This window comes from Streptomyces sp. V3I8 (genome assembly GCF_030817535.1).
Taxonomy (GTDB): domain Bacteria; phylum Actinomycetota; class Actinomycetes; order Streptomycetales; family Streptomycetaceae; genus Streptomyces.
In genome coordinates this window covers 1,311,136-1,368,806 of record NZ_JAUSZL010000002.1, presented here as the reverse complement: position 1 = coordinate 1,368,806, position 57,671 = coordinate 1,311,136, and the positions used below count along the sequence as shown (strand labels likewise).

The 57,671-nt window shown below is 70.6% G+C and carries 46 protein-coding genes, 1 tRNA gene, 6 pseudogenes and 1 riboswitch (2 of these 54 only partly in view); of the genes and pseudogenes, 36 read left to right on the top strand and 17 right to left on the bottom strand.

What is annotated here, in order from left to right; all coding sequences use genetic code 11:
- The 3 genes from QFZ75_RS06115 to QFZ75_RS06105 all read left to right on the top strand — a co-directional run.
- A protein-coding gene (locus tag QFZ75_RS06115) for a BTAD domain-containing putative transcriptional regulator (protein ID WP_307534482.1) crosses the window boundary here: on the top strand, nt 1-105 show its end. Its footprint begins 1,827 nt before the window's first position; the window shows 105 of its 1,932 coding nt (coding positions 1,828-1,932); its start codon lies beyond the left edge, outside the window; the stop codon is at nt 103-105.
- A gap of 169 nt (nt 106-274) precedes the next feature.
- Nucleotides 275-2,137: a nuclear transport factor 2 family protein gene (locus QFZ75_RS06110; protein WP_307534481.1), complete on the top strand. Its 1,863-nt coding sequence runs from the start codon at nt 275-277 to the stop codon at nt 2,135-2,137.
- 191 nt (nt 2,138-2,328) lie between these two features.
- Nucleotides 2,329-3,384 (top strand): TetR/AcrR family transcriptional regulator, encoded by a 1,056-nt coding sequence (locus QFZ75_RS06105; protein ID WP_307534479.1) that lies wholly within the window; start codon nt 2,329-2,331, stop codon nt 3,382-3,384.
- 339 nt (nt 3,385-3,723) lie between these two features.
- On the opposite strand, the pseudogene QFZ75_RS06100 reads toward QFZ75_RS06105, so the two are convergent.
- Nucleotides 3,724-4,021 (bottom strand): annotated as a pseudogene (locus QFZ75_RS06100) (transposase); the annotation flags it as partial.
- Nucleotides 4,022-4,090: 69 nt separating this feature from the next.
- On the opposite strand from QFZ75_RS06100, the pseudogene QFZ75_RS06095 reads away from it, so the two are divergent.
- From QFZ75_RS06095 to QFZ75_RS06085, 3 genes and pseudogenes are all read left to right on the top strand, one after another.
- Nucleotides 4,091-5,303: pseudogene (locus QFZ75_RS06095) on the top strand (IS3 family transposase); the annotation flags it as partial.
- Nucleotides 5,304-5,400: 97 nt separating this feature from the next.
- Nucleotides 5,401-5,538 (top strand): hypothetical protein, encoded by a 138-nt coding sequence (locus tag QFZ75_RS06090; RefSeq protein WP_307534477.1) that lies wholly within the window; start codon nt 5,401-5,403, stop codon nt 5,536-5,538.
- 150 nt (nt 5,539-5,688) lie between these two features.
- Nucleotides 5,689-6,036, top strand: a complete 348-nt coding sequence (locus QFZ75_RS06085) for an STAS domain-containing protein (RefSeq protein ID WP_307534475.1) — start codon at nt 5,689-5,691, stop codon at nt 6,034-6,036.
- A 274-nt stretch (nt 6,037-6,310) separates the two neighbouring features.
- On the opposite strand, the gene QFZ75_RS06080 is transcribed toward QFZ75_RS06085, so the two are convergent.
- Nucleotides 6,311-6,580 carry a hypothetical protein gene (locus QFZ75_RS06080; RefSeq protein WP_307534474.1) on the bottom strand — a complete coding sequence of 90 codons (270 nt, stop codon included), beginning with the start codon at nt 6,578-6,580 and terminating at the stop codon, nt 6,311-6,313.
- Here QFZ75_RS06080 and QFZ75_RS06075 point away from each other — a divergent pair.
- Nucleotides 6,496-6,810: pseudogene (locus QFZ75_RS06075) on the top strand (winged helix-turn-helix domain-containing protein); the annotation flags it as partial. The gene QFZ75_RS06080 and the pseudogene QFZ75_RS06075 overlap by 85 nt on opposite strands.
- Nucleotides 6,807-7,355: a transposase gene (locus QFZ75_RS06070; protein ID WP_307544229.1), complete on the top strand. Its 549-nt coding sequence runs from the start codon at nt 6,807-6,809 to the stop codon at nt 7,353-7,355. The pseudogene QFZ75_RS06075 and the gene QFZ75_RS06070, both read left to right, overlap by 4 nt.
- 1,066 nt (nt 7,356-8,421) lie before the next feature.
- On the opposite strand, the gene QFZ75_RS06065 is transcribed toward QFZ75_RS06070, so the two are convergent.
- Both QFZ75_RS06065 and QFZ75_RS06060 read right to left on the bottom strand, forming a co-directional pair.
- Entirely contained in the window at nt 8,422-8,916 is a 495-nt protein-coding gene (locus QFZ75_RS06065) for a hypothetical protein (RefSeq protein ID WP_307532997.1), read from the bottom strand.
- A gap of 686 nt (nt 8,917-9,602) precedes the next feature.
- The gene (locus QFZ75_RS06060) at nt 9,603-10,358 is read right to left on the bottom strand and encodes a transposase (protein ID WP_307534473.1); all 756 of its coding nucleotides are present in this window, start codon (nt 10,356-10,358) and stop codon (nt 9,603-9,605) included.
- A gap of 461 nt (nt 10,359-10,819) precedes the next feature.
- Between QFZ75_RS06060 and QFZ75_RS06055 the strand changes: the two genes are divergently transcribed.
- Together QFZ75_RS06055 and QFZ75_RS06050 are read left to right on the top strand one after the other, a co-directional pair.
- Complete coding sequence (locus QFZ75_RS06055) at nt 10,820-11,728, top strand: zinc-binding dehydrogenase (protein WP_307534471.1); 909 nt, start codon at nt 10,820-10,822, stop codon at nt 11,726-11,728.
- Nucleotides 11,729-11,820: 92 nt separating this feature from the next.
- The gene (locus tag QFZ75_RS06050; protein WP_307544227.1) at nt 11,821-12,738 is read left to right on the top strand and encodes an AraC family transcriptional regulator; all 918 of its coding nucleotides are present in this window, start codon (nt 11,821-11,823) and stop codon (nt 12,736-12,738) included.
- A 415-nt stretch (nt 12,739-13,153) separates the two neighbouring features.
- Here QFZ75_RS06050 and QFZ75_RS06045 read toward each other — a convergent pair whose 3' ends face one another.
- Complete coding sequence (locus tag QFZ75_RS06045; protein WP_307534470.1) at nt 13,154-14,050, bottom strand: hypothetical protein; 897 nt, start codon at nt 14,048-14,050, stop codon at nt 13,154-13,156.
- A 235-nt stretch (nt 14,051-14,285) separates the two neighbouring features.
- On the opposite strand from QFZ75_RS06045, the gene QFZ75_RS06040 reads away from it, so the two are divergent.
- The gene (locus tag QFZ75_RS06040) at nt 14,286-14,975 is read left to right on the top strand and encodes a ParB/RepB/Spo0J family partition protein (RefSeq protein WP_307544226.1); all 690 of its coding nucleotides are present in this window, start codon (nt 14,286-14,288) and stop codon (nt 14,973-14,975) included.
- A 147-nt stretch (nt 14,976-15,122) separates the two neighbouring features.
- On the opposite strand, the gene QFZ75_RS06035 is transcribed toward QFZ75_RS06040, so the two are convergent.
- Together QFZ75_RS06035 and QFZ75_RS06030 are read right to left on the bottom strand one after the other, a co-directional pair.
- The gene (locus QFZ75_RS06035) at nt 15,123-15,944 is read right to left on the bottom strand and encodes an APH(3'') family aminoglycoside O-phosphotransferase (RefSeq protein WP_307534469.1); all 822 of its coding nucleotides are present in this window, start codon (nt 15,942-15,944) and stop codon (nt 15,123-15,125) included.
- 212 nt (nt 15,945-16,156) lie between these two features.
- The gene (locus QFZ75_RS06030; protein WP_307534468.1) at nt 16,157-16,480 is read right to left on the bottom strand and encodes a hypothetical protein; all 324 of its coding nucleotides are present in this window, start codon (nt 16,478-16,480) and stop codon (nt 16,157-16,159) included.
- 623 nt (nt 16,481-17,103) lie between these two features.
- On the opposite strand from QFZ75_RS06030, the pseudogene QFZ75_RS06025 reads away from it, so the two are divergent.
- Nucleotides 17,104-17,943: pseudogene (locus QFZ75_RS06025) on the top strand (IS5 family transposase).
- A gap of 92 nt (nt 17,944-18,035) precedes the next feature.
- On the top strand, nt 18,036-18,458 hold the full coding sequence (locus tag QFZ75_RS06020) for a hypothetical protein (RefSeq protein ID WP_307534467.1): 423 nt from the start codon (nt 18,036-18,038) through the stop codon (nt 18,456-18,458).
- 266 nt (nt 18,459-18,724) lie between these two features.
- Here the strand turns inward: QFZ75_RS06020 and QFZ75_RS06015 are convergent, their stop codons facing one another.
- Nucleotides 18,725-19,576, bottom strand: coding sequence for a helix-turn-helix transcriptional regulator (locus tag QFZ75_RS06015; protein ID WP_307534466.1), 852 nt, complete (start codon nt 19,574-19,576; stop codon nt 18,725-18,727).
- A gap of 259 nt (nt 19,577-19,835) precedes the next feature.
- Here QFZ75_RS06015 and QFZ75_RS06010 point away from each other — a divergent pair, with 259 nt between their 5' ends.
- Nucleotides 19,836-20,165: an EthD domain-containing protein gene (locus tag QFZ75_RS06010; RefSeq protein ID WP_307534464.1), complete on the top strand. Its 330-nt coding sequence runs from the start codon at nt 19,836-19,838 to the stop codon at nt 20,163-20,165.
- Here QFZ75_RS06010 and QFZ75_RS06005 read toward each other — a convergent pair.
- Nucleotides 20,134-20,706 (bottom strand): hypothetical protein, encoded by a 573-nt coding sequence (locus QFZ75_RS06005; RefSeq protein WP_307534462.1) that lies wholly within the window; start codon nt 20,704-20,706, stop codon nt 20,134-20,136. The two genes, QFZ75_RS06010 and QFZ75_RS06005, sit on opposite strands and share 32 nt — an antisense overlap.
- Nucleotides 20,707-21,370: 664 nt before the next feature.
- Here QFZ75_RS06005 and QFZ75_RS06000 point away from each other — a divergent pair.
- Nucleotides 21,371-21,673, top strand: coding sequence for a hypothetical protein (locus QFZ75_RS06000; RefSeq protein WP_307534461.1), 303 nt, complete (start codon nt 21,371-21,373; stop codon nt 21,671-21,673).
- A 120-nt stretch (nt 21,674-21,793) separates the two neighbouring features.
- Here QFZ75_RS06000 and rph read toward each other — a convergent pair whose 3' ends face one another.
- Nucleotides 21,794-24,409, bottom strand: a complete 2,616-nt coding sequence (rph, locus tag QFZ75_RS05995) for a rifamycin-inactivating phosphotransferase (RefSeq protein WP_307534459.1) — start codon at nt 24,407-24,409, stop codon at nt 21,794-21,796.
- 368 nt (nt 24,410-24,777) lie between these two features.
- Here rph and QFZ75_RS05990 point away from each other — a divergent pair, with 368 nt between their 5' ends.
- A complete protein-coding gene (locus QFZ75_RS05990; RefSeq protein ID WP_307534457.1) occupies nt 24,778-26,676 on the top strand; it encodes a LamG-like jellyroll fold domain-containing protein in 1,899 nt (632 codons plus the stop codon).
- A 487-nt stretch (nt 26,677-27,163) separates the two neighbouring features.
- Nucleotides 27,164-28,822 carry a C40 family peptidase gene (locus QFZ75_RS05985; RefSeq protein WP_307534455.1) on the top strand — a complete coding sequence of 553 codons (1,659 nt, stop codon included), beginning with the start codon at nt 27,164-27,166 and terminating at the stop codon, nt 28,820-28,822.
- A gap of 10 nt (nt 28,823-28,832) precedes the next feature.
- On the opposite strand, the gene QFZ75_RS05980 is transcribed toward QFZ75_RS05985, so the two are convergent.
- The 3 genes from QFZ75_RS05980 to QFZ75_RS41065 all read right to left on the bottom strand — a co-directional run bounded on the left by QFZ75_RS05980 (nt 28,833) and on the right by QFZ75_RS41065 (nt 30,440).
- Nucleotides 28,833-29,348 carry a GNAT family N-acetyltransferase gene (locus QFZ75_RS05980; protein WP_307534453.1) on the bottom strand — a complete coding sequence of 172 codons (516 nt, stop codon included), beginning with the start codon at nt 29,346-29,348 and terminating at the stop codon, nt 28,833-28,835.
- A gap of 121 nt (nt 29,349-29,469) precedes the next feature.
- Nucleotides 29,470-30,255, bottom strand: a complete 786-nt coding sequence (locus QFZ75_RS05975; protein ID WP_307534451.1) for a glutathione S-transferase family protein — start codon at nt 30,253-30,255, stop codon at nt 29,470-29,472.
- Nucleotides 30,256-30,359: 104 nt separating this feature from the next.
- Entirely contained in the window at nt 30,360-30,440 is an 81-nt protein-coding gene (locus tag QFZ75_RS41065) for a putative leader peptide (protein ID WP_359395135.1), read from the bottom strand.
- Nucleotides 30,441-30,461: 21 nt separating this feature from the next.
- Nucleotides 30,462-30,607: riboswitch (SAM riboswitch) on the bottom strand.
- A 62-nt stretch (nt 30,608-30,669) separates the two neighbouring features.
- Between QFZ75_RS41065 and QFZ75_RS41060 the strand changes: the two genes are divergently transcribed.
- From QFZ75_RS41060 to QFZ75_RS05955, 5 genes are all read left to right on the top strand, one after another.
- The gene (locus QFZ75_RS41060; protein ID WP_373465813.1) at nt 30,670-30,996 is read left to right on the top strand and encodes a putative leader peptide; all 327 of its coding nucleotides are present in this window, start codon (nt 30,670-30,672) and stop codon (nt 30,994-30,996) included.
- 75 nt (nt 30,997-31,071) lie between these two features.
- Nucleotides 31,072-32,367 (top strand): LLM class flavin-dependent oxidoreductase, encoded by a 1,296-nt coding sequence (locus tag QFZ75_RS05970; protein WP_307534449.1) that lies wholly within the window; start codon nt 31,072-31,074, stop codon nt 32,365-32,367.
- Nucleotides 32,368-32,385: 18 nt separating this feature from the next.
- Entirely contained in the window at nt 32,386-33,783 is a 1,398-nt protein-coding gene (locus QFZ75_RS05965; RefSeq protein WP_307534447.1) for an NtaA/DmoA family FMN-dependent monooxygenase, read from the top strand.
- Entirely contained in the window at nt 33,780-34,889 is a 1,110-nt protein-coding gene (locus QFZ75_RS05960) for an LLM class flavin-dependent oxidoreductase (RefSeq protein WP_307534446.1), read from the top strand. The genes QFZ75_RS05965 and QFZ75_RS05960 overlap by 4 nt, the downstream gene beginning before the upstream one ends.
- Nucleotides 34,890-34,903: 14 nt before the next feature.
- Nucleotides 34,904-36,031: an LLM class flavin-dependent oxidoreductase gene (locus tag QFZ75_RS05955; RefSeq protein ID WP_307534444.1), complete on the top strand. Its 1,128-nt coding sequence runs from the start codon at nt 34,904-34,906 to the stop codon at nt 36,029-36,031.
- A gap of 117 nt (nt 36,032-36,148) precedes the next feature.
- On the opposite strand, the gene QFZ75_RS05950 is transcribed toward QFZ75_RS05955, so the two are convergent.
- A complete protein-coding gene (locus tag QFZ75_RS05950) occupies nt 36,149-37,909 on the bottom strand; it encodes a helix-turn-helix domain-containing protein (protein ID WP_307534443.1) in 1,761 nt (586 codons plus the stop codon).
- Between the two features lie 517 nt (nt 37,910-38,426).
- Here QFZ75_RS05950 and QFZ75_RS05945 point away from each other — a divergent pair.
- Together QFZ75_RS05945 and QFZ75_RS05940 are read left to right on the top strand one after the other, a co-directional pair.
- Entirely contained in the window at nt 38,427-39,899 is a 1,473-nt protein-coding gene (locus QFZ75_RS05945; protein ID WP_307534442.1) for a glycoside hydrolase, read from the top strand.
- 176 nt (nt 39,900-40,075) lie between these two features.
- The gene (locus tag QFZ75_RS05940; RefSeq protein WP_307534440.1) at nt 40,076-40,993 is read left to right on the top strand and encodes a YceI family protein; all 918 of its coding nucleotides are present in this window, start codon (nt 40,076-40,078) and stop codon (nt 40,991-40,993) included.
- Nucleotides 40,994-41,074: 81 nt separating this feature from the next.
- On the opposite strand, the gene QFZ75_RS05935 is transcribed toward QFZ75_RS05940, so the two are convergent.
- The 3 genes from QFZ75_RS05935 to QFZ75_RS05925 are packed head-to-tail and all read right to left on the bottom strand — an operon-like array spanning nt 41,075 to nt 44,612.
- Complete coding sequence (locus QFZ75_RS05935; protein ID WP_307534439.1) at nt 41,075-41,980, bottom strand: amidohydrolase family protein; 906 nt, start codon at nt 41,978-41,980, stop codon at nt 41,075-41,077.
- Entirely contained in the window at nt 41,977-43,605 is a 1,629-nt protein-coding gene (hutH, locus tag QFZ75_RS05930; protein ID WP_307534438.1) for a histidine ammonia-lyase, read from the bottom strand. The genes QFZ75_RS05935 and hutH overlap by 4 nt, the downstream gene beginning before the upstream one ends.
- Entirely contained in the window at nt 43,602-44,612 is a 1,011-nt protein-coding gene (locus QFZ75_RS05925) for an ornithine cyclodeaminase family protein (RefSeq protein WP_307534437.1), read from the bottom strand. The genes hutH and QFZ75_RS05925 overlap by 4 nt, the downstream gene beginning before the upstream one ends.
- A gap of 119 nt (nt 44,613-44,731) precedes the next feature.
- On the opposite strand from QFZ75_RS05925, the pseudogene QFZ75_RS05920 reads away from it, so the two are divergent.
- The 12 genes and pseudogenes from QFZ75_RS05920 to QFZ75_RS05865 all read left to right on the top strand — a co-directional run.
- A pseudogene (locus QFZ75_RS05920) lies at nt 44,732-45,850 on the top strand (ABC transporter ATP-binding protein); the annotation flags it as partial.
- Between the two features lie 626 nt (nt 45,851-46,476).
- Nucleotides 46,477-47,142: an ABC transporter permease gene (locus tag QFZ75_RS05915; protein ID WP_307534435.1), complete on the top strand. Its 666-nt coding sequence runs from the start codon at nt 46,477-46,479 to the stop codon at nt 47,140-47,142.
- Nucleotides 47,139-47,828, top strand: a complete 690-nt coding sequence (locus QFZ75_RS05910; protein WP_307534434.1) for an ABC transporter permease — start codon at nt 47,139-47,141, stop codon at nt 47,826-47,828. Before QFZ75_RS05915 ends, QFZ75_RS05910 begins: the two co-directional genes overlap by 4 nt.
- A gap of 122 nt (nt 47,829-47,950) precedes the next feature.
- Nucleotides 47,951-48,895 (top strand): ABC transporter substrate-binding protein, encoded by a 945-nt coding sequence (locus QFZ75_RS05905; protein ID WP_307534433.1) that lies wholly within the window; start codon nt 47,951-47,953, stop codon nt 48,893-48,895.
- Nucleotides 48,896-48,904: 9 nt separating this feature from the next.
- Nucleotides 48,905-49,639, top strand: a pseudogene (locus tag QFZ75_RS05900) (MurR/RpiR family transcriptional regulator); the annotation flags it as partial.
- Nucleotides 49,640-49,761: 122 nt separating this feature from the next.
- Nucleotides 49,762-49,835 (top strand) — tRNA-Pro (locus tag QFZ75_RS05895).
- A gap of 339 nt (nt 49,836-50,174) precedes the next feature.
- Nucleotides 50,175-51,221, top strand: coding sequence for a LacI family DNA-binding transcriptional regulator (locus tag QFZ75_RS05890; protein ID WP_307534432.1), 1,047 nt, complete (start codon nt 50,175-50,177; stop codon nt 51,219-51,221).
- Nucleotides 51,222-51,383: 162 nt separating this feature from the next.
- A complete protein-coding gene (locus QFZ75_RS05885; protein ID WP_307534431.1) occupies nt 51,384-52,397 on the top strand; it encodes an ABC transporter substrate-binding protein in 1,014 nt (337 codons plus the stop codon).
- 132 nt (nt 52,398-52,529) lie between these two features.
- Complete coding sequence (locus QFZ75_RS05880) at nt 52,530-54,068, top strand: sugar ABC transporter ATP-binding protein (RefSeq protein WP_307534430.1); 1,539 nt, start codon at nt 52,530-52,532, stop codon at nt 54,066-54,068.
- Nucleotides 54,065-55,165, top strand: a complete 1,101-nt coding sequence (locus tag QFZ75_RS05875; RefSeq protein ID WP_307534429.1) for an ABC transporter permease — start codon at nt 54,065-54,067, stop codon at nt 55,163-55,165. Before QFZ75_RS05880 ends, QFZ75_RS05875 begins: the two co-directional genes overlap by 4 nt.
- Complete coding sequence (gene yjfF, locus QFZ75_RS05870; RefSeq protein ID WP_307534427.1) at nt 55,165-56,187, top strand: galactofuranose ABC transporter, permease protein YjfF; 1,023 nt, start codon at nt 55,165-55,167, stop codon at nt 56,185-56,187. Before QFZ75_RS05875 ends, yjfF begins: the two co-directional genes overlap by 1 nt.
- 152 nt (nt 56,188-56,339) lie before the next feature.
- Nucleotides 56,340-57,671, top strand: the 5' portion of a protein-coding gene (locus tag QFZ75_RS05865) for a family 43 glycosylhydrolase (RefSeq protein WP_373465812.1). Its footprint extends 114 nt past the window's final position; 1,332 of the gene's 1,446 nt are visible here — the first part of the coding sequence; its start codon is at nt 56,340-56,342; its stop codon lies off the right edge, out of view.

The window sequence follows — 57,671 nt, the reverse complement described above, 5'->3', positions numbered from 1 at the left end:
ACCGGCAAGAACACGGTCGGCGAAAGGGATCTGCGCGCGGTACTGGACCAGATCACTGATCTTCCGGACGCTCTTGCGGAAAAGGTGTCGCTCTCGCTGCCCTGATTCCTGCAGCGGCCGCGCGAGGCGACGTACCCGCACAGCCCCCGTATCACCGCATCACCTGCATCACCCGCGGTGAGAACGTGCGGAAGCCCACCTGCGTCCCGCGGGCGAAACGCCTCGTCGACGCGCCATCGACGCCACGTCGACAAGCGCTCGATGCAATGCACGCATGCTCGATTCACTCACACGCGCCGCTTTGGCGGCGCAGATCACCGGGCCCGTACTCGGACCGGAAGACGAAGGGTTCGCCGATGAGTGCGCGCCCTTCAACCTTGCCGTGACCCACCACCCGTGCGTCGTTGTCGGAGCCGCGAACAGCACCGACGTGCAAGTCGCCGTTCGCTTCGCTGCACAGCGGCGTCTGCCGGTCGCCGTCATGGCCACCGGCCACCAGGCGACGATCCCGGCCGACGACGCGGTCCTCATCACCACTCACCGCATGACGCAGGTGAGCATCGACCCCTCAGCCCGCACAGCCCGTGTAACGGCGGGAGCCCGCTGGCAGCAAGTGATCGACGCGGCGACCCCGTTCGGGCTCGCCCCGCTCAACGGCTCCTCACCGCTCGTCGGAGTCATCGGCTACACCCTCGGCGGAGGCTTGAGCCCCACCATGGGCCGCGCCCACGGATGGGCAGCCGACCACGTCACCTCTGTGGAGGTAGTGACAGCCGACGGCGAGTTGCGCCATGGCGACGACGCGTCGGAACCCGACTTGTTCTGGGCGCTGCGCGGCGGCAAGAGCAACTTCGGTGTCGTCACTACCATGGAGTTCGCGCTCTTCCCGGTGCAACAGCTGTGGGCGGGCGGTCTCTTCTTCGACGGTGCCGACGCAGCCGCCGTCCTACACGCCTATGCCCAGGTCACGGCCGAGGCCCCGGACGAGTTGAGCTCATCGATCGCCCTGCTGCGCCTGCCGGCCCTGCCCGGTGTGCCCGCCTTCCTGGCCGACCGCTTCGCCGTGCATGTCCGCATTTCCTACCTCGGCCCGGCAGCCGAGGCCACCGGGCTGGTTGCGCCGCTGCGGGCGGCCGCCCCTGTCCTTGCGGACACTCTGGGTCCGATGCCCTACGCGTCCTTCGCCCAGATCCACAACGATCCGGCAGATCCGGCACCGTTCATGGAACGTACCGCGATGCTGCGCTCACTGACCGCCGAAGCCATCGAGGAGATCCTGACCGCCGCAGGTCCGACGGCCGACTGCCCGGTGCACTTCGTCGAGCTGCGTCACCTCGGCGGCGCCCTGGCCCGGACCGCGGACAACGCCGTCGGACACCGGGACGCCCAGTTCGCACTCTGGATCGTGGGCGTCGGGGCACCCGATGCCTTCACCGCCATGAACGCCTACGCCGATGAGCTTCTGCAGCGGATGCGCCCCTGGTCCACCGGCGGACGCTACCTGAACTTCATGGCCGCCCAGGACACCGGCGTCACCGATGTGAGCGCCGCCTACGACGAAGCCGACTACCACCGGCTCCGCAGCATCAAGAGGCGCTTCGACCCGGACAACCTCTTCCGCCTCAACCACAACATTCCCCCCGAGGAGCACCCGATGTCCGACGACAAGCTGCAGCGCTTGATCGACCACGCCGCGATCGCCGATGCACTGCACCGCTACACGGCAGGACTCGACCACGGCGACGCCGATCTACTCGCTTCGTCACTGACCGAGGACGCCATGGTCGACCTGACACCGGCCACGAGCAAGATCGGTCTCGACTTCCCCACGCTCAAGCCGCGCGACACCGTCGTGGGAGCGCTCATCCCGGCGGTCGGCCCGCTCGACACCAGCCACGTGATCAGCAACATCCGCGCCACTGTCGACGGCGACACCGCCCACGTGTACTGCTATGCGATGGCTCAGCACTACCTGCCCCAGGAAGGCCCCAAGCCGGACCGGACCCGTCACGCGCTGATGATGAACCGCTACGACGCGGACCTGACGCGCGACGGAAGTACATGGCGCATCAGCCGGCTGACGATCGACAACGCCTGGTTCGAGGGCGACGAGACCGTCCTGCTTCCCGGCGACTGATCTCAGAGCGGGACGGTCCCACCGGGGTGACACCTTCCATCTGCAAAGCGCCACCCCGGTGCTGCCGGGCCCCACCAGCACTGCCGCAGATGCGGGCCGCACCCGTCTGACTCACGAAACCGCCACTGGCGGGTCGGCTACACCCAAGCCTTCAATGCCCGCACTCCACGATCCACCTGGGAGCGTTCTGAGTGTCCACCATCCCCGATGAGCCCCACCCTTCTCAGCACTCACACCCCAACAGTGTCCAGGAACGACTCAAGGCCCTCATGCGGGACTTCCGCCACGGTGTGTGGCAGCCGACCGGCCTCGAGCATCGCCTGGCCGAGCTTCTTGCGCAGTCGGCCGCCGGGACCGGGTCGCTCAGCGCGGTCAGCATCCGGACCGCGACATGGGAGGGTTCGATGACGGCCATCCACGAAAACGGCGGACGTTTCATCACCCTTCTGGCCGATCTGCTGCCGCTGGTCGAGAAGCCCGACGCAGCCGCGCTGCACACTGCTGGCCTGGCGCTGGACCTCGTCGAGACGGTCGCACAGGCGGCACCGCACCGACAAGATGCTCCTCCGCCGAGAACATGTTCCTGTCCGAGCCTGGCAGGCGACCAGCACAGTGAAATACCACCCGCGCCCCCGTCACCACATCTTCGCGAGGACAGCAGACGGCTGCGCGTGGACGCGGCACGCAACCACGCCCGCCTGCTCAACGCCGCGGCACGAATAACGCGCGAGCACGGGCTGAAGCACCTCACCATGGAAGCGGTGGCTACCGCGGCAGGTGTCGGCAAAGGCACCGTCTTTCGCCGGTTCGGCGACCGCACAGGTCTGTTGCAAGCCCTGCTGCAGCACTCCGAGGACACCTTCCAGGCCGCTCACCTCAGCGGCTTGGACCAAGCAGACGGTCGTGGCGAGGCCATCGAGCAGCTTCGCGCATTCGGGGTGGCCGCCATACGGCGCTATGCCCAGGAGATGGAGCTCCAGATAGCTGCCGAGCCCTCCCCCGAACAGCGCTACCAGCGCACACCTCGCCGCTCGTACCATGAGCGGGTCAGCGTCCTGCTCAGCCTGGCTGCACCGGAAACAGACGCAGTACTGTTCAGCCACGCGCTGCTGGGCTACCTGGAGCCCGCCCTTCTCCGGCATCTGGGCGACCAGTGCAACCTACCGCTGCAGCGGCTGGAAAGAGGCTGGATCGAACTGGTCTCCCGACTCACCCAAGAGGCCACAGCTCCACACGACATGACCTGAGGACCGCCAACGGTTACGGGACAACCTCTAAACTTGCCGTTTAACCTCGGCGCGAGATGAGTCGGACAAGCGACTCCGTGGGCCAGCAGAACCATGCGAGAAGAGGGTTCGTAACCACGAACCAGTGGACACTGATTCGGCCTTGCTCCTTGTCCAGGATCGTTGGGGCCTCATCCCGGTAGATGTAGCGGAGGTATTGGCGGCGGACCGGCGCTCCGATTATCAGGAGCACTGGCGATGCGACAAGGATGGCCACCGGGACCAAGGCTCGTGCGGCGGCGAGCTTCGACTTCCCCTCGTATCGCATGTGTTCAGTGTGCTGATCCTGGATGTCGCTTGTCAGCCTGTCCTGCGGGGTTTGGTGCCGGCCTTGTGGTGGGCGGGTCGGCTGTATGTTTCGCCGGTGGTGAGGACTCTGCCCACGTCATGACAGGTGGCTTGACGGTGGTTCTTCGAACCCGGGGGGGCGACCTGGTCCGGGCCGGGACGGTTTCGGTGCACCGGCTGGTGACCCGGTCTTCGCGTGCAGGTTTCTGAAGCCTCTGCGAACGCGGGCGGGTGTCAGTCTGTTCGGTTCGGCTGGCCTTTCCCAGGGTCGCCGCAGGTCGGTGGCCGGTGGACGGGCGAGCCGGAGCTGGGGCCTTGACCCCGGGTTTTGGACACCGGAGACACTTGGATCTTGATGGTCCAGGAGAACGGAGTCCCCATGGGGATGAAGCATTACCCCGCCGAGTTCAAGGCGGACGCGGTCGCGTTGTACCGCTCGAGGCCGGGAGCGACGATCAAGTCGGTCGCCGCCGATCTCGGGGTGAACACCCAGACACTGCGGAACTGGATCCGAGCCGCCGACCTGGCGGCCACTGCGAGCCGCCCGCCGCTTCGCCGCCCGCCGCCTCGCCGGCCGGCGGTGACGCGGTGCAGGCGGAGCTGGCCGCAGCCCGCAGGAGGATCCGCGAGCTCGAGGAAGAACGGGACATTCTCCGCAAGGCGACCCGGTATTTCGCGACGGAGACACGCTGGTGAACCGCTATCAGTTCGTTGACGATCACCAGCGCCGATACGGCGTGAAGCGGCTCTGCGACATCCTCGGTCTGGCCCGCTCGAGCTTCTACTACTGGCGCCGCACCGCAGGCGCGAGAGAGGCCCGGCAGATCGTCGAAGCCCGGGTCACGGCTCGGATACGCAAGGTCCACCAGAACTCCGACGGCACCTATGGAGCTCCCAGGATCACCGCGGAACTCCGCGACGAGGGCGGCCCGGCGGTCAACCACAAGCGGGTCGCGAGGATCATGCGGACCATCGGGCTCGAGGGCGTCCGTCTGCGCCGCCGGCACCGCACCACGCTCACGGACCAGGCCGCGGTGAAGGCACCGGACCTGATCGGACGTGACTTCACCGCGGCCGAGGTGAACACGAAGTACGTCGGCGACATCACACACCTGCCGGTCAGCGGTTCGAAACCGCTCTACCTCGCGACCGTCATCGACCTCGCCTCCCGCCGGCCGACCGGGTGGGCGATCGCCGATCACATGCGGACCGAGCTCGTCATCGACGCCTTCACGGCCGCCGGGCGGACCCGTGGAAACTTGACCGGCGCGATCATGCACACGGACCACGGATCTCAATACACGAGCAGAGCCTTCGCAGAAATCTGCAGGTCAGCAGGGGTACGACAGAGCATGGGCGCGATCGGCTCCAGCGCGGCCAACGCGCTTGCCGAGTCCTTCAACGCGACGTTCAAACGCGAGACGCTGCAGGGCCGCAAGACCTGGTCCAGCGAACGCGAGGCCCGCCTCGACGCGTTCCACCGGCTCAACCGCTACAACACCCGACGTCGTCACTCCCGCCTCGGACAACACAGTCCCATCGCTTACGAGACAGCACTCGACCCCACATCAATTACCCTGGCCCAAGCCGCATGGCCCGTGTCCAAGATTCCGGGTCAAGGCCCGGCGCTGTTGGAGCTGGAGATCACTGTGGAGCGGGTGGAGGCCGTCGTGCGGGACGGCACGTCCCGTGCCGGTGGCACGCGCCACTGATCCGGGCCGGATCGGCCAGCACGGTCTGGAGATCGTCAAGGCGGTCAGTGAGCATTTCGCGGTCGTGCGTGAGTCGGCGGGCAACCGGGTCACGGCCTGGATCATTTTGGCCTGAGCACCGTCATGCCCGGGGTGTGCCGGCAGGAGAGGACCGGAAGAAGGCTTGCCGGTGCGTGGCGTTGTGTCGCCATACTGGAGTGTGTCGCCATTTAAGGGTTTTGGTCCGGATGTCCGGCCGTCCCAGGGGCTGTCCTCGGCGTTCGAGGTGCTGGGTCGGCAGTACGCCCAGCAGGGCGCCTGGGTGGTGAGCGTGCACGGCGAACTGGACTGGGACTCCTTGTCCGCGGCGCGCACCCGGCTGGAGTACGCCGCCCAGGCGGTTCCGGTCCTGGTCCTGGACGTGAAAGCCGTCACCTTCGCCGATTCCGCCTTCTTGAACCTGCTGCTGTTCCTGCGGCAGCTGACCGACCTGCGACTGGCCGGCACATCCAGCCGGATGCTGCGGGTACTGGAGATGACCGGCGCGGACATGGTCCTGCGCCTGTTCCCCACCGTGCAGGACGCACTGGACAACCGGCCCACGCGATCTGCCGTGGTGCCACCGCAACGCTGAACACGTTCGCTGGCACCTGCCCGCGGGAGGGCCCGGCGCCATGACAGCAAGAGTGGGCCCCGGCAACAACGCATCCGGCCAGGACAGGGAGCCGGAGCTCACTGCCGCCTCAACGACGGGCTCGTGCAGGGGATACGCCCTGTATCCGCCATGTGTGCAGGGGCATCGGGCGTCGGCGCGTGCAGCGCACAAAGTCCCCCGGGCCGGGCCCGGAGGACTCTGCCAGGGCTCTGGTCCGAACCCCGCTGTTGCCGGGTGACCGCTTTTTCCTAGGTCAGTCCCGTTCGGTCCCGCTCAGGTCCTGTATGTGCAGGACGTGGGCGTTCTCCAGCTGGTTGTGCAGTTGGGCGCTGATGTGTTCGGGCAGTTCCTGGGTGTGGGCCCAGGCGACGAGGTGTTCTGCGACGTGGCGCAGTTTGGTGTTGGTGCGCTGGGAGACCTCCCGCAGGACATGCCGGTGAAGCCCTGTTCGCAGTGCTGGAGCAGGAGTTGGCCAGGGGGCCGGTCGCGCACGGCTGGCCGGACCAGACCTGGGCCCTGGCAAGGGTCAAGACGCTGATCGGGCGCCGGTTCCACAAGTCCCTCGCGCTGTCGACCATCATGGAGATGCTCCGCAGCCACGGATTCAGCCATCAGGTCCCCGCCCGGCGGGCTGTGGAGCGCGATGAGGAGAAGGTCGCCGGCTGGGTGAAGGACACGTGGCCGCAGGTGGAAGCACCGCGGCGGCGCTCGGGGCCTACATCGTCTTCGAGGACGAGGCCGGATTCTCGATGACGCCGCCCACCTCCCGCACCTGGGCCCGACGCGGGCACACACCCCTCATCCGGGTGAGAGGACGCTCCCGGCGTCGTTTCTCCATCGCAGCCCTGACCTGCTACAAATCCGGCGAGCGTTCCCGGCTGATCTTCAGGCCCAAACGGCACGTGGACCACAAACGCGGCGGCCGACGCAGCTTCACCTGGACCGACTACCGCGACCTCCTGATCGCCGCCCACCGGCAACTCGACGCACCGCTCGTGCTCATCTGGGACAACTTGAATGTGCACCTGAACGCCCGGCTCCGCGCCTTCATCGCCTGCCAGGACTGGATGGTCTCCTTCCAGCTGCCGCCCTACGCACCCGACCTCAACCCGGTCGAAGACATCTGGTCACTGGCCCGGCGCGCGGGCCAGAACAACATCGCCTTCACCGACCCGGACCACCTGATGCGCGTCCTGCGGCGGACCCTCCGCGAAATCCAATACCGCAGCGACGTCATCGACGGATGCCTCGCCGCAACCGGACTCACCCTGACGACACTCAACCCGAAAGCTCAGTAACCATGTTGTTGCGTGTGGCTCGGCTGAAAGGCCGGCAGCGGATGTGGCGTCGGCTGTCACCGTCGACTCCCCTCGTGTGCCCTGCGCATCTGATGAGTGTCTGTCCCCTATTCGGCGGATGCAACCGCTTGCAGGAAAGGACACGGCAGGGCGGCGGTGGCCGCCGGGACCAGCCCCGCTGACGGGCCGCGCCTGGACCGGCGCCCTACAACCTGCCTGGCGTTGCCGCCGACGTGTCCCGGCGGCTGCCTTTCGTGGCCGCGCCTGCGGTTCTTTCGAGGGCTTGGGCACTCTTGCGTGAACGCGGGCGATGGCGGAGGGTGCCCTGTCAGCTCTGCCCGTGTCCGGGCGCGTGTCGTGGAGAGCCGCCTGCAGCGCGAGCAGCGCGGGCATGTCTGCGTCCTGCACGAACTGTTCCATCAGGACACCGACCCGCCCGTGCTGCTTCCAGCGGATCGCCGAGATGATCTCTTCGATGGCCGCCATCTGGGCGGCCGAAGGCGAAGCCTCCACCAGAGTCCTTTCAACAACGCCGCACGCCCATGGACTTCCCACCCCGGTGTCCTCGCTGCGCTCCGGCAAGGCGGCGGTTTCCGTATCCCCCCGTGGCAGCCCGCCCGTCGCATGACGGTGGCTTTCCCGGCGCGCTTTCGCGACCGTCTTCGACTTCCGATCACTGCGGCCTTCTTCTACGCTGAGAGAAGGTTGCGCCGGGCCAGGGCCCGGTACCGCAGGCTCCCAGCCCTTGAGCCGTGACCGACTACCGAGGCCGGCTGGAGCCGCGCCGCCGACAATGCAGCTCCAGCCTCCGCTCTCCGGGCGCACTCAGCGAGGCACCTCCCGCTGCCTCGCGCCGCCGGGAGAGCTCCTCGCGCGAGGCCCGACCGGGGAGGCGTCCCGGTCCCTCGCGCTCTCCGGCCGTCGCCGCTCCCGCAGGCGGCGGCCGGACACAAATTAAGCGTCCCACCACGAGCGCCCCCTGTCCGCGCATTCACAGGGCACATTCATCTGTCCCGCTCTGAGCACCGCGTCGCTGCGGAAACCGGCGCTTCGTGGCCTGCCGGCTTCAGCGGCCGCTCCAAGGTGGGGATGTGAGGTGCTGGTGGATGGTCCGGGAGGTGGTGAGTGTGCTTGTGGCGGAGCGCAGGGCCCATTCGAGGACGTCGGGGACGTGGAGGGCGCCGGTTCCGTCGGGCGGGGTGATCCATTCCAGGTGGCCGGCTTCCTGGTAGGGCGGGGGAGTGGGGATCCAGCTTCCTTTGCCGACGTGGCGCACTCCGGCCCCGATCCACTGGGAGTGAGGGCCGGAGGGCAGGAGGAATCCCACGCGGTGGGCTTTGCTGTGCCTGAGCGCGGGGGCGGGGATGCGCAGCGGGTCGCTCCAGAGGACGTCCAGGGCCGCCAGACCGAGTTCTTCCGGGACGGACAGGACGTTCCAGAGGCGTCCTGCTTGAAGTAAGGCGACCCCGGTGCCGTGTTCCCATTGCCGTTTGCAGGCCCGGGGGTCGGCCGCGGCTGCGGCGAGCCACTCGACACTGCGCATCCATGCTGCGTCCCACATGATTTTTTGTCCTGAGTATCGAGGGCTTCCTCTGCCCGTGGTTGATTGGCGCGATGCATGACCTGTGCATTGTTCGTGCAGGTCAGCGCGTTGTGATCATGCTGGTTGATGTTCGACGCTGCGGGGAAGGGTGGCGCACCCTGGCGTTTTGTCTGTGACCTGCGAACAAGTGGCAAAAGGCTGCTGGCAGCAGTTGCGCATACAAAGGCACAGTGCTTCTCGGTGGCGTGCAGGCCGTCTGCTGTGTCCCTTCCTGCTGGGGTGAAGACGTGGCAACGGGTGCTCAGGATCCAGGCCGTGGCGGTCATGGCGGCCGGGCCGCGATGGGCACGGTCGGTGTTGTCCGTGCCCGCTGTCTGCCCGCAGGCTTGAGCCGGCGGGCAGACAGCGGGGTGTGAGGCGCTCGGGAGGAAAGCCGACTCCGGGGTTCGCCGCGCGTCCTAGAGATCGTCTTCAAAGGTCAGATCCAGAGCAGGATCGAGGCGCCCTCGGGGTCGATGACGCGCAGCTGCACGAACCGGGTCAGTGCCTGACGCTGTCGGGGATCTTGGGCGAGCGCTGTTCTGGAAGATCATCGAGCTGAACGGACGGTCTACGCAAGGATGTTGCGTCAGGGTTGGACTCGGTAGCCGGTCCCCGGGACGGTCTTGGGCAAGGTGGTGGTCACCACCTTGAGAACGATCACCTCAGCCCGCGGGGTGGGTGGCGACGCGCCAGGACCGGGGCCGGGGGATGTGCTGCCAGTCGAGGAAAATCTGCAGAGCTGTCGGGTTTCTGGGCTGGCGGGTCGGCGTTGTCGGGAGGTGGACGTCGATGCGTTCGAGGTTGACCGCGATGGCGGCCAGCACGTGCTGGCGGTGGGCCTTGTCCTGGCTGCGGTAGCGGCACTGGCGCATGCCGTGGCCGTTGACGAACTCGCTGATCGTGCTCTCGACGGCGGCCTGCAGTGCGTAGCGCGAGAGCCATTCCTGGGTCTGCTGCTCGGTCCGTGACTCGGACTGGATGTTGTAGAGATCGCGCGGCAGGAAGGTGACCTTGCGGGCATCGGTGCGGGTGCAGGCGGCCTTCGCCGGGCACTGCCGGCAGTCGTCCGAAAAGAACTCGATGATGACGTAGGGCGCGAGGGGCGGCGGTGTCGACCACCGACGACTCACCTTGTCCTGCGGGCAGGTGACCTGCTTGGCGTCCCAGTCGATGGCGAAGGCGTCGCGGTGGAAGACGGTGCCCCTGCGGGACTGCGGGGTGCTCCTGGCCCGGATCGGTCCGACCAGTCCGACACCGTGCTCACGGGCGATCTGCTGTTTCAGTGCGACGGAGAGGTAGCTGCCGTCGACGAAGTGCTCCTTCGACAGCAGGTTCCGATCCTCCAGGTTGGCCAGGATGCCGGGCAGGGCCTTGGTGTCGTGGACGGGGGCCTTGGTGGTGGTGACGTCGGTGATCACGCTGGGGGTTGTCCGGGTCGCAGGTCTCGGTGACGTGGGCGAGGAAGCCCTTCCAGCGGGTCTCGCCGCGGCGTGCGTAGCAGGCGCTGATAACGATGCGTTCGCCGAACGGTCACCGGATCGCTGCCGTGTTCTCCATCGAGCTGTCGGCCTGTTCGCCGGGTCCCTGGACAGCGGAAATGGATCGCTCGCCCGGCATCTTCGTAGTGATCGACAACCTCGGAAACCAAGATTCCCGACAGCGTCAGGCACTCAGAACGTCGTCCACCGGATGGGCGCAGGGCTCGACGGGTCGTGAGTTGCACTGACACAGATCGTCAACTGATTGATTCTCATGGGGCTGGTCGCTGTCCCGGTCCTGCGGAAGGGTTCAAAGAAGGCGGCAGTGCGGCATTTGCGCACTCGATCTGTTGCCGCGCCGAGTGTTCAGGCACATGCACGAGAGAAGGAAACACACCCCTATGCGTGCCCTTGTGGTCGATCACAGTGAGGCCGGACCCGTCCGGTTCGCCGATGTCGATGAGCCCGTGCCGTCCACCGGTGAGGCGCTGGTGGAGATACGGCACATCGGTCTCAACTCCGGAGAGCTGAAGTACGTGCACCAGTGGCCAGCCGGCGCTGTGCACGGTCATGACGCGGCCGGCATCGTGGTGCGCGCCGCATCCGACGGCTCGGGGCCGCCCGAAGGCACGCGCGTCGCCGTGGGAATGGCTCCCCACGCGTGGGCGGAGCGGGTGGCAGTCAGCCCCGCCTCGCTCGGCACCGTCCCCAAGGGCGTGGACCTGGCCGACGCCGCCGCGCTGGGGATCGCCGGGGTCACCGCATTGCGGGTGCTGCGCAAGCGTTCCCTGCTGGCGCGCGACGTGCTGATCACCGGCGCCAGCGGGGGCGTGGGGCACTTCGCCGTCCAACTGGCGGCGCTGGCGGGCGCCCGGGTGACGGCACTCGTCGGTTCGCCGGAGCGGGCCGCAGGACTCCGCGAACTCGGCGCCGACAAGGTCCTGACCGGCCTGGCCGAGACCGGGGACCGGTTCGACCTCGTCCTGGACACGGTCGGCGGACCGCTGGTGGCCCAGGCATGGAGTTCCCTCGCCGAGGGCGGCACCATCCACCTGATCGGTCACTCCGCGGGGCAGGAAACCACGTTCCCCTCAGGGGCCTTGTTCGGCTTTGGTGAGCCCCGCAGCATCGCCACCTACGGCGACATGACGCCGACCGGCGGGGAGCTGACGGACCTGCTGGGCCTGATGGCCGCCGGGAGGCTCTCGGCGCCAGTCGGACTGCGGGGCGACTGGCAGGGCGTGGAGGACGCCGTGCAGGCACTGTTCGCGCGCAAGGTGCACGGAAAGGTCGTTCTTGACGTGGCCTGACCCTGTGAACGAGGACACATGCGTCGTCGGCCGACGGCCGGCGACCGGCGGTGGGCGGCGGACGGTGGGCGGCGGTGGACGACAATGGACCCATGGATGTGCTGGCGGAGGTCTTGCGTGTTTCGGGTGCGCGTGGGGCCCTCGGGGGCGTACTGAAGGCCGGAGGAACCTGGGGCCTGTGGCTGGACTCCTATCCAGGAGCGGCACTGCACGTAGTGTCCCGCGGCACCATGTGGCTCCACGTCACAGGCGAGAAACCTCTTCAGGTGCAGGCCGGAGATGCCGTCCTGGTGTCGCCGGGCACCGCACACGGGATAGCCGGCGGCGCCAACGTGACGATGGGTTCCTGTGACCCTGAGGCGGCGGTCCGGGCTTTTGGCGATGGCCGGGCCCTGCGGCTGGGCTCGGCGCCGGTGCAGACGGAAGTGATCGTCCTGCACTATGAGCAGGACCTGGAGGTGCGCACACCGGTGCTTACCTCCCTCACTCGGCCGATGCACGTCACAGCTCGGGAGAACGCGCAGCTCAGAAGGACCGTCGAACTTCTCGCTGCCGAGCTCGCACAGCCGCAGATCGGCACCACCGCCGCCATCAACAGCATCGTCGACCTTCTGCTCGTCCAGTTCGTACGCGTCTGGCTGGCCCGCCACCCGCAGGAGCCGTCCGGCTCATGGCTGGGAGCGATGCGTGATCCGGTCGTGCGCGACGCTCTGGCATGTGTGCACGCCCAACCGGCACACCCCTGGACCACGGAGACCCTGGCCGCCGCGACGAGCGTCTCCCGGGCGACGCTGTCCCGGCGTTTCCGGTCCGCCCTCGGACAGACGCCGGGCGCCTACGTGACGCAGTGGCGCATCGACCTGGCGTCCGTCCGGCTCCGCGACACCGATGAGCCGGTCGAGTCGATCTCCGGCGCGGTCGGATACGCCTCTCCGCACGCTTTCAGCCGGGCCTTCAGACGTGCCCGAGGCACGGCCCCGGGCGAGTACCGGTCTCGGCTTCGCAAGTGATCCGGGCTCGGAGAGGTCAGTACCAGTCGGGTGCCGCCCCCCAGTGCCCACATCGGCACGAGGAATACGCGACACCTCAACATGCGAGCCCACCAGTCCCACAGCCGAAAGCAGCCGACACCTCGTTGCCCGACAACGCACTTGCCTGATGAACGGCCAGGGAGTGGAACATCCCGGCACCGGTCGCAGCGAGGCCGGTTGCGGATGGCGCGGCCCGCGTGTCAGCGGTCGAACTTGAGTGCGCCGTGGCCGACGCGGGTCGTCCCGGCGACGCTGCGTTCGAAGGACCGGTTGATGCCTCTGATCGCCGCACGGCCGGCGGCCTCGAACGGGTCCTCCTGATCGGCGCCGTCGAAGGGGCCGTCCCGCGACGGGGCCCGCCGCGGAAGTGTGAGATGTGAGAGGTAGCCGGCGATCAGCCGCGGTCCACCAGGGCGCGGGCCCTGGGCATCGCCGCCGCCTTCATCCGGGCGAGGTCGCTGTAGACGGCTGGGTAGCGCTTGCGAAGCCGCGCGTCGTTGGAGCGGTCGAGGGCCGAGGCCTCCCGAGAAAGCCCGGTGGACACAGCACAGGTCGCCTCCGCTACCGCCAACCGGATCTCCCGCGCGCGGCTGACACCCTTTTCGGGGTCGGCGGCGGCACGGCTCTCCTGGGGGTCCGCATACGGCAATCCGGCAGCTTTCATGCACCGCGCCCAGCGGTCGCGGGCGGCAAGGTACTGCGGATCCTGCTGGACCGCCGCCACGCGTTCGCCGGCCAGATACGTGGTGGTCCGGGTCGCGCGAAACCAGGCCGGCAAATCGCCGTACAGGCTGCGCTCGGCCTCCGCCGTACAACCCTGGTCGCTATGGCTGACTCGGGCGCCATTGGGCAGGTCAACGGTGAGTCCGCGCGGGTGCGACCCGTTCAGCGCGGCCAGCAGGGCGGTACGGCGCTCCGGCCGCAGCGACCACAGGTAGTGCTTATTGGGGTTAGATTCATCGGCCCGCTGGAGCGCCGCGTACTGGTCGGCGCCGTAACCGTGGACCCTGGCCCATCCGACGTCGTCCACCACGTACGGGAAGTCACGGCGCATCGTGGACACGGCCCGCGGGACCACCCAGAACTTGAAGCCGTGCCGCCGCATACAGTCGCGTTCCAGCAACTGCTCGGCGATGTCGAGGGCCTGCTGCGGCTCTTTCTCCTGACTGCTGCGAGGGCCCGACGTCGGCCTGGCAACGGTTTCGTCGGCGTGTGTCACACATCCCGAGAGCAGCGACATGGCGGCCGCAGCACCCACCGCCCACACTCCGCCCCGCGCCGTCCGCCGCATGCCCCGGCTCCTTCCGTGTCGTCCCGCTGTCCGGTGATGGGAGGTGTCTAGCCCGATTCGTTGTTCGGTGTCGGCGGGAGGCGGCCTTACAAACAAAGCCCGGACAAAATTCGCGCGGGGGCGCCCGCGCCCCGGGCGAGCGAGGACATACGGGCCTGCTGGCTCGGGCGCGCGAGGTGACCGGCGCCCGCCGGCTCCGCAACCGCGGCAACCGAACCTGCCGCCGTGACACGAAATCGCCGACAGCCTCGCCAGCAAAGGCATCATCCAGCCCCTCACCGTCGTCACCCGGGACGCCTTCCTGACGGCCCACCCCGACCACACCTCGGACGACCTCAAAGCCGCCGAATACGTCGTCGTCGACGGCAACCGGCGTCTCGCCGGCGCCCGCCTCGCAGGCCTCGACCAAGTCCCCGTCCACATCGACGACGCCCTCGCCGACGACGCGGACACAATCCTGGAAACCGCCCTCACCGCAGCCGTCCAGCACGAAAACCTCGAACCCCTCGACGAAGCACGAGCGCTCCAACGCCTCGTCGAAGTACACGGCTCGCAGTGCGCGGTCGGCCGCTCACTCGGGAAGTCCAGCGGGTGGGTCACCCAGCGGCTCGCCCTGCTCAACCTGACCCCCGAGCTCAAGCAAGCGGTCTCAGAGAAGACCGTTCCCCTGGACGTCGCCCGCACGGTCGGGCAGCTGCCGGCGCAGCCACAGCAGAGCGCCACCGAACGCGCCCTGGAAGAGCGGGCTGTGAAGAAGCAGCAGCGAACGAAGAAGAAGCAGGAGCCCGCCCCGCTTCGTACACAGGAAGCGACAGTCCAGACCGCCGATAGGCGAAGTCTCCCGCCGGCCCGGAGGCCGAAGACCTACAGGCGCTGGCACAGGAGCTGCGCAGCCGTCTCGGCAGCGAGCAAGTCGAGAAACTGATCGAACTGCTCATGGACTGAGGTCTCGGGGGTGCTTACGCCGTAAGCACCCCCGAGAGCGCAACCCCGTGGTTCCGGCCGTTTGAGCTCTGAGCTGGGAGAACACCGTGGCCCCACCGGCTGCCGTGTTGTGCCCGGCACAGAGCTCTTATCCCCAGGTGAGCGGGTCAAGATGGAGGTAGAAGCGCAGGCGGTCGTGGTCAAAGGAGATGTCGTACCTTTTGGCGAACGCCACGTCCGCGGTCCGCGCCTGCTCCTCATCCACCCAGGTCTCTCGCGCATTGGCGAGCAGCAGCGCCAGGTCGGCGTGGCGGTCGGCCAGTCCGAGGCGGCCCAGGTCGATGAAGCCCGACACGTCCAGGGTTTGCGGATCAAGGATGATGTTGGGCAGGCACAGATCCCCGTGGCAGACGACCTTGTCGGCGATCTCCTGATCCTGTCGCCGGGAGACCTCCCGGGAGACGCGGGCCAGCAGCTCCGTGGCGGGCGTGTGCTGCTGCTCGACGGGAAGGAACTCTGGGTTCACGGCATCACGGGCCACGACGTCACGTGCCACGGCGACCATGGTGTCCAGGTCCCGGCGGAATGGGCACTCGGTCACGGGCAACTCGTGCAGCCGACGGACCGCATCCGCGATGTGCTCCCAGGAGGCCCACAGATCATCAGCACGCACCTGATCAGCAGGTAGGCCGGAAACGGCACTCGTTATCAAGCAGGCGCCCGCATCACCGGAATACCAGTCGAGAACCTGCGGCCCTGGTACGCACTGACCGCTCAGCCATGCGATCCGGTCCTGCTCAGCACTCAGCTCGGCTGCATCCGCAGCGGGTACGCACTTGGCATACCGGGTGGCATCCGCACTGCGAAAGACGCAGGCTCCCGACTCACCCGCGGTGACAGGAAGCCAGTCGCCACCGCCGGCGCCGAGCAGCGCGGGCGACACGGCCTGAGGCCCGGAGTGATCGCTCATAGCAGCCACTCTAGCCAGCTCGGAACCCGGATTTGAGGCTGTATGAGCCCTGCCCCTGCCACCCGCAGCGCACCACTGATGTCGTCGCCGGAGTAACCCCAAGCCGTCCCTGCTCGAATCCTGCTCTGGGTAAATGCGCAGCTCAGAATTGAAAACAGGCACTGAGCTTGTCGTTTAACGGTCGACGTCGAACCGCCCCTCCTGCCGGTATGTCAGTCCCAGGCGTTGAAGAGGACTCCGCCCAACGTGGTGATGCCGTAGAAGCGGACCTCACGCCATTCACCCTGCGTGAGCACTGAGGTGTCCACGCCGGAGAGCGGTGTGGCGAGTCGTTCGCTGCTCAGGACCGTGAAGCCCCTGTTGGCGAAGGTGTGAGCCCATGGCGGCGGTGCGAGGAAGTCCTCTCCGTACCATTCCCGCCGTTCGTTGGCGAAGGCTATCCAGGGGTAGTGAACGTGACATAGGACAACGGTCTCGCCTTCGCGTCCAACGACCGTTGCGGTGTGGAAGGTCCGGGGGTACGCCTGTTTCTCCACCTCACCTACTTCGCCTCCAGCGACGCGGGCAGCGGCATACAGAGCGGCGCGGAACGCCTTTAGTTCAGTCTCGGGAAGCGGGCCGTCCTCCGGCCGGTAGAAACCTGTCGCCCCCGCGGCAGCGTGAAGCCGTCGTTCCCCTCGTTGACCATGCCGCTCATTCTGCCTGGTGCGAGGCATATTAGTGTTCAGAGGTCTTGAGCTGGCAGTTCATGCTGCGCGTCGCACAACTCAAACAACGCGTCGCCTCGCGCGGTCAGGCACGCGTACAGCTCCGACCGGAAGTGTGACACTTCCGCGAACGCATCCCGTAGGACACCCTGATGCATCAAACTCACGACCACGGCCTTCGCGCTGATCCACTCTGTGACGAAGCACAGGATCAGACGAGGGCCGCCCACACGTCCGCCGAACTGCGAAAACGCTGATCAAGTTCGAGCCGCGTTCGATGCCGGTCATTAAATGACAAGCTGAGTGGGCGTTCAGATCGCTTCTGTATCATTAAATGCAGGTTCGGGGTGAGTGCCTGATGAGGCTGAAGAGGGCAACGGTTCACTACGAATGCTTCCGCTTCCGCCGCGCGCGCCCTGCCGAGCTGAGTGGGCTTGCCGCCTCCTGGCAGTATGAACGAACGTCGGCGGTATCCCAGTGACTTGTCCGATGCCCGGTGGGCCCTGGTGGAACCGCTACTGACGAGCTGACGGGACGACAAGGCTCGCCACGGGCTGAACATTGGTATCCCGCCTCAGCGCAATCTGCGCGACCTGCTCGACGCGATTCTCTACGTGGCCCGCACCGGGATCCCCTGGCGCTACCTTTCCCACGACTTCCCGCACCGGAACAGCGTCTACCACTACTTCGGCCGGTGGGAGAGGGACGGCATCTTCGAGCACCTCAACGCCCTGCTGCGGCGCCGGGTCCGGGAAGAAGAGGGCCGTAGCCCGGAGCCGACCGGATCCGTCATCGACGCGCAGAGCGTGAAAACCTCCACCAACATTCCCGCCCGCGAGCAGGGTGCTGACGTGGGTAAGAGGATCGTCGGCCGCAAGCGGAGCATCATCATCCACACGACCGGTCTGATGCTGACGGTGCCGGTCACCGCCGCCAGTATCCAGGACTCCGTTGCCGGCGAACGTCTCCTCAACCGACTCGCCGCCAACCATCCCGGCATCCGCAAGGGCTGGGCCGACCGCGGCTACCGCGAATACCTCGTCGACCACGCCGCCCGCCTCGGTATCGACCTGGATGTCGTCCGACGCGCCCCCGGCACCAAGGGCTTCAAAGTCCTTCCCCGCAGGTGGGTGGTCGAGCGCAGGCTGGGCTGGCTGATGCACCTACCGCCGTTTGGCCCGGGACTACGAAGCCCTCCCTGCCCGCTCCACCGCATGATCTGCATCGCGATGATCGCCTTCATGACTCGCCGCCTCACCCACGAATCCACCCCAACCTGGCGAGGAGCCTGAAGCACAATCACATGCCCGCCCCGGAGTCAGCCGAAACTCACTGGTGCCGATTCTCGGTGTCGTTGTGGGAAGCGCTAGGCGATACTCGCCCTGTGGAATGGCGCGAGCAGGTACAAGCGGCAGAACAGATCGGTGATTGGGGTGCAGCTATCTCGCTGGTGAGCGCTCGTGCCGAGTGCTACTCCACCGATTTCCTCGCGCACGACAATCATCTGTGGCACATGGATCTGCTCGTTCGTGCGGAGCGATTCGACCAGCTCACCGAACTCGCGCTCACAGATGTCCACGCGCGCCGGCGACTCAACAGATCGCTTCACGAGCGGGCCATCGACACAGCGCTGCGCCACCGTGCTGAGGCTGGCGACAGCGGTGCCTTGTATCACCTTGTGAAGTTGCTGTGCGGAAGAGACCAGCTGCAGGACGCCCAAGAAGCGGTTGAGTGTCTAGGTCCTGAGAATGAGTACGCGCACCAGCTCGTGGCCGACTCCCGAACAGCCTCGGGCGGCACTTGGTAGCTCTCCGCCGCGGATCGCCGTATGCCCGCGAAACGATGTACTTCCGGGCGAAGTATCGGCAGAAAAACACCCGCTCAGGCAGGTGGGGCGGGAAGCGGTGCTCCAGGATCTGCACCCACCGGTGCAGGACCACGAAGCCGGTCGTGTCGGCCTGCGCCCGGATCAGCTCTCTCAGCGCTTCGACGGACGGCTGGGTGCCAGGCGCTGAAGAACGAAGCTGTCTGTCCCTCCGCCATGGCACATGAAGATTATTCCGCAAGGACTTCTCAGCCGGGTACGTCCATGCGCTGTGTGCCGATGACTGACAGCAGCCGCAGTGCCTGCTCTGCGGGAGAGCCGGGCTCGACCGTGTAGAGCACGATCTGCTGGTCCTGGTTGGTGATGTCGAGGAAGGTGCAGTTGAGGGTGATGGGGCCGATCAGTGGATGGTTGACGGTTTTGAGCAGGGTGGGTTCGGGGTGCACGTCGTGGGCGGCCCACAGCCGGGCGAACTCCGCGCTGCCGGCGAGGAGGTCCCCCACCAGCGTGGTCACCTCGGGGTCGTCGGGGTAGCGGGCGGCGGTGGCACGCAGGCGCCGGGCGGCGGCGCGGGCGAACGCCTGCGCGTCGAACGGGTCGTACAGCGGCCGCTCCCGCGAGGGCGGTGCGAGGTAGGCGCGGCGCACGAGGTTGCGCTCGCGCCGGGGCAGGGGGGAGAAATCCTCCAGGAGGGCGGCGGCCAGATCGTTCCAGGCGATCACCTCGTAGGTCGCGGAGAGCACGATCGCCGCGGTGTGCGGCAGCCGCCGCAGCAGGTCGAGGATGCTGTGCGGTACTTCGCGTGAGGGCCCGGCCGGCGGACCGGGCGGGGCGCCGGCGAGGTGGTGCAGGTGGTCGCGCTCGGCGTCCGACAGGCGCAGGGCCCGGGCCAGGCCGGCGAGTACCTCACGCGAGGGGCGCGGACCGCGGGCCTGCTCGAGGCGCGTGTAGTACTCGGTCGAGATGAACGCCAGCTGCGCCACCTCCTCGCGGCGCAGCCCCGGTGTGCGGCGGCGCGGCCCGGCGGGCAGCCCCACGTCGGCAGGGGTGATGCGCTCGCGCCTGCCGCGCAGGAAGCCGGCCAGCTCTGGTCTGTCCATACCTCCAGTGTGCGTCCGGCCGCACGGGCGAGCCAGGTACCGCGGGTGCCTGGATCAGCTGTGCGGCCGGACGCAGGCTTGCTGCCATGGACAACGCGCAGATCATCGACACCGCCGTCCCCGCCGCCGGGGGCCTGCCGTCGACGGTAGTGCGCACCCGACCGGTCCCGGTGCGCGTATCGGCGCCTTTCCCGGCTGGTGACACCGGGCCGGCGAATCATCACTCATCGAACAGAAACGGACAGGCATCATGATCAAAATGGTCATCACGCTGAAGCGTCGCGAGGGCATGACCCATGACGAGTTCACCCACTACCAGCGGAACATCCACCGGCCGCTGCTCATGTCCATCCCGGAGGCGAAGCAGTACATCCGCCGCTTCGTGGTGTCGTATCCCGTCCCCGCGCCGAACTACCCCGAACCGGACTACGACTCGGTGGTCGAGGCATGGTTCGACACGATGGACGACCTCAACGCGCTCTACTTCTGCGAGAACTTCCTGAAGACCGTCGACCCGGACCACGAGAACTTCATCGACCTGAACACCTTTGGACGCATCATCTCCGAAGAGGAGGTCGTCGTCGGCTGAGGCCCCGGCACCGAGTCCGCCACGGCCTCCACCGACAGCCGGCCAGCTGCCGGTAGTGCGGGTGCGGTATCCCGCCGGTGGTGATCAGGACGGTCAGCTGCCGGGCGCACCGGGAGCGGGCCGACGCGCTCTTCAGTGCCTGGTGCTGCTGCTCCCCGTTCAGCCCGGCCAGTCCTTTGACCTGCGCGCACAGCTGGTCCCAGGTGATGGTCGTATCGAGCCGGGCGGTGTGCTCCAGGACGTCGCGCACGGTGTCGGCCACGGCGCCGACCTCAGCGGAGACAGCCGCGGAAGCCGATGCCCGGCGCGGGCCGGCGCGCGTGGTCCGCTGTGTCCCGGCCCGGGGCGCGGGCTCCTTCACGGCGGCGGGGGCCGGTGCTGCGGCGGCCTTCGGTGCGGGCGTCGGTGCCGGGCCGGGTGGGGCTGCAGAGCGGCTGCGCTTGTCCCAGGCGTTGATCTGATGGCGGGTCAGCCACGGCCCGGCCGTTTGGGCCTGGTCCTGCGGCCGGGCCACCAGCTGCTGCATCTCGTCGGCCCGCATGCGGCCGCACCGACTTCGACTGGTGCAGCAAATGCGGTGGCTACGCCCTGCGCAGACTCACCGACTCCCAGCAGTCCTACTACCGAGCCGCTCACCACCTGCACAACATCAAACGGTCGCTCGACGGCAAGGGCGGAATCTCCGGCACCGACGCCTCCACGATGATCACTCACCTGGAGGAACTGGCAGCCTGGCAGCCAGCCGACGAGGAGGAGTGGCACGGGAGCGATTCCTGGCAATGGCAGGACACCGTCCGCGAGTTCAGGCGCAAGGTCGCAAGGTCTCACACCGTGACGGGTCCTGGCGAGCCGGCCTCTTGACCCGGTTGAGAGCGTTGGACACGCGCGTCACCGACATGCGCATGGGGACCAGTTGGGGACCACGCGGTGTTCGCGCGCCTGAACGGTACGCGCGGAACAGCACGCTTTGCTTCCTGCTTTCTGGCCGTATGTGCAGACAAAAGGGATAAGCCCTACTCCTGGGGGTCAAGGGGTCGCAGGTTCAAATCCTGTCGTCCCGATGATGCGGAGAACCTCCACGGACGGGAGTCCGTGGAGGTTCTTTTCGTTGTGGGCCCCCTCGTGCGGGTTCCTCCGGCCGACCCGCCGCCCAGCCGCCGCGGACCCGTCGTCGACCCGTCGTCGACTCGTTTATGATCTTGCCCGTGACTGCGCAGAGCATCGACAGGACGGCTTCCCGCAAGCAGCGGCTGCAGGAGAAGCAGCGCCGCCAGTTGGCGGTGGTCGACACCGTGGACAAGGCCGAGATCAAGGTCCGCAAGGCGGAGACCGAACTGGCCGTGGCCGTCACCGAGGCGGTGCAGGTGTTCGGCGACGAGCAGGCCGCGTCCGAGGGCCTGGACATGCCGGTCGAGTCGGTCCGGCACTTCCTCGGCATGGCGCGGACCGAGGCGGCCGGCGGCGACAAGGGCGGCACCGAGGACGTACAGGCCGTCGACGGACCCTGAGGCCCGGCCACCGGACCCCCTGAGGCCCGGCCACCGGCCCCTGAGGCCCGATGACGGCCCTGAGGCCCGGCCACCGGACCCCCTGAGGCCCGGCCACCGGGCCCTGAGGCCCGGTGGCGGTCAGGGCAGGATCTCGACGTACCCGTCGGTTCCGTGCACCCGGATCCGCTGCCCGTCCCGGATCAGCCGGGTGGCCCGCTCCACGCCCACGACGGCCGGCAGACCGTACTCGCGGGCGATCACCGCGCCATGGGTCATCAGACCGCCCACCTCGGTCACCAGGCCCGCGATGGCGACGAACAGCGGCGACCAGCTGGGGTCCGTGAAGGCCGTGACCAGGATGTCGCCCGCCTCGAGGTCGGCGTCCGCCATGTCGAGGACGACGCGGGCCCTCCCCTCGACGGCCCCGGCGGAGACAGGGAGACCGATCAGGGCGCCGGGCGGCGCGTCGTCGCGCCGGTACGCCCCGGTGAGGGCCTCGCCGTCCGAGGTGAGGACCCGGGGCGGGGTGAGCGCCTGGTACGACCGGAACGCGTCCTTGCGCCGCCGGACCAGGAGGCTGTCCACCCGCTGCGAGCGCACGGCCTCCTCGAACTCCTGGTAGGTCAGATAGAAGGCGTCCTCCTTCTCGGGGAGCACGCCGGTCTCCACCAGGCGCTCGGCCTCCCGCAGCAGCGCCTGCTTGTAGAGGAAGTAGCGGCTGACGATGCTGTACTTCGGGTACTCCCGGTACCCGATGAAGGCCCTGACCCGGTCGATCATCCGCTTGGTCTCGTCGGCCTTCCGGTCTCCGTCCGGCAGGGCGCGCAGACGTGACAGCACGTCCTGTTCCTTCTCCCGCGCCCGCTGCCGGCCCTCCTCGAAACGCCGCGCGGCGGCGCCCGGTTCGAAGTTCCTGACATTGTCGAGGAGCACGGGCACGAGGGTGTCGGGCCGCTCGCGCCAGCGCGGCCTCGTGATGTCGATCTCGCCGACGCAGCGCATGCCGTACAGGTCTAGGTAGGCCTCGACGGCGTCGCGCGCCGCGGCCCCGCCCGGGAGCGTCGCCATCTTGTCCAGGAAGTCCTCGTCCTGGACGTCCCGCAGGAAGGCCACCACCTCCGGGTGCGGACGGATCACGTCCGCGACGTCGAGCAGCGCCAGGCCCATCTCCGACGTGATGTTGTCGGGGGCGGACAGGGTCAGGGTGTCGGCCGCGTTCTTCTCGCCCAGCCATTCCTGCAGCTTGTCGTTGAGCCACCACGTGGCGTCCATCCCCGCCATGATCGCCTGGATGTTCAGCGGATCACCGAGGACCCGCTTGTGCTCCTCGAACGCCTTCGGCAGGAAGTCGAACAGCGCCGGCCCGCTCTTCGTCCGGATGTCGCGCTCCAGGGCGGCGACGGACGCCCGGCTGCGCTCGATCAGCTCGGCGACGACGGCCGGATCGGTCTCGACAGGGGCGGGCGCGCCACCGGCCGGCGGCCGCCCGGGGGCCGGGTCCGGGTCCGGGAGCGACGGGACGAAACCGTCGCGGTCGAGGACGGTCTCCAGGGCGTCCCTGACCAGCGGATCGCCCTTCCCCATGACGTCCAGCAGCCCGGCCCGGCCCGTGGGCGAGGCCAGGCGCCGGGTGATGTCGACGAACAGCCGCCCGCCGGCCTCGTGCATCGGCACCATGGCCGTCAACTGCCACATGGAGAGGCCCAGGGGCTTCATGGGATCGGTCATCATCTGCTGGTGGCCGACGGACACGTACACGCGGTTCTCCGGGCCGTCGCTCCCGGGGACGGCTTCGGGGACGGGGAACAGCGTCGTGATCGGCCGGCTCTGCACGATCTGGAAGTCGTCGTCGGCCAGGCACCATTCGATGTCCTGCGGACGGCCGAAGCGGTCCTCGATCCGCCGCCCCAGCCGCACGAGCCGCACCACCTGCGCGTCCGTCAGCGCCGGCTCCTCCCGCCGCGCCGCGTCGACGGCCACCTCCCGCGTGCCGCCGGACGACAGGGCGTGTACGGCCCGCTGTTTGACGGCGACCGTCCTGGCGACGACCTCGCCGTCCCGCACCTTGAAGACGTCCGGGTTCACCAGACCGGAGACCAGGGCCTCGCCGAGGCCGAAGCCGGCGTCCACGGTGGCGACCTTCCGGTCGCCCGTGACGGGGTCGGCCGTGAACAGGATGCCGGCCGCGTGCGGGAGGACCATGCGCTGCACGACCACGGCCATGTGGACCGTACGGTGGTCGATGCCGTTGCGCCGCCGGTACGTCACGGCCCGCTCGGTGAACAGCGAGGCCCAGCACCGGCTGATGTGCCGCAGGACCGCGGCCGGTCCCAGGATGTTCAGGTACGTGTCCTGCTGTCCGGCGGAGGACGCCGTCGGCAGGTCCTCCGCCGTCGCGCTGGACCGGACGGCGTAGGCGGCCTGCTCCCCGTGCCGGGCGAGCGCGCGGGTGATCGCCGCCGCGATGTCGTCCGGGACGGCGACCCCCTCGACGGTCTGGCGGATCCGCGCGCTGAGCGTGCGGACCGCCTCCCGGTCGTCCGGGTCGAGGTGCGACAGCTGATCGAGGAGACCGCCGATCGACGGGGCGTCCGCCATGATCCGCCGGAAGGCGTCCGTCGTCACGCAGAAGCCGGCCGGCACGCGGATGCCCTCGATCCGCGACAGCGCGCCCAGGTGCGCGCCCTTGCCGCCGACGGCCGAAACCCGCGTCTCGTCGACCTCCTGGAGATCCAGCACGTACGGCCCGGTCATCGCGACAGCTCCGTCCACATCGTCAACACACACGCGTCGTGTCCTCGTTTCCGCAGGTTGTGGCCTCGGCCGACGATTGTGCGGCACCCCCCGGGCCTTGCCGCAAGCCCCCTGGTGCGTTATAAATTGAGAGTGGCGAGGAGAGGTCTCCTCGCCTTTTTTCGTGCCCCGTCCGCCGCGCCCTTCCTCGCCGTCCGCCGCGACCGGCAGGCCGCGCTCCGCCAAACGGTCCGCCGACGGGCGGCGGCCGTTCAACTCCCCGCCACCGTCCGGCCGTGGCGGATGAGGAGCGTACGGGCTGCCGACCGGTTCCTTCCGGTCCCTTCGGTTCCTTCCGGTTTCTTCCGGTCCCGCCCTACGGAGTGTTCATGACTGCGGCAGAACAACAGAACCCCCTGCACAGACGCTCGTTGCTGCGAGCCGCGGCAGCCCTGCCCGTGGCCGGCGCGGCGGTCGCCGGCCTGGAGGTGCCGGCGCAGGCCGCCTCCACGGCTGCCTCCGCCTCCTCCGCCTCCGCCGCGGCGAACGGCGGCCGGTTCGATCCCGGGAGCCCCCGCTTCGTACTGGCCGTCCTGCCCGACACCCAGTACCTCTTCGACGCGGACAGCACCGACCCCGCGCCGCTGCGGGAGGCCTTCCGCCACCTGGTCGCCGAGCGCGGGGAGGCGAACATCGCCTTCATGACGCACCTCGGCGACGTCACCGAACACGGCACCGAGGACGAGATCCGGCGCGCCGCCGACACCTTCCGGACCCTCCACGGCAAGGTGCCCTACAGCGTCCTCGCGGGCAACCACGACATCGCCTCAGGGGACGACCAGCGGGGCGACTCCGCGTACCTCGCCGCCTTCGGGCCCGCCCGCTACCAGTCCATGCCGACCTACCGCGGCGCCTCGCCCGACGGCTACAACACGTACCACGTGCTGACGGCCGCGGACCGGTCCTGGCTGATCCTCGCCCTCGACTGGCGGATCTCGGACAAGGGCCTCGCGTGGGCGCAGGGCGTCCTGGACGCCCACCCCACACTGCCCGCCGTCCTCACCACGCACGACATCGCCTGGGCGGACGACGACGGCGAGGCGCAGCTGTCGGACAACGGCAAACGGCTGTGGGAAGGCCTCGTCCGGGGCAACGACCAGATCTTCCTCGCGCTGGGCGGCCACTACTGGCCGCCGGGCCGCACGGTCCTGCGCAACGACGCCGACAACGATGTCCACGTCCACATCACCAACTACCAGGACCGCTACTACGGCGGCGCCGGCATGATCCGCACCTACGGGTTCGACCTGGCCCGCGGTGTCATCGACGTCGAGACCTTCTCGCCGTGGCTCCTCGCCCGCGATCCCGCGAAGCGGTCGCCGCTGGAGGCCGAGACCATCGAACTGACCGGTCCCGCCGACCGGTTCGCCCTGGACATCGACTTCGACGCGCGCTTCGCGGGCTTCGCCCCCGTCGCGGTGCCGAAGCCGCGCCCCGCCTCCGCCGTGATGCCGCGCGGCACGGTCGCGTACTGGCGCTTCGACGCGGCCGGGACGACGGCGGGCGGGACTGCGGGCAGGCCCGTCGCGGACGGGGCCGTCGTACGCGACCTCACCGGCAACGGGAACGACCTGGCCGTCAGCCGGCTGGCGTCGAGCGGCCCCGAGGCCCTCACCTGGTCGGCCGACCACCACCCCGGCCAGCCGGCGCACGCCAGTCTCCGCTTCGACGGCGGCAAAAGCCCGGACCGCGGCGCGATCCTGACGACCGCCGCCCGAGCCGCCCTGAACAGCGAGAAGTTCACGCACGGCTACACCATCGAGACCTTCGTCCGGCTGCCCGAGCCCTTCGAGGGCGACCACTCCTGGATGGGCATCCTCAGCTGGGAGGGGCGCAACGGGGACGCGGGCAAGACCACGGGCTGGTCCCCGCTGGAGCCCACCTGCAGCCTCAACCTGTCGCCCGAGCGGTTCCTGCAGTTCGTGGTCTACCCGCAGCGCCAGGACGCCGACCCCACGTCGTGGAGCCACGCGGTGCCCGTCGGCCGCTGGATGCACATCGCCCTGGTCAACGACGGCCGCCGCACGGTGATGTACGTGGACGGTTCGAGGATCGCCCGCAATCCGGCGCAGCCGTCCACCGGCATCGCCACCCTGGGCAAGCCCTTCGTGCTCGGCGCCACCCAGTTCGACGAGCGTTTCTCGCACGGCTTCTACGGCTGGATCGGTGACACCCGCATCGTGAACCGGGCCTTGTCCGTACGGGAGTTCCTCACGCCCTTCGCGTAGGGCGCGCGAGGAGGAGCCCTGGCGGGCCGCCACCTGACAGGGCCCCGCCGTCCTGAAGTTCCCGGCGGTGGGCGACGGCGGGCGGGCGGCGGGCGACGTTCGGTGACGGACCGATCGCGGTGAGGTGGTCACGTGGGCGAGGTCACCTTCGGGTACGACGAAGGTCACATTTACATATCGGACACTTCGCACTTCAATCTTCACGCCAGACACACAAGTTGGCTAAGTTGACCGGCAGGCCGTACGACTCCCTCCGGTGAACCTCGCCGGGTCGCGCGGCCTCCGCCGAATCCGACAGGCCCCCGCGGCTGCCGGAGCCGGAGGTCCGGTCGACTTCTTGGGTGAAACGGCACGACTGCCCGGTGGGCAGCGGCCGCAGGACATGAGTTCCGGGAACTGTCCGCCCGACCCGACAGCCGGCCCGGCAGGCGGTGCACGGAAGGAGTCGTCCCCCATCGCGCCGGAACGAACGCAGCGTCCCGCCCTCGTGAAGGCGGCCCCCTCCTCCGCGGACGTGAACGGCGACGAGCCGAGCCGCGAGGAGGTCCAGCGGCGGATCGCCAATCTCTACGACCGGGTCGAGAACGCCACCGGCAACTTCAACGCGACCCGCGCGATGACCACGGCGGCACGCGGCGCGGGCAGGCCGGCTCCCGATGGCAGGGGAGGCCGCGGCGACCGTGGCGGCGCCGCCGGTGCGGGCGCCCCGCTGCCGGACATCGCGAAGCAGTGGTTCGACGTGGGACGCGGGCAGTTGGGCCCCGTCTTCCCGGCGGTGCTGCCGCCCGACAGGATGCCGGACCGCGAGGCGGCCGGGTCACGGCCCGCCGACCCGGGCGGGCGCCCGGGCGGCCGCGGCCGGGAGACGCCCGACAGGCCCGTCCTGGAACTGACCGCAGGCCCGTCCGGCGCGGGCGCCGCCGGGTCCGTCGCGGAGCTGACCGCGCGGCCCGTGGCCGAGTTGACCGCCGGAGCCGGAGCCGGAGCCGGAGCCGGAGCCGGAGCCGGCACCGCCCCCGTCGCCGCGCTGCCCGCCGTGCCGGCGCAGCGGCAGGCGACCGACCGCGCCCTGCCCGGAGCGGCCGGCGAGCCCTCGCAGGCGGCGCTGCGCACCCGCAAGCAACGCAACCAGCGCAAGCTGGGCCAGGCCCGCGAGCTGCTGGCCGGGCATGCGGCCCGGCGCGGCGCACCCGTCGCAGAGATCGCGCCCGTGCCTGCACCCGCGCCCGCGCCGGCCGAGATCGCCTGGCCGTCCGCCGCGGAGCAGACCTACTCCGGGACCGGGACGGGCTCCTGGCAGCAGCCGTCCACCGGCTTCGCACCCGGGCCGTACGCGGGCGACACGTCGTACGCGGCAGGCGCGCCCTACGTGGGCGGCGCGCCGTACGCGGCCACGGAGCCCCACATGGGCGCCGACCCGCGCACGGGTACGGACATGCGGGCCGGCATCGACATGTACGCCGGTACGGGGGCGTATCCCGTCGGCCAGGGCACGTACGGCGGCCCGGACATGTACGCCGGCCCGGGCGCTCACCCCGGCCCGGACCCGCTGGCCTCCGCCCACCAGGGCATCGTCGGCGGTGTCCTGTACCCCGGCACGGACCAGTACACCGGTCCGAGCCTCTACATCGACGCGAGCACGCCCATCGCCGCGGGGGTCGCCGCCGACATGCGGGCGGGGATCGGCTCCAGGACCGCGGGGCCGGTGTACGTCGAGCCCGTGTACGCCGAACCCGTGTACGTCGAGCCGGTGTACGCCGAGCCCGTCCGCACCGACCCCGGGTACGGCGGACAGGGCGCCAGGGCTGCCGAGTTCGCCCGCGCGCAGATCGGCAAGCCGTGCGTCTGGGGCGCGATGGGGCCGGGCTCGTACGACTGTTCGAGCCTCACCCAGGCCGCCTGGAAGGTCGCCGGGGTCGCGCTGCCGCGTACCGTCCAGGAACAGGCGGCCGCCGGCACACCGGTCGCCGTCTCCGACATGCGCCCCGGTGACCTGGTCCTCTTCAACGGGCCGGTCGGCCACGTCGGCATCTGCACCACCAACGGCATGATGATCCACGCGCCGAGCCCGGGCGCGGCCATCCGCGAGGAATCGATCTACTGGGCCGGCGAGCCGGCGATCCACGGCGTGGTCCGGCCCGCCTAGGGGCCGGTGCTCAGCAGGGCAGTGGTGCCCGTTCCGTGAGGGCCTTGGTGAAGCAGACACTGAACGGGTTGAGGTCGTATGGGGCGTACGGCCGCACCCGCTGCCAGCCCTCCCGCGCGTAGAGCCCCAGGGCCTCCGGCTGGAGCTCGCCCGTCTGCAGCCACAGCCGGTCGATGCCGAGGTCCAGCGCGCTCGACCCCACCGCCGCCAGGGCCGCCCGCGCCAGGCCCCGGCCGCGGTGGCCGGCGTCCACGAACACCCGCTTCACCTCGTGCCGGTCGGGCAGCCTGCGCAGCGAGGCGGTGGCCACGGGCACGTCGTCGGCGTACGCGACCCAGGTGACCAGGATCTCCTCGGCCGCGGGCTGCGGCGGGCGGACGCGCCGGTGCTCGACCGGCGCGTAGCGCGGGGCCAGTTCGGCGGACATCTGCTCGCGCAGCCGGACCGGAGCGGCGGCCTCCCACTCCTCGGTGACCCAGCGGATCGCCGGCACCCGCCGGACGGCACGGTCTTCTCCCATGATCATGCGCACATGCTCACACCGGCGGGTGGAACGTGTCGTCGGCTCCGGCCTCCTGTTCGCGGAACGGAAACACGCCGTTCGCACCGGCGTTCGCACCGGCGTACGGACCGGCGTGGGGCCCCGGCTAGCGGGCCGCGCGCACGCCGCCCGCGAAGGCCGGGTGCCGGCCGAGCCGGCGGACGTACGCGTCCAGCCGGGGGCACGCGGTCGGGGCGCCGTCCGTGCCGAGGTGGGTGAGCGCCACCCAGAGGTCCACGTCCGCGGCGGTGATCTCGTCGCCCAGCACGTAGCGCCGGGACGACAGTTGGTGGTCGAGCAGGGACAGGGTCGCGGCCCGGGCCGCGGGGCGCGCGGTCGGTGTGACGTCCCGGGCGAGGAGTTCGCGCAGCGCGTCGATCTCCGCGGCGAGGGACGGCGGACGCAGGGCGGGCAGACCGGCCGCCTCCTCGTCCCGGAGCCCGGAGAGGTCGGCCAGGTCGCGCAGGATGTCGGGCGTGTGGTTGCTGACGACGCGTCCGCTCCACCGGTCGCACAGGGCGGGAGCGGTGAGCGGGCCGTCGTAGTGGTGCCAGGTCGCCTCGTAGGCCCGGCGCAGTGCCGCGAAGGCGTCGGGGGTCTCGGCGGGGCGGGTCAGGACCGTCGTGGCGGTCGAGTTCTCGAGGCCCAGCAGGGCGAGGGTGATCGAGACGCGCAGCGAACGCTGACAGCCTTCGGACAGGTACAGCTGGTAGCGGTGCGGCGCCGGGTAGAAGCCGCCGGCGAGGCCGACGCCGATGCGGCCGCGGAAGCGGTGCGGACGTGCGGACGGGCCGGGTACGACCGCGCCGCAGGCGGGCGTGCCGGTGACGGCCGCTCGTACGGCCGTCGCGAAGGTACCTGTACCTGAACCGCGGGAAACTGTCTCGGGCATGGCTCTCCTGAGGGAATCGCGGAAGCCCTGGCCGCCTTGTGGGCACCAGTGCGGAACGGAATGACTGCGCTGCCGTACGGATCCGGATCGGGCGGATGCGCGTACTAGTAGGCGCTGGAGACGCGCAACAGGTCGATGTGCAGTCGCCTCGTCAAGCCGTTCCTGGGCAATTCCCACCCGTCCACGGTCAGGGCTCGCGCGAGGCGAGACCACGCTTGTCCCGCCGCTGCGGCGGAACCCGGTCGTCACCCGGGGCACCCCGTCGCGGTGGAAGGGTTGCCTGCCAGCGGGCCGGGGCCGATGACCGCACGAACGGAAAATCTCCGTCCGACGGGCGCTGGCAATCGTGACCGTCCCCGCAAGTGTCGGTGCGCAGCGTGAGACCGTCAAGAAGTCGAGACGACGTCTCATCACGTGGGCAGCCGAACCGCCGGACCGCGGCGTCCACCCCGCCACCGGCGTCCGGTCCCGACCGTCCGGGATCGATTCCGCCCTGTCGGAAGAAACCGCGCGGTCGTACTGTTGAGTGCGTCGACGAGCAGACGGCGCCCGAGCACGGGACCGCGAACGAGGCCGGCCGGACCTGGTCCGCCGGCCGCAGGGACGGAGGTGACGCACGTGCGGCCACGCCCCGTGCCCCGCCTCCGCGTCCCGAAGCTCACCCCGCGGCGCCGCGTACGCCTGTACTCGCGGCCGCACATCGACCTCCTGCGCTTCGCCGGCGCGCTCTGTCGACCCTGACCCGTGTCCCCGCGGCCCCGCCCTCCCGCGGCGAGGGCCGGCTTCTCGTACGGTCGATCAGGAAGGCACCTCCCCGTGTCGACAGCACCCTCCGCACCGCCCTCCCCCGAGCCCGACTCCTCCCTGCGTCTCGCCGTGGCGCTCGACGGCGCCGGCTGGCACCCCGCCGCCTGGCGCGAGCCCGTGGCGCGCCCCCGTGACCTGCTCACCGCCGGCTACTGGACCGACCTCGTCACCGAGGCCGAACGCGGCCTGCTCGACTTCGTGACCATCGAGGACGCCCTCGGCCTGCAGTCCTCGCACTTCACCGAACCCGACGGCCGGACCGACCAGGTCCGCGGCCGCCTCGACGCCGTCCTCATCGCCGCCCGGGTCGCCCCGCTGACCAGCCGCATAGGTCTGCTGCCGACCGTGGTGGTCACCCACACGGAGCCCTTCCACATCTCGAAGGCCATCGCCACGCTCGACTACGTGAGCACCGGCCGTGCGGGCGTACGGGTCCAGGTGTCGGCCCGCCGCAACGAGGCCGCGCACTTCGGCCGCCGCACGCTCCCCTCCTTCCGCCCCGAGGACCTGGAGAGCCCCGCGGTACAGGAGCTGACGCTCGACCTCTTCGACGAGGCGGCCGACTACGTCGAGGCGGTCCGCCGGCTGTGGGACAGCTGGGAGGACGACGCGGAGATCCGGGACGTCGCCACCGGCCGCTTCGTCGACCGGGACAAGCTGCACTACATCGACTTCGAGAGCAGGCACTTCAGCGTCAAGGGGCCCTCGATCACGCCCCGGCCCCCGCAGGGCCAACCGCCTGTCGGGGCGCTGGCCCACGGGACCGTGACCGGCGCGCCGTTCCGGCTGCTGGGCCGCTCCGCCGACCTCGGGTTCGTCACCCCGCACGACACCGGACAGGCCCGGGCGACGGTCGCCGCGGTGCGCGCCGAACAGGAGGCGGCCGGGCGGGCCGGGGAACCCCTCCGCCTCTTCGCCGACCTGGTGGTCTTCCTGGACGACGACCCCGCCGCGGCCGCCGCCCGCAAGGAGCGGCTCGACGGCCTCGCGGGCTACCCGTACACGAGCGACGCCCGGATCTTCACCGGCACCGCGTCCCAACTGGCCGATCTGCTCCAGGAGTTCGGCGAGGCCGGACTGACCGGCTTCCGGCTGCGGCCCGCCGTCGCCGGCCACGACCTCCCGGCGATCACCCGGGGCCTGGTCCCCGAACTCCAGCACCGGGGCGTCTTCCGGCAGGCGTACGAGGCCGACACCCTGCGCGGGCTGCTCGGACTCCAACGCCCGGCCGGCCGCTACGCCACCGACGGCGCTCTCGCCGGTGCCGCGACAGCTGCCGCCGCCGACGCCGTCGCCACCGCCTGAGCCGGAAGGACCCCGACCATGAGCAAGCCCCGTAAGCAGATCCACCTCGCGGCCCACTTCCCCGGCGTCAACAACACCACCGTGTGGAGCGACCCCGCCGCCGGCAGCCACATCGAGTTCAGCTCCTTCGCACACTTCGCGCGCACCGCCGAACGCGCCAAGTTCGACTTCCTGTTCCTCGCGGAGGGCCTGCGCCTGCGCGAACAGGGCGGCAAGATCTACGACTTGGACGTCGTGGGACGGCCCGACACCTTCACGGTCCTGTCCGCGCTCGCCGCCGTCACCGAACACCTCGGACTGACCGGCACCATCAACTCCACCTTCAACGAGCCCTACGAGGTGGCCCGGCAGTTCGCGAGCCTCGACCACCTCTCCGACGGCCGCGCCGCCTGGAACGTCGTCACCTCCTGGGACGCCTTCACCGGCGAGAACTTCCGCCGCGGCGGCTTCCTGCCGAAGGAGGAGCGCTACTCCCGGGCCAGGGAGTTCCTCGCCACCGCCAACGAGCTCTTCGACTCCTGGCACGGGGACGAGATCGCCGCCGACCAGGAGACCGGCACGTTCCTGCGGGACGCGCAGGCCGGCGCCTTCGTCCACCGGGGACAGCACTTCGACATCGAGGGACGGTTCAACGTCCCGCGGTCCCCGCAGGGCCGTCCGGTGATCTTCCAGGCGGGTGACTCCGAGGAGGGCCGGGAGTTCGCCGCCGCCGGCGCCGACGCGATCTTCAGCCGGTACGCCACCCTCAAGGAGGGCCAGGCGTTCTACGCGGACGTCAAGGGCCGCCTGGCCCGGCACGGCCGCACCCCCGACCAGCTGCTGATCCTGCCCGCCGCGACCTTCGTCCTGGGCGACACGGACGCCGAGGCCGAGGAGCTCGCCCGCGAGGTGCGCCGGCAGCAGGTCAGCGGGGCGACCGCGCTCAAGCACCTGGAGTTCGTCTGGAACCGCGACCTGTCCGCGTACGACCCGGACGGCCCGCTGCCCGACATCGACCCCGACCTGGGCGAGCACACCCTGGCCCGCGGCCGGGCCCAGGTGCGGATGTACCGCGACCCGCTGGCCACCGCCCGCGAGTGGCGCGAGCTGGCCGCAGCCAACAAGTGGTCCATCCGCGACCTGGTCATCGAGACCGGCAGCCGCCAGGCCTTCGTCGGCTCGGCGGCGACCGTCGCGGACACCATCGACGCGTTCGTGCAGGCCGACGCGAGCGACGGCTTCATCCTCGTCCCGCACATCACCCCCGGCGGGCTCGACGTCTTCGCCGACACGGTCGTCCCGCTGCTCCAGGAGCGCGGCGTCTTCCGCACGGAGTACGAGGGCACGACCCTGCGCGACCACCTGGGGCTGGCGCAGCCCCCGTCCGGGGCGGCGGCCGCCGGCTCCGCGGCGGGGGACGCGCGGGCGGCGTCATGAAGTTCCTGGCCATCACGCTGATCGTGCACGCGCCGGACCCGGTGACCGGCGTCCAGAAGTCCACCGGCGCCCGCTTCCGTGAAGTCCTCGACAACGCCCTGCTCGCCGAGGAGCTGGGCTTCGACGGCTTCGGCGTGGGGGAGCGGCACGAGCGCCCGTTCATCTCCTCCTCGCCGCCCGTCGTGCTCAGCCACATCGCCGCCCTCACCTCGCGGATCCGCCTGTTCACGGCGGTCACCACGCTCAGCCTCCTCGACCCGGTGCGCGCCTACGAGGACTACGCCACCCTGGACCACCTGTCGGGCGGCCGTCTCGAACTGATCATCGGCAAGGGCAACGGCACCGCCCAGCGCGAGCTGTTCCACGTCACCCCCGAGGACCAGTGGGACCGCAACGCCGAGGGCTACGAGGTGTTCCGCACGCTCTGGCGGCAGGACAAGGTGACCGCCGCGACCCGCTTCCGCCCCGGACTGGTGGACGCCGAGGTGTGGCCCAGACCGCTCCAGCAGCCCGTCCGCGTCTGGCACGGCAGCGCCACGAGCAAGGAGTCCGTCGACCTCGCCGCCCGCTACGGGGACCCGCTCTTCTCGGCGAACGTCTCCCACCCCATCGATCCGTACGCCGAGTTGATCGACCACTATCGCGAACGGTGGAAGCACCACGGCCACGACCCGGCCCGCATCGCCGTCGGCGCCGGCACGGCCGGCCACTACGCGGCCCGTACGTCACAGGAGGCGATCAGCGCCTACCGGCCGGTCTTCGAGGGCCAGTTGGCGTTCCAGCGGCGGCTCGGTCTGGAACCGGTGTTCCCCACCCTGGAGGACTTCGTGGAGCGCAGCTCCGCGCTGATCGGCAGCCCGCAGCAGATCGTCGAGAAGGTGCACCGCTACCACGAGCGGTTCGGCCACACGGTCCTGCATCTCCACGCGGACGCCGGTGGCCTGACGGACACTCAGCACCGCGACTCGCTCGCACTGTTCCAGTCGGCCGTCGCGCCGGTGCTGCGCCGCGAGATCCCCGATCCGCCGTTCCCCTGGGGCCCGGTGCAGGCCGCACCCGCACCGGTCCCCCTCCCCGCCGGGCGCCCCGTCCCCGCCGACCGCTGAGGAGCACCCCGCACATGTCAGACATCCCCCTCGGCGTCCTCGACCTGGTCCCGGTGTCGTCCGGCTCCACCGCGGCCGACGCGCTGCGCAACTCCATCGACCTGGCCCAGCGGGCCGAACGGCTCGGCTACGCCCGCCACTGGTTCGCCGAGCACCACCTGAACCCCGGAGTGGCCGGCACCTCACCGGCGGTCGTGCTCGCGCTCACCGCGTCCGCGACCTCGACGATCCGGCTCGGCTCCGGAGCCGTGCAACTGGGCCACCGCACCGCCCTGTCCACGGTGGAGGAGTTCGGGCTGATCGACGCGCTGCACCCCGGACGCCTTGACCTGGGCCTGGGCCGGTCCGGCGGCAAGCCGCCCGGCGGGCCCGTCGACCCACTGCCGGACGCGACCCCGGTCGTCGACGGCCGGGCGCCGGGCGGTCTGCCGATCCCGCCGAAGTTCTCCTTCGCGCACCTGCTCGGCTCGCCCCGCGTCGCCCTCCAACTGCGCCTGCTCGGACAGCCGAACGCCGAATCGCAGGAGTACGGCGAGCAGGTCGACGACATCCTGGCGCTGCTGGCCGGCACCTACCGGTCGGCGGAAGGCGTCGAGGCCCATGTGGTCCCGGGCGAGGGCGCCGACCTGCAGGTGTGGATCCTGGGCAGCAGCGGGGGCGAGAGCGCCCGGGTCGCGGGGCGCGGGGGCCTGCGGTTCGCGGCGAACTACCACGTCAGCCCGGGGACCGTACTGGAGGCGGTCGACGCGTACCGGGCCGCGTTCCAGCCCTCCGACGTACTCGACAAGCCCTATGTGAGCGTCTCGGCCGACGTCGTGGTCGCCGAGGACGACGAGCGGGCCCGTGAACTGGCCACCGGCTACGGCCTCTGGGTGCGCAGCATCCGCACGGCCGAGGGCGCGATCCCGTTCCCCACCCCGGACGAGGCCCGCGCCCACGTCTGGACCGACGCGGACCGGGAGTTGGTCCAGGACCGCCTGGACACCCAATTCGTCGGTTCCCCGGGCCGGGTCGCCGCCCGACTGGAGCAGTTGCGGGAGGCCACCGGGGCCGACGAGTTGCTGATCACCACCATCACCCACGACCACGCCGACCGGGTCCGCTCCTACGAGCTGCTCGCGCGGGAGTGGCGACGCGGGTGAGCTCTCCGGGAGCGGCGGCCGAGACATCCGCGCGGATCGCGCGTACTACTACTCGGTCTCCGTCACCGGCCCGCAGGAGGAGAGCGGCATCTCGGGGCGGGTGGCGGTGACCGTCCCTCAACCGCTCCTGTAGGCACGCAGTTTGCGGTACAGGGTGGCGCGGGCGATGCCCAGCGCCGCCGCGGTCCGCGCCTTGTTGCCGCCGTGCCGGCGCAGCGCCTCCAGGACGGCGGTGCGCTCGGCGTGCTCCATCGGGCTCAGCGGCCGTGCCGCCGGCCCCTCCCGGACCGGGTCCGGGAGCTCGGCGCGCCGGACCGGTCCCGTCGTGCGCCGCCGTTCGGCCAACGCTCGTACGAGGTGCGCGAGTTCGGTGACGTTGCCGGGCCAGGGATGGCGTTCCAGGGCGTGCAGGGCGTCCAGTGCCCAGGTGAGAGGGGGCTCGCCCGGTGCGGGCCCCGGCGTCAGGTCCGACAGCAGTCCCCTGATGTCCTGTGCGCGTTCCCGCAGGGCCGGGAGCGCCACCGAGCGGGCGGCCAGGATGTCCAGCAGCCGCTGCAGGCACGGTCCGGGGGCGGTGCCGGGGGTGTGGGTGACGAGGAGCGGCACATGCGGATGCGCGTCGAGCAGGGAGTTGAGCGGGGCGATGTCGCACTGCGCGAGTTCCTCGGCGTGGCGCAGCAGGAGCGGGGCGCCGTCCGTCAGCGCCGCCAGGCGGGCGGCAAGGGCGCGGACGGGTCCCTCCGCCGCGTCCACGACCGCCGGCGCCGGTACGCCGTGCGCGGCCAGCAGCTCCCTCGCCAGGGTGGTCTTGCCGGTGCCGCGCTCACCGGTCAGCAGCAACGGCCCCCCGGCGTGTACCAGCTCCGCCGCCCGGGCGGTCGCGTGCCGCCAGGGGACCGAGCCGCCGGCGGGCCCGGTGCGGGACCGCCGCGCGGCAGGAGGCCCGCCGCCGGGCGGCGGTTCGAGCACGGCGACCACGCCGATGACGGCGCCCCGATGGCACACCCGCGCGATCCGCGCGGTGCCGGCGCCGTCGGGCAGCCGCAGTTCGTGTCCGTGCGGGGCCGGGTGGGTGCGGTGCGCGGGGTCCGTGCTCCGCTCCAGCACCTCCACCGCGGCCGGTGACAGCAGACCTGCCGCCGCCTCGGTCAGCAGGCGGTTCCGCCCGTCCAGTGCCACGACCGCGGCCCCCGGCCGGGAGGCGGCCCGCTGGTAGGCGTCGAGCAGGACGCGTTCCGCCGTGCGCGAGCGGGTCAGGAGCTCCGCCTCGACGGCCGTCGCGGTGGCCTCGGCGAGGGCGGCCCCCGGATGCGGTGAGCGGTCGGCGTGCAGGCCGGACGCCACGGTCACCGTGCCCAGGACCCGGCCGTTCTCCGGCGCCAGCACCGGGACGCTGACCGCGGACACCTCCTGCCACAGGTCGAGGAAGTGCTCGGGGCCGTGCACTTCCGCGCGGCGCCGTTCACGCAGGGCGAGTGCCGCGCTGTTGTGTCCTACCTGGTCCTCGGAGAGATCACGGCACCGCTCGTCGTCCGGCGCGTTCCCACCCGACCACAGCACCCCCAGCCGCTCGTCGGTGAGGAGCAGCGCCGACCGGGCGCGGACGAGGGCGGGGGCGACTCTCTCCAGCACCGGGCGAGCGGCAGGCAGCAGGGGGGACCCGGTGGCGCGGGCGGGGCGGGGCGACTCCCGTCGGTCGTGCGGTACGCCGAAGAAGCGGGCGCGGCGCCAGGCGGCGGCGACCTCTTCCGGTACGCCCGGCAGGCCCTCGGTGCCCGCGGGCGGCGGGGTGCCCGTCAGGAACCGCTCGCGTGCCTGGCGCAGGGACGTGAGGGCGGGGTGGACGGGGACTGCGGGGGAGTGGTTCGTGGTGGTCACGGCGTGTTCCACCGTACCCGGTGTAGTTGAAGGGGCAACGAGGGGATCGTGCGGATACGGGGTGGACGGGAGGCGGGCGCGGCCGGCCGCGCGGTTCCCCGCGCCCCCGGGGCGCGCGGTGACCGGAGCCCGCTGTGTCCCCCGGTCGCGGTCCTTGCGGCGCTGGGTCCTGCGCCGCGCCCTCGGGGCCGGGGGCGTCCGGCACGCCCTGCGGGCCCCGCCGGGAGTCTCGGCGCACCCCGTTCCCCCGTTCGGCCGGGCCTGTCTCGTGGGACCGACCCGGCGGTCGCGGCCGAGCCGGTCGCGAGGCAGGCGTACGGGAGGCGGGCACCCGGCGTCGGCCTCACCGGGCAGCCGCGCTCGCACCCGTACCTGTACCCGCACCCGTACCCGCGTCCGCGCCCACGGCGATCTCCGCAAGCTATCGAAACAGAAAGCGCTGTCATGCGTCTCGACAAGCGTTTCGGGCAGCCCCATGCTTCGAGCAGGTTGTGGCATGAGCCTGACAGGAGATTCCATGATCAAGCGCAGATCGCTGCTGGCGGCGGCGGGCGGCACGCTGCTGGGGAGCGCGCTGGCGACAGGCACGGCCCGGGCCGACGCGACCGTCGCGGTCGACCCCGCCACCACCTACGGGCGGTGGGAGGGCTGGGGCACCTCCCTCGCCTGGTGGGCCAATGTGTTCGGCGCGCGCGACGACTTCGCCGACATCTTCTTCACCACCAACTCGGTCGCGTACGGCGGCAGGACCCTGCCCGGTCTCGGCCTGAACATCGCCCGCTACAACCTGGGCGCGTGCAGTCCGAACAGCGTGGGCGGCCAGACCATGGCGGCCTCGCCCAACATCCCGGCGTTCAAGCAGATCGAGGGTTTCTGGCAGGACTGGAACAACGAGGACCCCACCTCCGCCGCCTGGGACTGGACGGCCGACGCCAACCAGCGGGCCGCCCTGGTCAAGGCGGTCCGGCGCGGGGCCGTCACCGAACTGTTCGCCAACTCGCCCATGTGGTGGATGTGCCTCAACCACAACCCGTCCGGCGCGTCCGGCGGCGGCAACAACCTCCAGTCCTGGAACTACCGCCAGCACGCCTCCCACCTGGCCGCCGTCGCCCTGTACGCGAAGAACAACTGGGGTGTGAACTTCGCGACCGTGGATCCCTTCAACGAGCCCTCGTCCGGCTGGTGGACCGCCACGGGCACGCAGGAGGGCTGCCACATGGACGCCTCCGTCCAGGCGGCCGTCCTGCCGTACCTGCGCAGCGAGCTGGACAAGCGCGGCCTGTCCGGCGTCAGGCTCTCGGCCTCCGACGAGACGAGCTACGACCTGGCCCGTACGACCTGGAACTCCTTCGGGGCGTCGACGAAGGCCCTGATCGGCCAGGTCAACGTGCACGGCTACCAGGGCTCCGGCGGCCGCCGCGACCTCCTGTACACGGACGTCGTCACGACGGCGGGCAAGAAGCTGTGGAACTCGGAGACCGGTGACAGCGACGGCACCGGCCTCACCCTGGCGAACAACCTGTGCACGGACTTCCGCTGGCTGCACCCGACCGCCTGGGTCTACTGGCAGGTGATGGACCCCTCCACCGGCTGGGCGATGATCGCGTACGACCAGAACACGCTGCAGCCGACCACCGTGCAGACCAAGTACTACGTGATGGCCCAGTTCAGCCGCCACATCCGGCCGGGCATGACCGTCATCGACACGGGCGTCGGATACGCGGTCGCCGCCCATGACGCGACGACGAAGCGCCTGGTCGTCGTGGCGGTCAACTCCGGCGCCGCGCAGACGCTCACCTTCGACCTGTCCCGCTTCGGCCAGGTCACCGGCGGCACGGGCGGACTCGTACGCCGCTGGAGCACGCTGACCTCGGGCGGCGGGGACCTCTACACCGCCCGCTCGGACACCTACCTGAACGGCAGGAGCCTGAGCGTGCCGTTCGCCGCCGCCTCGGTGCAGACCTTCGAGATCGACGGCGTCACCGTGTGAGCGCCGGGCCGCCCACGGTGTGACCGTCGGGCCGCGAGGACCGGGGCGGTGGTGCCGTCGCCCCGGAAGCGGGTGTCTCGAAGTGAGACACCCGCTTCCGCGCGTCCTGGGCGACCATCGCTCTGAGCTCCGTGCCGTCTCCCGGGCTCGGACGCAGGTGAAGAAAGGTGGACACCATGGCCCTCGCACTGCTTCGGCAACGGCGGACCGAACGGGGCCCCGGCGCCGGTGCGACGGGCTTCCCGCTCCCCCTCCCGCCGGGCGCGGGCGCCATCGGCCGCGAGGTCCTCGACCCCGTGGGCCAGCCGATGGGCGCGGCCGACGTCACGGTCACCGCGCTGGACACGCACCGCGTCGTGGCACGCGGCACCACCGACCCGTACGGCTGCTTCCTCGCGGCGCTGCCGCCCGGCCGGTACAGCCTGATGGTCGCCGCCGAAGGCCTGCACCCGCACCACGAGACGGTCGACGTGGTGGCCGGGCCCGCGGCGCCGGGGGAGCGGATCCAGCTCCAGCCCGCCCGTGGGCCGCAACTGCCGCCGCCGGGCAACTGGCTCTTCGACCCGCCCCACACGGCGATCCGGTTCATTGCCAAGCACGTCGGCATGGCGCACGTGCACGGCCGCTTCGAGCGGTTCGAGGGCGGCATCCGGATCGGCGAGGACATGGCCGACTCCCGCGTGCACGTCCGTATCGACGCGTCGAGCATCACCACCGGCAACCGGACCCGCGACGACCACCTGCGCTCCGGCGACTTCCTGGACGTCGAGCGGTTCCCGCACCTCGAGTTCCACGGCACCCGGTTCGCGTACCGCGGCGGCAGCCGGTGGACCCTGCAGGGCTCGCTGACGATGCACGGGGTGAGCCGCTCGGTGGCCCTGGACACCACCTACCTCGGCACGGTGAACGGCGGCTACGGCGAGGAGCTGCGCTGCGCCGCACTGGCCAGGGCGGAGCTGCACCGCGAGGACTACACGCTGAACTGGAAGTCCATGCTGGCACGCGGGATCGCGGTGGTCGGGCCGACGGTCCAGCTGGAACTGGACGTGCAGGCGATGTACCGGACGCATGACACGCCCACGCCGCCGCGGTAGCGCTCCGCCGGGCCGGGTCGTCCGTCCGCGGGCGCGTCGTGGCCGGTCGCGCAGTTCCCCGCGCCCTTCGGGGCGCAGCCGTCAGGCCCCACCGGTGAGCAGGCGGCGGGGGTTGGCTATGCGGAAGGCGTACGCCGCCGCGCCGCCGAGGCCGAAACCGGGGGCCTGCGGGGGTTCGGCGTAGGGGCGGTCCGAGCCCTGGACCACCACGTCGGTGCCGAGGACGCGGACGACCGCCTCGACCCCGCGGGGGCCGTACGAGGAGGTCTCGACGAAGACGTCCGGGTCGACCGCCCCGCGGCCCTCGGCGCCCGCCCGGGCGGCGAACCGTTCCCCGTGCAGGGGAGCCAGCCCGGCCAGCAGCGCGAAGCACACCCGCAGCCGCGGATGGCGCGGCCGGCCGAACGCCCGGAACGCGAACCAGGCGGCGTGCATCTGCTGCACGTACGGCACCATCGCGGGCCACCAGCCCGGCCGCCGGGCCGGGTCGGCGGCGGGACCCGGGTGGACGAACAGCGGCAGGTCCCGTTCCACCAGCAGGTCGAGCAGCGGGGCGCACCGCGTGTAGCCGGCCTCGTCCGCCAGGGCGTTCGCCGGGAGCTGCAGACCGGCGAAGCCGAGGTCCAGGTAGCCGGCCGTCACGCCGGCGTCGATGTCGCGCACGCAGGCGGCGGCCCAGGCACCGAACGGCCGGGGCAGCGCGGCCGAGCCCTCGTGGTAGGCGTCGAGCAGCGGCCGTGCGTCCTCGGCCGGCAGCCACTCCACGCCGAGCGGGGACGACAGCGAGACGAGCGCCCGGCCGAGCCCGTCGGCCGCGGCCAGATCGGCCCGGCGGGCGGTGTCGTGGTCGGCACGGGCCACCTCGTAGGGCGGCTCGCCGGCGGTGTGCAGGGTCCAGCCGTCCAGGTACGGCGGCTCGGCGCGCGCCCGCAGGGCCTCGACGAACGAGCCGGTCCACAGGTGCTGGTGCACGTCGACGTTGGTCACGGGGCTCCTTCCACCAGGGCGCGCAGGGCGTCCCGTACCTCGTCGGACCCCAGGACATCCTCGCTCACCCGGTCCACGTCCGCGCCGCAGGGCCGGTCGTCGTCCAGGTGCGGGACGAGCTCGCGCACCGCCCGGTGCAGCAGGGCCGGTCCGTGCCCGAGGGCGGCGGGCGCGGCCAGGTCGACCGCCTGCGCGGCGGTCACGGCCTCCACGGCGAGCAGCTGCCGCAGCCGGACGAGCATCGTCGACAGCCGCCTGGCCCCGAGCGCCGCGTTGGTCGAGTCGTCCTCCACGCCGTGCGCGCCGTGCCGCGGGTCGGTGCTCACCGGCGCCGACAGCAGACGGATCTCGGCGACCAGCGCCTGCGCCGTCTTGGCCAGGGGCGCGAAGCCCGAACGCTCCGGGCCGTACGGGGACAGGTTGGCGGGCAGCCCGCTCAGCACCGGGTCGAGCAGCCGGCGCATGCGTTCCGCGCAGAGGGCCGCCGTCTGGGTCAGGGCCAGCGCGAGCGTGTCGAAGGACAGGGCGAGGGCCGGGGTGTGGAAGTTGCCGGACGAGAGGATCTCACCTGGTGCGGCGGCGCCGGCGGCGGTGCCGGTGGTGGTTCCGGCGGCGTCGGTGGTTCCGGCGGTGTCACCGCTGTCCTCGACGGCGGTCAGGACCACCGGGTTGTCGCCACTGCCGTTGAGCTCGGGATCCAGTGCCGCGCCGGCGAAGTCGAGCGCGGCGTGCAGCGCCCCGTGCACCTGGGCCGCGCAGCGCAGGCTGATCGGGTCCTGGACCCGGCGGGCCCGCCGGGGGTCGGTCAGCTCACCGCCGTCGAGGAACGTGCGGAGTTCCGCCGCGGCCCGGGACTGCCCGGGAGCCGGACGCAGGCCCAGCACCCGGGCGTCCAGCGGGCCGGTGTTCGCCCGGAAGCCCTCGAAGGTGAGTGCCGTCACGGCCTGGGCCAGGGTGAGGACGGCTGCCGCCTCGTGCAGGACGAGACCGCCGTGGCCGGCGGCCAGCGGGCTCGCGCTGCACAGCACGTGCCCGTCCTTGGGACCCAGCTCGGCGGGGGCCAGTCCGGCCCGCCGCAGGGCCGCCCCGCCGTCGAGCACCTCGCCGCGGAGCTCGGCACGGCCCTCGCCGATGACGACGAGACCCACATGTGCCATCTGGCACAGGTCCGAGGCGCCGATCGACCCGACCTCGGGGACCAGCGGATGGACCCGTGCGTTGAGCATGGCGACGAGCAGCGGCACGATCCGCGGGCCGATCCCGCTGCCCCCTCCCGCCAGGCCGTTGACGCGGGCGACCAGGGCGGCGCGTACGACCGGGACGGGCAGCGGGGCGCCGACCGCGTTCGCCCGGCCGCGTACGGTGCGCACGCTGAACCGCGCGAGTTCCTCGCGGGGCAGCGCGTACGACGAACGGCTGCCGAGCCCTGTCGTCAGTCCGTACGTCGGCACCTGGCGGTCCACCACGTCGTCGACCACCGCGCGCTCGCGCGCCAGCCGGGGGAGCACCTCGTCGGCGAGCACGACCCGGGCGCCGCGCAGGGCGACGGCGGCCACGTCCTCGCCGGTCAGCGTGTGTCCGTCGAGGACCACTGATTCGGCACCGGCGGGGTAGGGGGCCGTCATGAGAACCGCAGTTTCTGCCCGAGTCCGCGCTCCCGGGCCTTCGCCAGCACGGCCGCGCCGAGAGCGATGTCGGACAGGGACAGGCCCCGGTGCCAGAAGAGGATCGTCTCGTCGGCCCGTTCCCGGCCCGGCTTGTCACCGGCGACGATCTCGCACAGCTCGCCGTACAGGGTCGCCTCGCTGAGCCGGCCCGATGCGACGTGCGCGCGCAACGCCCCGAAGGGCCCCGACCGGCACTGGCCCCAGTCGTCGACGACGATCTTGTCCATGATGTCGGTGAGACCGAGTTCCACCGCGCTCATCGTTCCGTACGGGACGACGAGGGCGCCCGGCGCGATCCACTCCGTCCTGAGCAGCGGCTCGGGCCGTTCCAGGCGGGACGCCTCCACGACGATGTCGGCGCCCTCGACGCACGACCTCCAGTCGTCGGTGACGGTCACGGGCTTGCCGAGGTCGCGCTCCAGCCGCTGCGCGAACGCCTTGCGGCTCTCCGGACGCCGCGAGTGGACGCGGATCTCGTCGAGGTCGAAGATCCGGTCGAGCAGGCGGACGTTCCAGTACGAGGTGGCGCGGGCGCCGATGTGACCGAGCACCTTGGAGCCGGGCCGGGCCAGGTGCCGGGCTCCCAGCGCGGTGAGCGCCCCGGTGCGCATCTCGGTGATCGCGGTCGCGTCCAGCACGGCCAGCGGCATGCCCGTACGCGGGTCGAAGAGGTTCAGCAGGGCCATCTCGGAGGGCAGACCCGATTTGTAATTGTCGACGTAGTCGCCCACGATCTTGACGCCGGCCATGCCGAGCGGGGCCACATAGCCGCGCAGGACGTTGAAGTGGCCGTTGAAGGCGGGGTCGGGTGTGAGGTGGACCCGTGGTTCGATGACCGTCTCGCCGCGACCCTGGGCGAGTAGTCCCTGTTCGACGGCGTCAAGCACCTCGATGTCGGTCAGTTCCAGCTGTTCGATGTCCGAACCGTTCAGGAACGTGAACAGAACAGGGTCAAGGGCAGTCATACCGGGCGTCCTCCAGCTTTCTTCGGACGAACGTAATGCCCCGTTTACAAAAGGGGATTGACTGTAATTCAGTCACGAACAACTCTGCATGACGATATGCAGTCGGGTAAGGGGCAGCTTTGATCAGATTCGACGCGGTGAGCAAAAACTATCCCAACGGCACCACAGCCGTGGACGGACTGTCCCTGGAGCTGGCCGAGGGCGGCCTCACGGTCCTGGTCGGTCCCTCCGGCTGCGGCAAGACCACGACCCTGCGGATGGTCAACCGCATGGTGGAGCCGTCGGCCGGCACGGTCAGCCTGCGCGGCCAGGACATACGGGAGGTGGCCGCCCCCGAGCTGCGCAGGGGGATCGGCTACGTGATCCAGCACGCCGGGCTCTTCCCGCACCGGACCATCCTGGACAACGTCGCGACCGTGCCGCTGCTGCTCGGCTGGGGCAAGAAGAAGGCCCGGTCGAGGGCGGCCGAGCTGCTCGACCTGGTGGGGCTGCCGGCCACGATGGCCAAGCGCTACCCGTACCAGCTCTCCGGCGGGCAGCAGCAGCGGGTCGGGGTGGCCAGGGCGCTGGGCGCGGACCCGCCCGTGCTGCTCATGGACGAGCCGTTCAGCGCGGTCGACCCCATCGTGCGGGCGGAGCTGCAGGCGGAGTTCCTGCGCCTGCAGAAGGAGCTGCACAAGACCATCGTCTTCGTCACCCACGACATCGACGAGGCGATCAAGCTGGGCGACCACATCGCGGTGTTCCGGACCGGCGGCAGGCTCGCCCAGTTCGACACCCCGGAGCGGCTGCTCGAGCACCCCGCCGACGACTTCGTGGCCGACTTCGTCGGGCAGGACCGCGGTATCCGGCGGCTCTCCTTCGTCCAGGCGTCCGGTCTGCCGCTGCGCGAGGGTCCGGTGCTGCCGGTGACCGCTTCGGTGGCCGCAACCCGGGCCCTCGGCGAGCCCTGGGTGCTCGCCGTCGACGCCGCCAGGCGGCCGCTCGGCTGGGCCGCCACCGCCGACCTGCCGCCCGGCGGCACGCTGGCGGACGCGACGCTCGCCCCGCTCGGCCACACGTTCAGCCTGACCGGCGACTCGGCACGCGCCGCCCTCGACGCGGCGCTGCTGTCCCCCTCCCACCTCGCGGTGGGAGTGGACGCGCAGGGCGCGGTCGCGGGGGTGGCGGACGCGTACGAGCTGTCCGCGGCGATGGCCCGGGCCTCGACGGTCACCGGCGCGTCGGCGAAGACCCCGGTCGCCGGCGGCACGCTGCCGCAAGCCCACGTGGGCGCGGACGCGACCGCCGGGGGCCCGGCGACCGCCGACGCTCAGGACGAAACGGACGCGCGGAACGAAACGAACGCTCGGACCGAGGCGGGTAAGACGCCGGAGGCGCCCGAGACGCCGGAGACGGGCAAGGTGCCTGGCGCGGGCAAGGCGCTCGGCGTGGGTAAGGCGTTCGACGTGGGCGAGGCGTCCGGTGCGGGTAAGGCGTTCGACGTCGGTGAGGCGCCCGGCGCAGGCGAGGCTTCCGAGGGGGGCAAGGTGCCCGGCGCGGGTAAGGCGCTCGGCGTGGGCGAGGCGTCCGGCGCAGGCGAGGCTTCCGAGGTGGGCAAGGTGCCCGGCGCGGGCGAGGCGCTCGGCGTGGGCGAGGCGTCCAGGGCTCCCGTAGCGGTCGGCGCGGGCGCGACCGCCGAGGACTCGCCGGCCACCGGCGCGCAGCGCGAAACGAACGCTCGGACCGACGCGGGCGAAACGCCCAAGACGCCTGAGGCGTCCGAGGTGGGTAAGGCGACCGGCGCAGGCGAGGCTTCCGCGGCGGACGAGGGCCGGTCCTCGTCGGGGGACCCGGGGACCGGCGGCGCGGGCGGTGAGAAGCGATGAGGGACGACGAGCCGCTCGTACGGTGGGCCTGGATCGGTGATCATGTCGGTGAGCTGGCCCACTACACCGGGGTCCATCTGCGGCTGGGCCTCCTGCCCGTGCTGTTCGGGCTGATCATCTCCATACCGCTGGGCATGCTCTGCCACCGCTACCGGTGGGTCTACCCGCCGACCCTGACCGCGGCCAACGTGCTGTACTCCATCCCGTCGCTGGCCCTGTTCATGATCTTCGTCCGCTACACGGGCCTGACCGAACGCACGGTCATGATCCCGCTGACCCTCTACACGCTGTCGGTCCTCATCCCGAACGTCGTGGACGGACTGGCGTCGGTCCCCGACCCGGTACGGCAGGCGGCCACCGCGATGGGGTTCAGCACGGTCCGCCGGGTCGTCCAGGTCGAACTGCCGATCGCCGTACCCGTGGTCGTGGCCGGCGTACGGGTCGCGGCGGTCTCCTCCATCAGCCTCGTCGCCGTGGGGCAGCTGATCGGACAGGGCGGCCTCGGCTACTACATCACCCGGGGCCTGCAGCTCGACTTCCCGACCCCGATCATCACCGCGACCGTACTGATCATGCTGCTGGCCCTCGCCACCGACGCCCTGCTCGTCCTGGCGCAGCGGCTGCTCACGCCCTGGGCGCGCGGCAAGGGGGTGAAGGCGTGAACGACCTCGTGAACCAGATCCGGCTCGTCGGCGACTGGCTGACGTCGTCCGCGCAGTGGCACGGCGACGACGGCATCCCGCACCGCCTCCTGGAGCACCTGACCTACAGCGGCCTGTCGCTGCTGTTCGCGACGGTGATCGGGCTGGCGCTCGGCCTGCTCGTCGGGCACACCGGCCGCGGCGCGTTCGCGGTGGCCAGCATCGCGAACCTGGCCCGGGCGATCCCCACCTTCGGCCTGGTCGTCCTGGTCGTGACCCTCGCCGGGCTCAGCACCGCCCCCGTACTCGTCGCCCTGGTGGCGCTCGCGGTCCCGCCGATCCTCATCAACACCTTCGAAGGGGTCCGCGGTGTCGACCCCGACACCCGGGACGCCGCGAAGGGGATGGGCATGACCGGCTGGGAGGTCCTGCTGAAGGTCGAGGTGCCGATGGCGCTCCCGCTGATCCTGCTGGGCCTGCGCGTCGCCGCCATCCAGGTGGTCGCCACGGCGACCGTCGCCGCGTACCCCGGTCTCGGCGGTCTCGGCCGCTACATCGTCGACGGGCTCTCCCGCAACGACTACGAACTGGTCATCGGCGGCTCCGCCGTCGTCGTGGCGCTGGCGCTCGTCGTCCAGGCCGCCTTCACCGCGCTGCGGCGCGCCGTCGTCTCGCCCGGTCTGCGGCCCGCGGCGACCAAGCCCTGAGCGGTACGCCGTGTACCCGCACACCCGAGTAACCGAGTATCCGAATCGACTCGTCACCTGAATCACCCAGTACCCGAATCACCCAGTACCTGAGTCACCGAGTACCTGAAAGAGGGAACATCATGAAAGCCACGTACCGTACCGCCGCCCTCGGCATCGTCGCCGCGCTCACCCTGACCGTCTCCGCCTGCGGAGGCGGCGACGACAGCGACGACAATCCGCTGACGGGCAGCAGTGGCGACAGCGGCGGCGACGGCAAGGCCGTCGTCGTCGGTTCGGCCAACTTCCCCGAGAACCAGCTGCTCGCCGAGATCTACGCCCAGGCCCTGGAGGACAAGGGGCTGAAGGTGACCCGCAAGTTCGACATCGGCGCCCGCGAGGTCTACTACGACCAGGTCGTCAAGGGAGGCATCGGCGTCTTCCCCGAGTACAACGGCGCCCTGCTGTCCGTCGCGGTCGACAAGAAGAGCACCGCCACCAGCACGGAGGAGATCAACGCCGAACTGAAGGCGAAGCTTCCGAAGTCGGTGGAGATACTCGACTCCGCGGCGGCCGAGGACAAGGACTCGGTCACGGTCACCTCCAAGATCGCCGACAAGTACGACCTCAAGAGCCTGGCCGACCTGAAGCCGGTCGCCAAGGACCTGACGATCGGCGCCGGCTCGGAGTTCAAGACCCGCACCCAGGGCGGCGTCGGCCTGAAGACCGTCTACGGCGTCGAGTTCGGGAAGTTCCAGCCGCTGGACGCGGGCGCCCAGAGCACCCTGCTGAAGCTGCTGAAGGACGACAAGGTCCAGGCCGCCAACCTCTACACGACCGACCCCGCCATCATCGAGGACAAGCTGGTCGTCCTGGAGGACCCGAAGAGCCTCTTCTCCTCGCAGAACATCACGCCCCTCGTCTACAAGTCCGCGGTGAACGACAAGGCCAGGTCGGCGCTCAACGCCATCTCGGCCAAGCTCACCACCGAGGACCTGCTGGAGATGATGAAGAAGCTCGTCAACGACAAGGAGGACTCCTCCGACGTGGCCGAGGAGTGGCTGAAGTCGGCCGGCCTCACGAGCTGACCGCCACGCCTGTCCACGGGGACGCGCGGCTGCGTAGGACCGTCGGGAGGGCCGGGGGCGTCGGCTGCCCCCACGCGGTGGCGGATCGCCCGGTGCCGCCTGGTCCGGCGGACGGCCGCCGCGCCGTTCCTGTCGAGCGTGGAGTTCGCCGGACCGGCCGGACCGGCCGGACCGGCCGGGGCGAGCCGGCCCTCGGTGGCCCGTTTCGCGGTCGCGGTCGCCTTCGGCTTCGCGACGGGTGTCCGGCGCCGCGCAGGCACCTGCGGGCCGTCGTACCCGCCGGGCCGGCCGTGGACGCACGGCCGGCCGACTCCGGTCCGGTGCGGGACGCGGGCCGGCTGACGGCCGCCTCCCGGCCGCCCGTGCCCGGGCTGCGCGCCTCGGCCGCCCGAGCGCGCGGCTTCGCCCACTTCGCCGCGCAGGCGCACCCCGACGTGCGCCTGCCGGACGAGGGCGGAACGCTGCTCGCCGACCGCGTCGACGCGGCCCGCCACGCGGGCGTGGGCGCACTCCTGTGCCTCGCGCTGCCGCGCCGTCCGGTCGAACCGCCGGCCGCGCCGGAGCATGCCTGTGATGCCAGGCCGACCGTGGTGACGATCGCTGACGGCACGTTCGCCCCCGGCGGGCGCGCCGAGGCTGCCGGGCCAGGTCCTCCTGGAGGCGACGGGCGACGGCGTGCCCGGTGCCCGGGCCCGGTCGCCGGAGTCCGACACGCGGGCCGCGGCGCGGGGCCTGTTCGCCGACCGGCCGGCCGGACGAGGAGCGGCACCGGGCGTCGAGCGGCACGGGCGCCCGCCGCTCCAGGTGCGGTAAGGTTCACCTGCGTCTTCCCGCGGTTCACCGCGGCGGGACACAGCTGGACGCATCGGGACGTGGCGCAGCTTGGTAGCGCACTTGACTGGGGGTCAAGGGGTCGCAGGTTCAAATCCTGTCGTCCCGACGGTGTGAAGGGTCTTCACGGGCGAGAGCCCGTGGGGGCCCTCTTCCTTTTTCCTCATGACCCTTCTCGTACGATCCGGTGCCGAAATCTAGGCCCGCGTCCGGAGCCCGTCAATACCTTCGCCGCAGCCCGCCGTGCGGCCCGCCCGCGCGCCGCCGTCGCAACCGCCCGCATGCGGCGCGTTACTCAAACGTGATGCCCCTCCTGCTGTCGGCCCCCTTGACCGGCATGAATTGTTAGCGCTCACAATGACCTCCGCAATCACGAGCCGATGTGACGGGCCGCGGTCCGGCCCGACACGCGGATCTTTCGGTGCACGACCGCCAAGGAGGTGCGGCCATGACGCAGTCCCAGCTCCGGCCGCCCACCATGGCCGACGTCGCGCGACGGGCGGGGGTGTCCCATCAGACCGTCTCCCGGGTGCTGGGGGACCACCCCAACGTCCGGGACGAGACACGGGCCAGGGTGCTGCGGGCGATCGAGGAGATGGGCTACCGCCGCAACTCCTCCGCACGGGCCCTGGTCACCCGGCGCACCCGGACCCTGGGTGTGGTCGCCTCGGACACCACGCTCTACGGTCCGGCCAGCACTCTCTTCGCCCTGGAGGAGGCGGCCCGCGCCGAGGGCTACCTCGTCTCGACGGTCAGCCTGCGCAGACTGACCGTCGAGAAACTGGCCGAGGCGCTGGACCATCTCGGCGAGGGCGGCGTGGAGGGGGTCGTCGCCATCGCGCCGCAGCGGTCGGCGGTCGAGGCCCTCGCCGAACTGCGCCACCCGTTCCCGGTGGTGACCGTGGGCAGCGGGCCCGGCCTGGGGATCCCCAGCGTCAACGTGGACCAGCACCTGGGCGCGCGGCTGGCCACCGCTCACCTGCTGGCCGCCGGCCACCGCACGGTCTGGCACCTCGCCGGACCCGAGGACTGGCAGGAGGCCGCCGACCGGGCCGCGGGCTGGCGGACCACCCTGGAACAGGCGGGTGTGGCACCGCCGTTGCTGCTGCGGGGGGACTGGAGTCCGCTGTCGGGCTACCGGGCGGGCCAGGAGCTGGCGGGCTGGGTGGGCCGGGGGCTGACCGCGGTCTTCGTCGCCAACGACCAGATGGCGCTGGGGGTGTTGCGGGCCCTGCGTGAGGCGGGGGTGCGCACGCCGCAGGACGTCGCGGTGGCCGGCTTCGACGACATCCCGGAGTCGGAGTTCTTCGCCCCGCCGCTCACCACCGTCCGGCAGGACTTCGCGGCGGTCGGCAAGCGGAGCATCGCCCTGCTCCTGGACCTGATCGAGGGCAGGGAGCCGTCCGGGGCGCTCCGGATCGCCATCGAGCCCCAACTCGTCGTCCGTGCCAGTACGTTCCCGTACACCTCCGACCAGGGGGCCCCGCCCACCTGACGCACCCTCCCGGCAGCCGATTCCCACACGCCCCCTTTTTGACCGGTATTTCGAACAATGATCGGCAGGCTGGACATGCTGGACATGGCGGGGGCCTGTCCCGACGAGCACCAAGCGCGTACCAGCAGGCTCTTGAGGGCCCGCTCTTCAAAGGAGAAGAACATGCTCAACAGAAGGAACTTCCTCACCGCGGCGGTCGGCGTGGCGGTCGCGGGCGGCCTGGCGGCCTGTGCCAAGGAGGACGACAGCTCCTCCGGCTCCTCCGACTCCGGCAGCGGCGGCGGCAAGAAGATCACCCTGGGCTTCGCGCAGGTCGGTTCCGAGAGCGGCTGGCGCACCGCCAACACCAAGTCGGTCAAGGACGCGGCCAAGGAGGCCGGTTACACCCTGAAGTTCTCCGACGCGCAGCAGAAGCAGGAGAACCAGATCTCGGCGATCCGCAGCTACATCGCGCAGAAGGTGAACGTCATAGCCTTCTCGCCGGTGGTCGTCACGGGCTGGGACGCGGTGCTCAAGGAGGCCAAGACCGCGAAGATCCCGGTCATCCTCACCGACCGCTCGATCGAGACGTCCGACGACTCCCTGTACGTCTCCTTCATCGGCTCCGACTTCATCGACGAGGGCCGCCGCGCGGGCAAGATGCTGGAGACGGTCCTCCAGAAGGCCGGCCACAAGGGCGCGGTGAAGATCGCCCAGCTGGAGGGCACCACCGGCGCCGCCCCGGCGCTCGAGCGCGCCAAGGGCTTCAAAGAGATCATGGACGCCGACCACAAGGACGACTGGAAGATCGTCGCCAGCCAGACCGGCGACTTCACCCGGGCCGGCGGCAAGCAGGTCATGGCGGCCTTCCTGCAGTCCAACCCGGACATCAACGTGCTCTACGCGCACAACGACGACATGGCCCTCGGCGCCATCCAGTCCATCGAGGCGGCCGGCAAGAAGCCCGGCAAGGACATCCTGATCATCTCGGTCGACGGCGTGAAGGACGGCTTCGTCGCGATGTCCGAGGGCAAGATCAACGGCATCGTCGAGTGCAACCCGCTGCTCGGCCCCCAGCTGATGGACCTGGTCAAGAAGGTCGACGACGGCGAGACGGTCGAGCGCCGGATCAAGACGAAGGAGGGCGACTTCCTGCAGGAGCAGGCCAAGGAAGCCCTCCCGACGCGCAAGTACTGACCCGACCGCACCCTCCGCCAGGGAGCCTCCGTCCGGCCGGGCACACCCCGGTCCAGGGGGCTCCCTGCGGGCCTGAACGCATCCGGGCCCGACGCACCGGGCCCCGAACGAACATCCATGAGGAGCGCTGCCATGGCAGAGCCGCTGCCCGTCCTGGAGATGACGGGCATAGTCAAAGAGTTTCCGGGGGTACGGGCTCTGTCGGGTGTCGACTTCCGGCTCTTCCCCGGCGAGATCCACGCCCTGCTCGGCGAGAACGGCGCCGGCAAGTCCACCCTCATCAAGGTGCTGACCGGGGTCCACCCCCTGGACGGCGGCACCATCACCCTGAACGGCACGTCCGTACGGTTCCACAGCCCCTCGCAGGCCCAGCAGGCCGGTATCAGCACGGTCTACCAGGAGGTCAACCTCTGCCCCAACCTGTCGGTGGCGGAGAACATCTTCATCGGGCGCGAACCCACCCGCTTCGGCCGCATCCGGTGGAAGCGGCTGCGCCGCGAGGCCGCCGAGCTCGTCGACCGGCTCGGCCTCGACATCGACGTCGACGCGCCGCTGTCCTCGTACCCGCTGGCCGTGCAGCAACTGGTCGCGATCGTACGGTCGGTGGGCACCGGGGACAGCGACGGCTCGGGGTCGGGCACCAAGGTGCTGATCCTCGACGAGCCGACCTCCAGCCTCGACCGCGACGAGGTCCTCGAACTCTTCGCGCTGATGCGGCGGTTGAAGGACGAGGGCGTGGCGATCCTGTTCGTCTCGCACTTCCTCGACCAGATCTACGAGGTCTGCGACCGGATGACCGTCCTGCGCAACGGCGCGCTCGTCGGGGAGCACATGGTCCGCGACCTCGACCAGGTCGGCCTCGTCCAGCTGATGATCGGCAAGGCGCTGGACCAGCTGGAGGAGCTGCACGACCACCAACTCCACGCCGACGTGGGGGAGCCGCTGCTCACCGCGGAGGGCGTCGGCCGGGCCGGCGGCATCGCCCCCTTCGACCTGGAGATCAAGAAGGGCGAGGTCGTCGGGCTCGCCGGACTGCTCGGCTCGGGCCGCACCGAACTCGCCCGGCTGCTCTTCGGCGCCGACCAGCCCGACACCGGCAAGGTCACCATCGGCGGCAAGCAGGTCTCCCTGAGCGCCCCGAACGACGCGATCGCCGCGGGCGTCGCCTTCTGCTCGGAGAACCGCAGGGCCGAGGGCCTCGTACCGGACCTGACCGTGCGCGAGAACATCGTCCTGGCGCTGCAGGCCGCGCGCGGCTGGATCCGGCCCGTCCCGGCCGCCCAGCGCGACGAACTCGTCGCCCAGTACATCAAGGCCCTGGACATCCGGCCGGCCGACCCCGAGGCCCGGGTCGGGCAGCTCAGCGGCGGCAACCAGCAGAAGGTGCTGCTCGCCCGCTGGCTGATCACCCGGCCGAAACTGCTGATCCTGGACGAGCCGACGCGCGGCATCGACATCGGCGCCAAGGCCGAGATCCAGAAACTGGTGGTCTCGCTCTCCGAGGACGGCATGGCCGTGCTGTACATCGCGGCCGAGCTGGAGGAGATCCTGCGGCTGAGCCACACCATCGGCGTGCTGCGCGACCGCAAGCTCGTGGCCAGGCTGGCCAACGGGCCCGAGCTCACGCCCACCCGGATCCTGGAGACCATCGCGAGCGGAGAGCACCAGTGACCACCCCTGCCCGATGGCGCGTACTGACCCGCCATCACCTGTTCTGGCCGGTCGCCGTACTGGTCCTGCTGCTGCTCGTCAACGTCCCCTTCACGCCCGACTTCTTCTCGGTCAGGATGACGGACGGCCACCTCTACGGCAGCCTCGTCTCCATCGTGCTGTTCGGCTCGCCCCTCATCCTCGTCGCCGTCGGCATGACCCTCGTCATCGCCACCGGCGGCATCGACCTGTCCGTCGGCGCGGTCGTCGCGATCACCGGCGCCCTGACCTGTTCGTACATCAGCGACCAGGCCGACCAGGACGCCCTCTCCGGCGTGCTGCTCGCGATGGGCGTCGGCCTGGTGGCCGCGGTCGTCTGCGGCCTGTGGAACGGCTTCCTGGTCGCCAGGATGGGCATCCAGCCGATCATCGCCACGCTGATCATCATGGTCGCCGGCCGCGGTGTCGCCCAGCTGATCACCGACGGCCAGATCATCACCGTCAACAGCGAGCCGTACAAGCTGATCGGCGGCGGCTACTGGCTGACGCTGCCCTTCTCCATCTTCGTGGTGGCCGCCGTGGTCGCCGTGACCGTGGCGCTGACCCGCCGCACGGCGCTGGGCCTGCTCGTCGAGGCGGTCGGCGGCAACGCCGAGGCCAGCCGGCTGGTCGGCATCCGGTCCCGGCGCATCAAGATCATGGTGTACGTGTTCTGCGCGCTGTGCGCCGGGATCGCGGGCCTGATGATCAGCTCCAACACCTCGGCCGCGGACGGCAACAACGCCGGTCTGTGGATCGAGCTCGACGCCATCCTCGCCGTGGTCATCGGCGGTACGTCGCTGCTCGGCGGCCGGTTCTCCATCGGCGGCACGGTCGTCGGCGCGCTCGTCATCCAGACCCTCACCACCACGATCTACACCATCGGCGTGCCCACCCAGACCAACCTGGTCTTCAAGGCCGCCGTCGTCATCATCGTCTGCCTGATGCAGTCCCCGAAGTTCCGCGCCAAGGTGTTCGGCGGCGGTCGCTTCGGCGGAGGGCGGGGCCCCAAGCAGGCCGTGGCTCCGGCGGATTCCGTCCCGGCGTCCGAGGCCGTTCGCACCATGGAGGTGTCGTGATGACCACGACCACCCACAAGCCCGCGCCGCCGGCCGGCCGGACACCGGGCAGGGCCTCACGCGTCCTCGGCGACCGCCGCCTGCCCGTCCTCGTGACGGCCGGGCTGTTCCTCGTCATGTACGTCATCGGCCTCAGCCGGTACCAGAACTACGGGTTCGCCGAGACGCAGGTGTTCCTCAACCTGTTCATCGACAACAGCTACCTGCTGGTCGCCGCCGTGGGCGCCACCTTCGTCATCCTCTCCGGCGGCATCGACCTCTCCGTCGGCTCCGTCATCGGCTTCACCACCATGTTCACGGCGTGGCTGGTGGAGAAGCAGGGGCTGCCGATCGTGGTCGTCATCCCCATGGCGCTCGCCGTGGGAGCGTTCGGCGGCTATCTCATGGGTTACGTGATCCAGAACTTCGAGATCCAGCCGTTCATCGTGACCCTCGCGGGTCTGTTCCTCTTCCGGGGGCTGTGCCTGGTCATCAGCAAGGAGTCGATCTCCATCACCGACTCCTCGGTGAGCGGCATGGCCCAGACCCAGGTGTCCCTGGGCGGCGCCTTCCTCTCCGTCGGCGCCGTCATCGCGCTGGTGGTCGCCGCCGTGGCGTTCTACGTCCTGCACCACACGCGCTTCGGGCGGCGGGTGTACGCCATCGGCGGCAACGAGCAGTCGGCGTTGCTGATGGGCCTTCCGCAGGGCGGTACGAAGATCGCGGTGTACACGGTGAGCGGGTTCTGCTCCGCGCTGGCGGGGCTCCTGTTCACGCTGTACATCCAGTCCGGTGACCCGCTGCACGCGACCGGCCTCGAACTGGACGCGATCGCCGCGGTCGTCATCGGCGGCACGCTGCTGACGGGCGGTTCGGGTTATGTGGTGGGCACGCTGTTCGGTGTCCTGGTGCTCGGACTGATCAAGAGCCTGATCCAGTTCGAGGGCACGCTGAGCTCGTGGTGGACGAAGATCGCGACGGGTGTCCTCCTGTGCGCGTTCATCCTGATCCAGCGCACGATGACGTCCCGCCGGAACCCGTAACGGGGTCTCCTCCCCGCGCCCCCGGGAGGCGCGGGGAGGAGACGTGCCCGAAGCGTTGACGTGTACAGGGCGACTGCCTATCTTCTGGTCGAAGTCACGTACACCGTTCGAAACTGCGAACGGTATTGCGTCCGCCAGAAGGGGAACCCGTCGTGTTCCGTACCCGCCACCTGCCGGCCCTCGTCGCAGCCCTGCTCGTCACCCTCGCCACCACGGCCGCGCAGCCGGCCGCCGTCCCCGCCTCGCCCGCCGTCACCTACACCAACCCCGTCGCCGAACAGCGGGCCGACCCGCACATCTTCAAGCACACCGACGGCTACTACTACTTCACCGCCACCGTGCCCGCGTACGACAGGATCGTGATGCGCCGGGCCACCACCCTCCAGGGCCTGTCCACGGCCGCCGAGACGACGATCTGGACCAAGCACGCCAGCGGTGACATGGGTGCGCACATCTGGGCACCGGAGATCCACCACATCGGCGGCAAGTGGTACGTCTACTTCGCCGCCGGCTCCACCAACGACATCTGGAAGATCCGGCCGTACGTCCTGGAGACGAGTGCCGCCAACCCGCTGACCGGGACCTGGACCGAGAAAGGCCGCATCGCCCTCCCGCTGGACACCTTCTCGCTCGACGCGACGACCTTCACCGTCGGCGGCACCCGTTATCTGAGCTGGGCGCAGAACGACCCGGCGGTCGGCGACGGCACCAACATCTACCTGGCGAAGCTGTCCAACCCCTGGACCGTCAGCGGCAGTCCGGTCATGATCTCCCGGCCCACCCACGCCTGGGAGAAGATCGGCCACACCGTCAACGAGGGTCCGGCGGTCGTCCAGCGCGGCGGCAAGGTCTTCATGACCTTCTCGGCGAGCGCCACCGACAGCAACTACTGCCTCGGCCTGCTCACCGCCTCGGCCTCCGCCGACCTGATGAACGCGGCCTCCTGGACGAAGACCCCCACCCCGGTGTTCACCAGCAACACCGCGACCGGCCAGTACGGTCCGGGCCACAACACCTTCACCACGTCCGAGGACGGGAAGTCCGACGTCCTCGTCTACCACGACCGCAACTACAAGGACATCAGCGGCGACCCGCTCAACGACCCCAACCGGCGCACCCGTTACCAGAAGCTGTACTGGAACGCCGACGGCACACCCAACTTCGGCATCCCGGTGGCCGACGGCCTCACACCGGTCCGCTTCTCCTCGTACAACTTCCCCGACCGGTTCATCCGGCACTGGGAGTACCGGGCGAAGATCGAGCCGAACGTCACCAACCTCGCCGACTCGCAGTTCCGCGTGGTGACCGGTCTCGCGGGCACCGGGACCGTCTCCCTCGAATCGGCGAACTTCCCCGGTCACTACCTGCGCCACCGCGGCAACGGCGAGGTGTGGGTGGACAAGAGCGACGGTGGTACGGCCTTCAAGGGCGACGCGAGCTTCTACCGGCGGGCCGGTCTGGCCGACGCGTCCGCGGGTGTCTCC

Coding starts and splice junctions, on each gene's coding strand:
- QFZ75_RS06110 (WP_307534481.1), top strand. CDS start 275: ATGCTCGATTCACTCACACGCGCCGCTTTGGCGGCGCAGATCACCGGG.
- QFZ75_RS06070 (WP_307544229.1), top strand. CDS start 6,807: ATGACGCCGCCCACCTCCCGCACCTGGGCCCGACGCGGGCACACACCC.
- QFZ75_RS06065 (WP_307532997.1), bottom strand. CDS start 8,916: ATGTGGGACGCAGCATGGATGCGCAGTGTCGAGTGGCTCGCCGCAGCC.
- QFZ75_RS06055 (WP_307534471.1), top strand. CDS start 10,820: ATGCGTGCCCTTGTGGTCGATCACAGTGAGGCCGGACCCGTCCGGTTC.
- QFZ75_RS06050 (WP_307544227.1), top strand. CDS start 11,821: ATGGATGTGCTGGCGGAGGTCTTGCGTGTTTCGGGTGCGCGTGGGGCC.
- QFZ75_RS06045 (WP_307534470.1), bottom strand. CDS start 14,050: ATGCGGCGGACGGCGCGGGGCGGAGTGTGGGCGGTGGGTGCTGCGGCC.
- QFZ75_RS06035 (WP_307534469.1), bottom strand. CDS start 15,944: ATGAGCGATCACTCCGGGCCTCAGGCCGTGTCGCCCGCGCTGCTCGGC.
- QFZ75_RS06015 (WP_307534466.1), bottom strand. CDS start 19,576: ATGGACAGACCAGAGCTGGCCGGCTTCCTGCGCGGCAGGCGCGAGCGC.
- QFZ75_RS06010 (WP_307534464.1), top strand. CDS start 19,836: ATGGTCATCACGCTGAAGCGTCGCGAGGGCATGACCCATGACGAGTTC.
- QFZ75_RS06005 (WP_307534462.1), bottom strand. CDS start 20,706: ATGCGGGCCGACGAGATGCAGCAGCTGGTGGCCCGGCCGCAGGACCAG.
- rph (WP_307534459.1), bottom strand. CDS start 24,409: ATGACCGGGCCGTACGTGCTGGATCTCCAGGAGGTCGACGAGACGCGG.
- QFZ75_RS05990 (WP_307534457.1), top strand. CDS start 24,778: ATGACTGCGGCAGAACAACAGAACCCCCTGCACAGACGCTCGTTGCTG.
- QFZ75_RS05980 (WP_307534453.1), bottom strand. CDS start 29,348: ATGATCATGGGAGAAGACCGTGCCGTCCGGCGGGTGCCGGCGATCCGC.
- QFZ75_RS05975 (WP_307534451.1), bottom strand. CDS start 30,255: ATGCCCGAGACAGTTTCCCGCGGTTCAGGTACAGGTACCTTCGCGACG.
- QFZ75_RS05965 (WP_307534447.1), top strand. CDS start 32,386: ATGAGCAAGCCCCGTAAGCAGATCCACCTCGCGGCCCACTTCCCCGGC.
- QFZ75_RS05960 (WP_307534446.1), top strand. CDS start 33,780: ATGAAGTTCCTGGCCATCACGCTGATCGTGCACGCGCCGGACCCGGTG.
- QFZ75_RS05955 (WP_307534444.1), top strand. CDS start 34,904: ATGTCAGACATCCCCCTCGGCGTCCTCGACCTGGTCCCGGTGTCGTCC.
- QFZ75_RS05945 (WP_307534442.1), top strand. CDS start 38,427: ATGATCAAGCGCAGATCGCTGCTGGCGGCGGCGGGCGGCACGCTGCTG.
- QFZ75_RS05940 (WP_307534440.1), top strand. CDS start 40,076: ATGGCCCTCGCACTGCTTCGGCAACGGCGGACCGAACGGGGCCCCGGC.
- hutH (WP_307534438.1), bottom strand. CDS start 43,605: ATGACGGCCCCCTACCCCGCCGGTGCCGAATCAGTGGTCCTCGACGGA.
- QFZ75_RS05925 (WP_307534437.1), bottom strand. CDS start 44,612: ATGACTGCCCTTGACCCTGTTCTGTTCACGTTCCTGAACGGTTCGGAC.
- QFZ75_RS05915 (WP_307534435.1), top strand. CDS start 46,477: ATGAGGGACGACGAGCCGCTCGTACGGTGGGCCTGGATCGGTGATCAT.
- QFZ75_RS05905 (WP_307534433.1), top strand. CDS start 47,951: ATGAAAGCCACGTACCGTACCGCCGCCCTCGGCATCGTCGCCGCGCTC.
- QFZ75_RS05890 (WP_307534432.1), top strand. CDS start 50,175: ATGACGCAGTCCCAGCTCCGGCCGCCCACCATGGCCGACGTCGCGCGA.
- QFZ75_RS05885 (WP_307534431.1), top strand. CDS start 51,384: ATGCTCAACAGAAGGAACTTCCTCACCGCGGCGGTCGGCGTGGCGGTC.
- QFZ75_RS05880 (WP_307534430.1), top strand. CDS start 52,530: ATGGCAGAGCCGCTGCCCGTCCTGGAGATGACGGGCATAGTCAAAGAG.
- yjfF (WP_307534427.1), top strand. CDS start 55,165: ATGACCACGACCACCCACAAGCCCGCGCCGCCGGCCGGCCGGACACCG.